The 55833-nt window shown below is 70.6% G+C and carries 50 protein-coding genes, 9 tRNA genes and 1 pseudogene (1 of these 60 only partly in view); 24 read left to right on the top strand and 36 right to left on the bottom strand.

Translation table 11 applies throughout. The features are described 5' to 3' along the window. From ACIQM3_RS26975 to ACIQM3_RS26965, 3 genes are all read left to right on the top strand, one after another. Positions 1–521, top strand: partial view of an FAD-binding oxidoreductase gene (locus ACIQM3_RS26975; protein WP_401628319.1) — the final stretch only. Its footprint begins 865 nt before the window's first position; only the last 521 of its 1386 coding nucleotides appear in the window; its start codon lies beyond the left edge, outside the window; it ends in the stop codon at positions 519–521. A 210-nt stretch (positions 522–731) separates the two neighbouring features. Continuing rightward, positions 732–890, top strand: coding sequence for a hypothetical protein (locus tag ACIQM3_RS26970; RefSeq protein WP_401628316.1), 159 nt, complete (start codon positions 732–734; stop codon positions 888–890). 80 nt (positions 891–970) lie between these two features. Further along, on the top strand, positions 971–1192 hold the full coding sequence (locus tag ACIQM3_RS26965) for a hypothetical protein (RefSeq protein WP_104787660.1): 222 nt from the start codon (positions 971–973) through the stop codon (positions 1190–1192). Positions 1193–1216: 24 nt separating this feature from the next. Here ACIQM3_RS26965 and ACIQM3_RS26960 read toward each other — a convergent pair whose 3' ends face one another. Then, positions 1217–2557, bottom strand: coding sequence for an ABC transporter substrate-binding protein (locus ACIQM3_RS26960; protein WP_401628313.1), 1341 nt, complete (start codon positions 2555–2557; stop codon positions 1217–1219). Positions 2558–2919: 362 nt separating this feature from the next. On the opposite strand from ACIQM3_RS26960, the gene ACIQM3_RS26955 reads away from it, so the two are divergent. Further along, positions 2920–3375: a MarR family winged helix-turn-helix transcriptional regulator gene (locus ACIQM3_RS26955; protein ID WP_401628311.1), complete on the top strand. Its 456-nt coding sequence runs from the start codon at positions 2920–2922 to the stop codon at positions 3373–3375. 57 nt (positions 3376–3432) lie between these two features. On the opposite strand, the gene ACIQM3_RS26950 is transcribed toward ACIQM3_RS26955, so the two are convergent. The 10 genes and pseudogenes from ACIQM3_RS26950 to ACIQM3_RS26905 form a co-directional block, all read right to left on the bottom strand. Further along, entirely contained in the window at positions 3433–4098 is a 666-nt protein-coding gene (locus tag ACIQM3_RS26950) for a histone protein (RefSeq protein ID WP_401628308.1), read from the bottom strand. A 243-nt stretch (positions 4099–4341) separates the two neighbouring features. Then, a tRNA-OTHER gene (locus ACIQM3_RS26945) sits at positions 4342–4440 on the bottom strand. Positions 4441–4556: 116 nt separating this feature from the next. Beyond that, positions 4557–4790 (bottom strand): hypothetical protein, encoded by a 234-nt coding sequence (locus ACIQM3_RS26940; RefSeq protein WP_401628408.1) that lies wholly within the window; start codon positions 4788–4790, stop codon positions 4557–4559. Between the two features lie 221 nt (positions 4791–5011). Continuing rightward, positions 5012–5644, bottom strand: coding sequence for a sigma-70 family RNA polymerase sigma factor (locus ACIQM3_RS26935; protein WP_401628306.1), 633 nt, complete (start codon positions 5642–5644; stop codon positions 5012–5014). A 247-nt stretch (positions 5645–5891) separates the two neighbouring features. Continuing rightward, the gene (locus ACIQM3_RS26930; protein WP_401628303.1) at positions 5892–6632 is read right to left on the bottom strand and encodes a hypothetical protein; all 741 of its coding nucleotides are present in this window, start codon (positions 6630–6632) and stop codon (positions 5892–5894) included. 136 nt (positions 6633–6768) lie between these two features. Continuing rightward, positions 6769–7287 (bottom strand): copper chaperone PCu(A)C, encoded by a 519-nt coding sequence (locus ACIQM3_RS26925; RefSeq protein WP_401628300.1) that lies wholly within the window; start codon positions 7285–7287, stop codon positions 6769–6771. Continuing rightward, positions 7287–9574, bottom strand: a pseudogene (locus tag ACIQM3_RS26920) (heavy metal translocating P-type ATPase). The gene ACIQM3_RS26925 and the pseudogene ACIQM3_RS26920 overlap by 1 nt, the downstream one beginning before the upstream one ends. Then, complete coding sequence (locus ACIQM3_RS26915; RefSeq protein ID WP_401628298.1) at positions 9574–9780, bottom strand: hypothetical protein; 207 nt, start codon at positions 9778–9780, stop codon at positions 9574–9576. The pseudogene ACIQM3_RS26920 and the gene ACIQM3_RS26915 overlap by 1 nt, the downstream one beginning before the upstream one ends. Positions 9781–9998: 218 nt before the next feature. Then, positions 9999–10688, bottom strand: coding sequence for a DUF5134 domain-containing protein (locus tag ACIQM3_RS26910; RefSeq protein WP_401628295.1), 690 nt, complete (start codon positions 10686–10688; stop codon positions 9999–10001). After that, complete coding sequence (locus ACIQM3_RS26905) at positions 10685–12184, bottom strand: PepSY-associated TM helix domain-containing protein (RefSeq protein ID WP_401628292.1); 1500 nt, start codon at positions 12182–12184, stop codon at positions 10685–10687. The genes ACIQM3_RS26910 and ACIQM3_RS26905 overlap by 4 nt, the downstream gene beginning before the upstream one ends. Before the next feature lie 260 nt (positions 12185–12444). Here ACIQM3_RS26905 and ACIQM3_RS26900 point away from each other — a divergent pair, with 260 nt between their 5' ends. The 3 genes from ACIQM3_RS26900 to ACIQM3_RS26890 are packed head-to-tail and all read left to right on the top strand — an operon-like array spanning position 12445 to position 15286. Beyond that, positions 12445–13494: an ABC transporter substrate-binding protein gene (locus ACIQM3_RS26900; RefSeq protein ID WP_401628290.1), complete on the top strand. Its 1050-nt coding sequence runs from the start codon at positions 12445–12447 to the stop codon at positions 13492–13494. A gap of 56 nt (positions 13495–13550) precedes the next feature. Further along, complete coding sequence (locus ACIQM3_RS26895) at positions 13551–14516, top strand: FecCD family ABC transporter permease (protein WP_401628405.1); 966 nt, start codon at positions 13551–13553, stop codon at positions 14514–14516. Next, the gene (locus tag ACIQM3_RS26890; protein WP_401628287.1) at positions 14513–15286 is read left to right on the top strand and encodes an ABC transporter ATP-binding protein; all 774 of its coding nucleotides are present in this window, start codon (positions 14513–14515) and stop codon (positions 15284–15286) included. Before ACIQM3_RS26895 ends, ACIQM3_RS26890 begins: the two co-directional genes overlap by 4 nt. A gap of 116 nt (positions 15287–15402) precedes the next feature. Here the strand turns inward: ACIQM3_RS26890 and ACIQM3_RS26885 are convergent, their stop codons facing one another. The 8 genes from ACIQM3_RS26885 to ACIQM3_RS26850 all read right to left on the bottom strand — a co-directional run bounded on the left by ACIQM3_RS26885 (position 15403) and on the right by ACIQM3_RS26850 (position 22475). Then, positions 15403–15891 carry a hypothetical protein gene (locus tag ACIQM3_RS26885; RefSeq protein WP_401628284.1) on the bottom strand — a complete coding sequence of 163 codons (489 nt, stop codon included), beginning with the start codon at positions 15889–15891 and terminating at the stop codon, positions 15403–15405. A 416-nt stretch (positions 15892–16307) separates the two neighbouring features. After that, positions 16308–16381 (bottom strand) — tRNA-Lys (locus ACIQM3_RS26880). A 90-nt stretch (positions 16382–16471) separates the two neighbouring features. Then, a complete protein-coding gene (locus tag ACIQM3_RS26875) occupies positions 16472–18016 on the bottom strand; it encodes an amino acid permease (RefSeq protein WP_401628281.1) in 1545 nt (514 codons plus the stop codon). A 102-nt stretch (positions 18017–18118) separates the two neighbouring features. Beyond that, complete coding sequence (locus ACIQM3_RS26870) at positions 18119–20332, bottom strand: DEAD/DEAH box helicase (protein WP_401628278.1); 2214 nt, start codon at positions 20330–20332, stop codon at positions 18119–18121. A 239-nt stretch (positions 20333–20571) separates the two neighbouring features. Next, complete coding sequence (locus tag ACIQM3_RS26865; RefSeq protein ID WP_401628276.1) at positions 20572–21129, bottom strand: hypothetical protein; 558 nt, start codon at positions 21127–21129, stop codon at positions 20572–20574. A 118-nt stretch (positions 21130–21247) separates the two neighbouring features. Next, positions 21248–21631: a fluoride efflux transporter FluC gene (locus tag ACIQM3_RS26860; protein WP_401628273.1), complete on the bottom strand. Its 384-nt coding sequence runs from the start codon at positions 21629–21631 to the stop codon at positions 21248–21250. Further along, positions 21628–22029 (bottom strand): CrcB family protein, encoded by a 402-nt coding sequence (locus ACIQM3_RS26855; protein ID WP_401628402.1) that lies wholly within the window; start codon positions 22027–22029, stop codon positions 21628–21630. Before ACIQM3_RS26855 ends, ACIQM3_RS26860 begins: the two co-directional genes overlap by 4 nt. A 92-nt stretch (positions 22030–22121) precedes the next feature. Beyond that, the gene (locus ACIQM3_RS26850) at positions 22122–22475 is read right to left on the bottom strand and encodes a metallopeptidase family protein (protein ID WP_104787640.1); all 354 of its coding nucleotides are present in this window, start codon (positions 22473–22475) and stop codon (positions 22122–22124) included. A 124-nt stretch (positions 22476–22599) separates the two neighbouring features. Between ACIQM3_RS26850 and ACIQM3_RS26845 the strand changes: the two genes are divergently transcribed. The 4 genes from ACIQM3_RS26845 to ACIQM3_RS26830 all read left to right on the top strand — a co-directional run bounded on the left by ACIQM3_RS26845 (position 22600) and on the right by ACIQM3_RS26830 (position 24662). After that, the gene (locus ACIQM3_RS26845; protein ID WP_401628270.1) at positions 22600–24135 is read left to right on the top strand and encodes a metallophosphoesterase; all 1536 of its coding nucleotides are present in this window, start codon (positions 22600–22602) and stop codon (positions 24133–24135) included. A 241-nt stretch (positions 24136–24376) separates the two neighbouring features. Beyond that, positions 24377–24449 (top strand) — tRNA-Glu (locus ACIQM3_RS26840). A 39-nt stretch (positions 24450–24488) separates the two neighbouring features. After that, positions 24489–24563: transfer RNA gene (locus tag ACIQM3_RS26835), tRNA-Asp, on the top strand. Between the two features lie 22 nt (positions 24564–24585). Continuing rightward, positions 24586–24662 (top strand) — tRNA-Phe (locus ACIQM3_RS26830). A 39-nt stretch (positions 24663–24701) separates the two neighbouring features. Here the strand turns inward: ACIQM3_RS26830 and ACIQM3_RS26825 are convergent. Both ACIQM3_RS26825 and ACIQM3_RS26820 read right to left on the bottom strand, forming a co-directional pair. Next, positions 24702–25532, bottom strand: a complete 831-nt coding sequence (locus tag ACIQM3_RS26825) for a cytochrome c biogenesis CcdA family protein (RefSeq protein ID WP_401628267.1) — start codon at positions 25530–25532, stop codon at positions 24702–24704. Then, positions 25529–26308, bottom strand: coding sequence for a DsbA family protein (locus ACIQM3_RS26820; protein WP_401628265.1), 780 nt, complete (start codon positions 26306–26308; stop codon positions 25529–25531). Before ACIQM3_RS26820 ends, ACIQM3_RS26825 begins: the two co-directional genes overlap by 4 nt. A gap of 257 nt (positions 26309–26565) precedes the next feature. On the opposite strand from ACIQM3_RS26820, the gene hrpA reads away from it, so the two are divergent. From hrpA to ACIQM3_RS26805, 3 genes are all read left to right on the top strand, one after another. Next, positions 26566–30501 (top strand): ATP-dependent RNA helicase HrpA, encoded by a 3936-nt coding sequence (gene hrpA, locus ACIQM3_RS26815; protein WP_401628262.1) that lies wholly within the window; start codon positions 26566–26568, stop codon positions 30499–30501. Positions 30502–30617: 116 nt separating this feature from the next. Beyond that, positions 30618–30692 (top strand) — tRNA-Asp (locus tag ACIQM3_RS26810). Between the two features lie 143 nt (positions 30693–30835). Continuing rightward, positions 30836–31159: a DUF6274 family protein gene (locus tag ACIQM3_RS26805; RefSeq protein WP_401628259.1), complete on the top strand. Its 324-nt coding sequence runs from the start codon at positions 30836–30838 to the stop codon at positions 31157–31159. Positions 31160–31706: 547 nt separating this feature from the next. Here ACIQM3_RS26805 and bldC read toward each other — a convergent pair. Both bldC and ACIQM3_RS26795 read right to left on the bottom strand, forming a co-directional pair. After that, complete coding sequence (gene bldC / locus ACIQM3_RS26800) at positions 31707–31913, bottom strand: developmental transcriptional regulator BldC (RefSeq protein WP_003949541.1); 207 nt, start codon at positions 31911–31913, stop codon at positions 31707–31709. 660 nt (positions 31914–32573) lie between these two features. Next, positions 32574–33416, bottom strand: a complete 843-nt coding sequence (locus ACIQM3_RS26795; RefSeq protein WP_401628257.1) for a hypothetical protein — start codon at positions 33414–33416, stop codon at positions 32574–32576. 177 nt (positions 33417–33593) lie between these two features. Between ACIQM3_RS26795 and ACIQM3_RS26790 the strand changes: the two genes are divergently transcribed. After that, a complete protein-coding gene (locus ACIQM3_RS26790) occupies positions 33594–34691 on the top strand; it encodes a Leu/Phe/Val dehydrogenase (RefSeq protein ID WP_401628254.1) in 1098 nt (365 codons plus the stop codon). Positions 34692–35037: 346 nt separating this feature from the next. Then, complete coding sequence (locus ACIQM3_RS26785) at positions 35038–35295, top strand: DUF3073 domain-containing protein (protein WP_073750911.1); 258 nt, start codon at positions 35038–35040, stop codon at positions 35293–35295. Between the two features lie 154 nt (positions 35296–35449). Here ACIQM3_RS26785 and purM read toward each other — a convergent pair whose 3' ends face one another. Together purM and purF are read right to left on the bottom strand one after the other, a co-directional pair. Continuing rightward, on the bottom strand, positions 35450–36523 hold the full coding sequence (purM, locus tag ACIQM3_RS26780; RefSeq protein ID WP_401628251.1) for a phosphoribosylformylglycinamidine cyclo-ligase: 1074 nt from the start codon (positions 36521–36523) through the stop codon (positions 35450–35452). 60 nt (positions 36524–36583) lie between these two features. Further along, a complete protein-coding gene (gene purF / locus ACIQM3_RS26775; protein ID WP_401523687.1) occupies positions 36584–38110 on the bottom strand; it encodes an amidophosphoribosyltransferase in 1527 nt (508 codons plus the stop codon). 417 nt (positions 38111–38527) lie between these two features. Between purF and ACIQM3_RS26770 the strand changes: the two genes are divergently transcribed. Together ACIQM3_RS26770 and ACIQM3_RS26765 are read left to right on the top strand one after the other, a co-directional pair. Continuing rightward, a complete protein-coding gene (locus ACIQM3_RS26770; protein WP_401628248.1) occupies positions 38528–38647 on the top strand; it encodes a putative leader peptide in 120 nt (39 codons plus the stop codon). Between the two features lie 197 nt (positions 38648–38844). Then, complete coding sequence (locus ACIQM3_RS26765) at positions 38845–40311, top strand: sulfatase-like hydrolase/transferase (protein WP_401628245.1); 1467 nt, start codon at positions 38845–38847, stop codon at positions 40309–40311. Between the two features lie 33 nt (positions 40312–40344). Here the strand turns inward: ACIQM3_RS26765 and ACIQM3_RS26760 are convergent, their stop codons facing one another. From ACIQM3_RS26760 to purS, 8 genes are all read right to left on the bottom strand, one after another. Then, positions 40345–41190 (bottom strand): META domain-containing protein, encoded by an 846-nt coding sequence (locus tag ACIQM3_RS26760; protein ID WP_401628242.1) that lies wholly within the window; start codon positions 41188–41190, stop codon positions 40345–40347. Positions 41191–41228: 38 nt separating this feature from the next. Beyond that, on the bottom strand, positions 41229–42029 hold the full coding sequence (locus ACIQM3_RS26755) for a sterol carrier family protein (protein WP_401628240.1): 801 nt from the start codon (positions 42027–42029) through the stop codon (positions 41229–41231). A 51-nt stretch (positions 42030–42080) separates the two neighbouring features. Continuing rightward, entirely contained in the window at positions 42081–43343 is a 1263-nt protein-coding gene (locus ACIQM3_RS26750) for a hypothetical protein (RefSeq protein ID WP_401628237.1), read from the bottom strand. A gap of 44 nt (positions 43344–43387) precedes the next feature. Then, positions 43388–44212, bottom strand: coding sequence for a M23 family metallopeptidase (locus ACIQM3_RS26745; protein ID WP_401628234.1), 825 nt, complete (start codon positions 44210–44212; stop codon positions 43388–43390). A 30-nt stretch (positions 44213–44242) separates the two neighbouring features. After that, positions 44243–44770, bottom strand: coding sequence for an ArsR/SmtB family transcription factor (locus ACIQM3_RS26740; RefSeq protein WP_401628231.1), 528 nt, complete (start codon positions 44768–44770; stop codon positions 44243–44245). Between the two features lie 104 nt (positions 44771–44874). After that, on the bottom strand, positions 44875–47124 hold the full coding sequence (purL, locus tag ACIQM3_RS26735; protein ID WP_401628228.1) for a phosphoribosylformylglycinamidine synthase subunit PurL: 2250 nt from the start codon (positions 47122–47124) through the stop codon (positions 44875–44877). Next, complete coding sequence (purQ, locus tag ACIQM3_RS26730) at positions 47121–47801, bottom strand: phosphoribosylformylglycinamidine synthase subunit PurQ (RefSeq protein WP_401628225.1); 681 nt, start codon at positions 47799–47801, stop codon at positions 47121–47123. Before purQ ends, purL begins: the two co-directional genes overlap by 4 nt. Continuing rightward, complete coding sequence (purS, locus tag ACIQM3_RS26725; RefSeq protein WP_033296931.1) at positions 47798–48049, bottom strand: phosphoribosylformylglycinamidine synthase subunit PurS; 252 nt, start codon at positions 48047–48049, stop codon at positions 47798–47800. The genes purQ and purS overlap by 4 nt, the downstream gene beginning before the upstream one ends. Positions 48050–48433: 384 nt before the next feature. Between purS and ACIQM3_RS26720 the strand changes: the two genes are divergently transcribed. The 6 genes from ACIQM3_RS26720 (at position 48434) to ACIQM3_RS26695 (ending at position 51287) form a co-directional block, all read left to right on the top strand. Next, positions 48434–48769: an Lsr2 family protein gene (locus tag ACIQM3_RS26720; protein WP_401628222.1), complete on the top strand. Its 336-nt coding sequence runs from the start codon at positions 48434–48436 to the stop codon at positions 48767–48769. Positions 48770–48920: 151 nt separating this feature from the next. Continuing rightward, positions 48921–48992: transfer RNA gene (locus ACIQM3_RS26715), tRNA-Gly, on the top strand. Positions 48993–49071: 79 nt separating this feature from the next. Then, positions 49072–49144 (top strand) — tRNA-Gly (locus ACIQM3_RS26710). A 165-nt stretch (positions 49145–49309) separates the two neighbouring features. Further along, on the top strand, positions 49310–50569 hold the full coding sequence (locus ACIQM3_RS26705; protein WP_401628220.1) for a sensor histidine kinase: 1260 nt from the start codon (positions 49310–49312) through the stop codon (positions 50567–50569). Next, positions 50566–51189, top strand: a complete 624-nt coding sequence (locus tag ACIQM3_RS26700; RefSeq protein ID WP_401628217.1) for a response regulator — start codon at positions 50566–50568, stop codon at positions 51187–51189. The genes ACIQM3_RS26705 and ACIQM3_RS26700 overlap by 4 nt, the downstream gene beginning before the upstream one ends. Before the next feature lie 22 nt (positions 51190–51211). Further along, positions 51212–51287: transfer RNA gene (locus ACIQM3_RS26695), tRNA-Gly, on the top strand. Between the two features lie 41 nt (positions 51288–51328). On the opposite strand, the gene ACIQM3_RS26690 is transcribed toward ACIQM3_RS26695, so the two are convergent. The 3 genes from ACIQM3_RS26690 to ACIQM3_RS26680 all read right to left on the bottom strand — a co-directional run bounded on the left by ACIQM3_RS26690 (position 51329) and on the right by ACIQM3_RS26680 (position 55682). Continuing rightward, positions 51329–52255, bottom strand: coding sequence for a phosphoribosylaminoimidazolesuccinocarboxamide synthase (locus ACIQM3_RS26690; RefSeq protein WP_401628214.1), 927 nt, complete (start codon positions 52253–52255; stop codon positions 51329–51331). A gap of 150 nt (positions 52256–52405) precedes the next feature. After that, a complete protein-coding gene (locus ACIQM3_RS26685) occupies positions 52406–53869 on the bottom strand; it encodes a N,N-dimethylformamidase beta subunit family domain-containing protein (RefSeq protein ID WP_401628211.1) in 1464 nt (487 codons plus the stop codon). Positions 53870–54089: 220 nt separating this feature from the next. Beyond that, positions 54090–55682 (bottom strand): hypothetical protein, encoded by a 1593-nt coding sequence (locus tag ACIQM3_RS26680; protein WP_401628208.1) that lies wholly within the window; start codon positions 55680–55682, stop codon positions 54090–54092. Between the last annotated feature and the right edge of the window lie 151 nt (positions 55683–55833).

Below are 55833 nucleotides of genomic sequence, written 5' to 3'. Positions count from 1 at the left end.
CCCCGGCCTTCCACTTCACCGCGCCGATGCCGTATCCGGCGCTGCAGTCGATGTTCGACGCGCTGATGCCGTCCGGCCTCCAGTGGTACTGGCGGGGGGACTTCTTCGACCGGATCACGGACGACGCCGTCGACGTGCACGCCGCCTTCGCCGAGAAGCTCCCCACCGGCCTGTCGACCATGCACCTGTACCCGGTCGACGGAGCCGCCGCCCGGGTCGGCCCCGACGAGACCGCCTGGGCCTACCGTGACGCGCTCTGGTCCGGCGTCATCGCCGGCATCGATCCCGACCCGGCCAACGCGGCGGCGCTGCGCGAATGGGCCGTAAGCTATTGGGAGGCGCTGCACCCGCACTCCATGGGCGGCGGCTACGTGAACTTCCTCGGCACGGGCGAGTCCCAGGACCGGGTCCGGGCCACCTACCGCGGCCACCACGACCGGCTCGCGGAGATCAAGCGGTCCTACGACCCGCACAACCTCTTCCACGCAAACCAGAACATCGAGCCCGCACCGCCGCACTGACCGTCACGCCGGGCTCGCAATACCGGGGGAAAGCCGTACTGGGAGGGTTACAGTCTGCATGCACCGCAGCACGATGATCCGGCAGCCCCCGGAGCGGCGCGGCACCGGTAGCGGCACCTCGTCGCCCTACCGGTCAGGACCGGTCCGGCATGCACCGCAGCGATTCGGTCACGGGGCTCTCACCGCACACCTACGTACAGGACACCTGAGATGACCGACACGTCTGCCCGCACGACCCAGCGCCACGCCGACGCGGCCTCCGCGGCCACGAACGCCGACACGGGTGCCTCGTCGCCGCTGCCCACTCCGCAGTACGCGGGCCTGTTCATCGAGCCCGACCTGCCCCCGGTGGCCGACGAGCCCGAATGACCGGGCTGCCGTGGCCGGCCCCGAGAGTCCGGCCCGGCCGGCCCGAGTGACCGGCACGGCCGCACGGTCGTTGGGAGACCATGCGCATCCGTATCGGCGTGGTCGTCCTCGCAGTGGTCCTGCTGATCGCCGCGTTCATCTCGAACATCCCGACAGAGGCCGAGACCGAGGCGGCCTGCCGGCGGGCCCTCGACAACACGTCGACGTGGACCTTCCGGCCGGACGTCTGCCTGGACGTGTCCGCGGAGACCTACCGGACGTTCCTCCTGATGTACCAGTTGCGGGAGGAAGGCCTGGACTGAGGAGGAGGGCGGGGCTCCGGCCCGTCAGCCCTGCTGCTCCTTCCACTCCGCCTGGGCCTCGTCGAGGTCCTCGGCGAACGTGTCCAGGAAGTCCTTGGCGCTCGTCTTGCCGAGCAGCACCTTCTGGAAGCCCGACTCGCTGTCGGCCTTGGACAGGGTGTTCCAGTCCGGCAGGTAGTAGGGCAGCTGGACGATCTCGGTGTCGCCCGAGAACAGCGCCTCGGCTCCGAGCTTGGTGGTCTCGGCCTTGTCGAGCCACGGGTCCTCGGCGGCCTCCTTGTTGGCAGGGATCAGACCCGCGGACTCGCTGAACTTGGAGTTCGAGGCGTGGGACGCGGCGAACTCGATGAACTTCCAGGCCGCCGCCTTGTTCTCGGACGACTTGAGCAGACCCAGGCCCGAGACCGGGTTGGAGACCATCACCCGGGTGCCGTCGGCCAGTTCGGGCTGCGGGATGCCGCGGAACTTGTCGGCGCCGAGCGAGCTCACGTGGTCCTGGTAGGACCCCAGGTTGTGGTTGAGCATGGCGATGCTGCCGGAGTCGAACTGGGCGACCATCTTGGTGAAGTCGTTGTTGAGATCCGCCTCCGGGGTGGCCTTCCTGTACAGACCGGCGTACTTCTCCAGGGCTGCCACGTTCTTCGGGTCGTTGACCGTCGTCCTCGTGCCGGACGCGTCCCAGAAGGAGTCGAGGCCCGACTGCCCGTACATCGCGTCCAGTGCCTGCGCGATCGAGCCCGGGCCGCCACGGATGGTGTAGCCGAACCGGTTCTTCTGCCGGTCCGTCAGCTTCGCGGCAGATGCGTAGAAGTCGTCCCAGGTGGCAGGCTCGCCCAGCCCGGCCTTCTTGAACAGGTCCGTACGGTAATAGAGGACGCCGTTGGTGGCGGAGATCGGCACCGTGTACATCTCGTCCCGGCCGGCGGCGCTCCGCACGTTCTCGATCATCGCCTCGTTGAGCTTGCCCTTGAGGGAGCTCGCCTCGACCCGGTCGTCCAGCGGCTCCAGGGCGTCCTGCGCGGTGATCCCGGCGACCATCGCGGCCCCCACGCCCCCGACGTCCGGCAGACCGCCGCCCTGGATGGCGGTGTCGTACTTGGACTGGGCCTCGGTGGACGCGATCCCCACGTACTGCACGTCGATGTCCGGGTTCGCCTTCTCGAAGTCGGCGATGATCTCCTTCCAGATCGCCGTACGGACGCCCCCGTTCTCGTCCCAGAACACGATCTTCCCGGTGCCCGAGCCCTCCGCACCCTTCGCGCCCGTGATCCCGCTGCCGTCGTCACCGCAGGCGGTGGCGGTGAGGGCCAGGGCGGAGACCAGGGATATCGCGGCGGCAAGACGGCTGTTGCGGGTTTTGATCATGGTCGGCTCTCTTCTCTGAGTGCTCACCTGCGGGGCGCCCGGCAACCGGCCGCCGCAACGTGTAGCCGTGGGGGGAGAATGCTCGGCTCTCATATCGCGTCTCATATATGACATACGAAGACAACGCGAAGAACGTAAAGTCGGCCCGCTCCCAGGGTCAATGCCCGTGCAGCAGAAAGTTCTTGGGCCCCGCACATCGGCGAGAGGCACCTCGGCGGGGCGCGTCGGCGCGGTGCACGTCGATTTGCATCACACACACGATGTGGCCTATGCACTTTGCCATGACCATACGATGAAGTCGGCACGCACAACGCACGACGAGACACCGGACTCGCCCGGCAGGAAGCAGGAGGTGCCCGCGCATGAGCAGGGCAACGCAAGAGGTCGAGTACGAGCAGATGCTGCTCAGCCGTCACGGCCTGCTCACCCACAGAAAGGGACGCCGCAAGGACGGCCTCCTGGAGCGGAGCGCCTACGTCCTGCTCAGCCGCATCCGCGTCCAGGGCCCGATGTCCGTCGGCGAGCTCAGCGAGGCCTTCGATCTCGACGTCTCCACCCTCAACCGGCAGACCGCCGCGGTCATGCGCGCCGGCTTCGTGGAGCGCATCCCGGACCCGGACGGGGGCATGGCCCGCAAGTTCCGCATCACCGAGGAGGGTGCGAGGACTCTCGACGCGGAACGCGAGGGCATGGTCAGCTCACTGCAGCGGGTCATGGCCGACTGGCCCGACGAGGACATCTCCGCCTTCGCGGTCTATCTGCGCCGCTTCAACACCGACCTCGAACGCCTCGGCGGCCGCCCCTGGCCACGGCCCTGAGCCGACCGCACGGCGGGAGGGGCGCCCCGGGCCCGGGGCGCCCCTCCCGTGTCTCCCTCAGCGCGTCCTGCGGGCGTGCCGCGCCTCTCCCCTCCTGGGCGAAGGCTTCCTGCCGGCCGACTCCGCTTCTGCCGCCTTGCGTGCCATGGCCTTCCTGGCCGGGGGGTTCTTCGGCCCCGGTTTCCTCTCGGCCGCCTTGCGCGCCATCGCTCTCTTCGCGGGAGGATTCTTCGGCCCCGGCTTCCTGTCAGTGGGCTTCTCAGCCTTCGCCTGCTTCGCGGGACGACGTCGAGAGGGCCGCGACGGCTCCGGCTCCTCCGCTTCCACGTCCTCGTCGTCCGGCGGCTCCTCCTCTTCCTCCTCTTCCTCCTCTTCCACGTCCTCGTCGTACTCCGGCTCTTCCTCGTCCTCCGGCGCACCGGTCAGGGAGAGCATCCGCTGCTGGAGCGCCTCACCGAGGGACGCGACACCTCGGTTGGTCACCTCGGACAAAGCCTGCCGCCCGGAAGCCAGCAGCTCCCCGCGGACCTGCTCACCGAGCTGGGCGAACTGGGGATTCTCGGAGAGCCTCTTGACTCCCTCGTCGATCAGGGCCTTGGGATCGAGCGATTTACCGGAGGCGACGGCCAGGAGCCCCAGAGCGAGCTTCCCCTGCTTCGTCCTGCCGATGACATATCCGGCCGCGAGTGCGGCCGCGAGAGCGGCCCTGGTGGTGGTGTCCATGACGGTTCGCCTCACACGCTTGCGATGGGCAGCGGCCGGGCCGGCGCTCGGACCCGAGAGGTTCGCTCCTGTACCCGCCGATCGGCGGCCCCACTTCCATTGTGCGCGGGATATGGAGGGGCGCCACAAGGGACCGCCCGCGGTCACGCGACAGGCCGTTCATGACGGAGCGCCCCGTCCGGCCGGAGCCGGTCGAGGCGCTGCGCAGCAGTTCGGAGGGGTCCCCCCTCCGACTGCACCAGGTAGGCCGTGTGGGACTCGAACCCACAACCAACGGATTAAAAGTCCTGGATTGGGATGGGTGGATGGTGCCGGGCGGTGTTGGGCAGTCCGGAACGGCCTGGTCAGGCAGGCTGCCCGGTACCCCGCGCTCCGGGCGAAACCGGGCCGTGCCGGAGCGTCCGCTCACGCATCGCTCACGCACAGACGGCGTTGTGGTGCATGGCAGGCGTCGGTCTTCAGGCGGGAGTCAACGTGTCCAGCCTGCCGGCCTTCGCCTCGGTGACGAGGTCGGCGAACTGGGTCGCGCTCATCTGAACGTGCTGGCCGAAGTCGTCGGTGAGCACGATGCGGCGGTCCTCGCTCGCGGCGGGGTCAACGAAGAGCTGGGGGCAGCCGCAGTCGCAGTTTCCGCAGAACGTGGTGACAGGTTCAAGGGAAGCGAGGTCCGGGACGTGGGAGTCATGGGTCATCGGGGTGCCTTCCGCCGGGGCCGCCCGCTCGGCTGCGGCCATGAACAAGGTGGGCATACCCGCGCTGTCGCGCCGTCAGACCGGCACGGTGAGCGTGTCATCTCTCCGCGTAACCGGTGAACCGCCCACGGCCCGGGGCCGACTACCCAAGGGGGGCGCACCTCGTCACGCGGGCGGTCCGGGGCCGCCCCGGTGCAGGAGCGACCCCGGGCCGGTTTGCGTCAGGCGGCCTGCACGATGGCCTCCGCCTCGTCGCGCTCCAATTGCGCGGTCATCGCGGTACGCGCACGGGCCACTCTGGAGCGGACGGTGCCGACCGGGCAGTCCGCCTCGCGGGCGGCCTCCGTGTAGGAGAGTCCGAGCAGCTGGGTGAGGACGAATGCCTGCCGGCGGTCGTAGGGGAGCGCCGCCAGGAGTTCCTGGAGCGCCACGCCTTCCTCGAAGCCGGGAAGTCCCGTCGGCTGGGCACGCTCGATGGTCGCGCGCCAGCCGTGGGTGTCGGCGAGCAGAGGGCGCGCGGCGGTCCTGCGGAAGTCGTCGACGACGGCGCGACGGGCGATGGTGAGGAGCCAGGTGCGGGCCGAGGAGCGGCCCTCGAAGCGGTGCAGTGTGCGCAGCGCGCGCAGGAACGTGTCCTGCGCGAGGTCCTCGGCGGCCTGTGGGTCGGCGGACAGATGGGCCACGTACCGCACGACGTCGCGGTGCAGGGCACGGACGAAGGCGTCGGCTGCTTCGCGGTCGCCGCCGCGCGCGGCGAGCGCCCAGCCGGTCGAAGCGGTGTCCTCGGCCGTCCTGTCGCGCGGGACGGAGGCACGTTGTGGCCCGCGTGGTGCGGGCAGTGTGGTGTTCTTCATCGCCTGGGGTGTCCTTCACGGATCGGTCCGGTACCCGGGCGTCCGTGCACGCCGCGGGGGCGCGCGCCGCGGCTACGGCAGGCGTGGCGGTGTACGGGAGGGGCCCGGGTCCGGTGAATGGGGCACCCGGGCTCGTTCGGAGCCGGGTGTGCCGGAGGACTCCCGCTGCGTGCGGGTACGACGGCGGGCCGGTCGGCGACCGGTCGTGTGCCAGGGGTGTACGTCCTCCGGAATGCCTGTCGCGTCCTCAGAACGCGACGAGCACCCCGGGCGGCCCGCGCCGGTCCAGTGCGCGGGCACACCGCAAGCCCGGCGACAGCCGGTCGCTCAGGCCACGGTGAGGGCGCAGGCGGCGGCGCCGGGCCGGCAACGGCGCTGTGAGAAGGGGATGAAGAGGGGCCAGCAGCCACCCTGCGACCGCCCGCAGGGTTTGGAAGGCGGCGCGTTCGCCGTGGGCCAGCCACACGCCGCAGACGAGTGCGGCAAGGATGTGCGCGGCGAGCATCCCCGTCGAGGACATCCCTGCCATGTCGTGGCCGGAGTGGGCCATCGAGCCCATGTGGTCCATGGTGGCGGAGTGATCCATGCCGGCCATGTGTTTCGTGCCGGTCATCGCGTCGCTCGTGGCCGAGTGGCCCATGTGCGCCATGTGGTGCATGCCCGCCATGGCGTCCGTCGGCGGCGCGGCGGCGCCGGCGACGGAGGGTGTGGCTGTATCCCCGACGGTCCCGAGAGTGGACTGTGCGGCCGAGAAGGCGTTGTGCAGCACACCCTGGGTGGCGACGGCGAGGCCCGTGACGAGCCAGGGACCGCGTTCGCGGGCTGCGAACCACCAGCCGGGGACGGCGAGTGCGAGAAAGCTGGTGGCGGGTACCCAGAAGGGAAGCGGGGCTTCGGACATGAGGACGTGTCCGGTCGCGGCGAGCGTGACCGAGACGACGGCGAACATCGCCGCCCTCACCGCGCGTCCGACCGGTCCCGCTTCCATGGCGCCTCATCCTCCCATCGCGGGACGCCGAGCAACATGGCAGGGTTTCCGGCTTGCCGCCCATGTCGGACAAGTGGATGCGACAGCGGAACTCCGGCATATGCGGTCGGCGAAGGTGGTGGTGCGGTGCATGACGCTACGGGCGGGGCGGGAGGTCGGTCTTGGCGCCGGGCCGCACGACCACCGCCCGGATCCTCAGTGGTTTTCCGTGCGCGAAGCGGAGCGTGAAGGAGACCTCTTCACCCAGCCGCAACGTCCCCTTCGGCCGTACGGTCACGTCGATTCCGTGCGGCGTCATGGTGAGCCCGTCCCCCGCCGGGACCGTGACGGAGTCCACGGGCTGTCGATAGGCGCCGCCGTGGGACGTCATGCGGTGTTCGCTCAGCCGGGGCGGTGTGACCGTCCCGGTCGAGGCGATGTGCACGAGCCGGTCCGCGGAGCCCCCGTCATTCGTGAGGGTGAAGAAGGCGGCCGTCTCCGGCGTCGGACCGGTGGGCTGATAGACGTATGCCTTCGTGACGGCCACGTGAGGTGGGCTGCCGGCGTGTCCGTTCGCGGTCCAGGCGCCCAGACCGGCGAGGGCCGTGCCGCAGGCCAGGACAGGAACGCCGACGGCGGTGAGCGAGGTACGCAGGCGTGCGGAGGCAACGGGCATCAGAAGGCCGCCCTCGGGGAAGGGCGCCGACGGCGCGCGGCGGCTGCTGCCGGAGCCGGTTGCCAGCTGCGCAGTCGGAGGCTGCCCAGGACGACGAGGACCGAGCTGAGGGACATGGCGGCGGCGGCGAGCATCGGGTTGAGCAGGCCCACCATGGCGAGTGGCAGGGTGACGGCGTTGTAGCCGAAGGCCCACAGCAGGTTGCCGCGGATGGTGACGAGAGTGCGGCGGGCCAGGCGTACGGCGTCGGCGAGAACTTCGATGTCGTCGCGGACGAGGGTGACATCGGCGGCGCCGATGGCGACGTCGGTGCCGGTGCCCATGGCGATGCCGAGGTCTGCATTGGCGAGTGCTGCCGCATCGTTGACGCCGTCCCCGACGACCGCGACCCTCTTCCCCTCGGCGCGCAGCGTACGGACGAGTTCCGCTTTGCTCTCGGGGGTGCAGCGGGCGTGCGTCTCGTCGATGCCGAGTGCGGTGGCGACGGCTCGCGCGGGCTCCTCCTGGTCGCCGGTGGCGAGGACGGGGTGCACGCCGAGGCGGCGGAGCCGGTCCACGGCGTGGTAGCTGCCGGGGCGTACGACGTCGCCGAGCGCGAGGACAGCCTCGGGCCGCCCGTCCACACGCACCAGGACAGGGGTGTGGGCGGCTTGCAAGGCGGCGGCAAGGGCCGCGCCCAGTTCCTCGGGCAGTTCGCCCTCCGGGGCACCGACCTCGACGGTCCGCCCGTCCACGTGTCCGCGCACCCCGCTGCCGGGTGTCGCGGCGAAGCCGCTGAGCGCGCCCTGCCGTAGGGCGCCTTCCCCGAGTGATCGCTCGGCGTGGCGCACCAGGGCGCGGCCGAGCGGATGCTCGGAGCCGGTCTCGACGGTTGCGGCAAGCCGCAGTACCTCCTGCGCGCCGAGGCCGTCTGCACAGGTGGCGAAGGCGGCGACGGCGAGATGGCCCGAGGTAAGGGTGCCGGTCTTGTCGAGTACGACGGTGTCGATCTGCCGGAGGGCTTCGAGGGCTTGGGGTCCCTTGATCAGGATGCCCAGCTGGGCGCCTCGGCCGGTGGCCGCCATGAGGGCGGTGGGGGTCGCGAGCCCGAGTGCACAGGGGCAGGCGACGACGAGGACGGCGACGCAGGCGGTGAAGGCGGGCTGGGGATCCGCGCCTGCGCCGAGCCAGAAGCCGAGCACGGTGGCGGCGAGGGCGAGCACGACGGGCACGAAGGCGCCGGCCACGGTATCGGTGAGCCGCTGGGCGCGGGCCTTCCCGGCCTGGGCCTCGGCGACGAGGGCCGTGATGCGGGCGAGCTGGGTGTCGGCGCCGACGGCCGTCGCGCGTACGAGCAGAAGTCCGCCCGCGTTGACCGAGCCGCCCGTGACGGCGGAGCCGGCCGCGACCTCCACGGGCCGGGTCTCACCGGTGACCAGCGACAGATCCACGGCGGACGTGCCCTCGACGACCTCGCCGTCCGTTGCGACGCGCTCCCCGGGCCGTACGAGGAAGACCTGGCCCGCGGCGAGGTCCGCGGCCGCAATGGTTCGCTCCACAGCTCCGTCGCGCACCGTCACTTCCTTCGCGCCGAGCTCTGCGAGCGCCCGCAGGGCGGCCGAGGTGCCGCGCCGGGCGCGGGCCTCCAGATGGCGGCCGAGGAGGACGAAGAGCGGGACACCGACCGCCGCTTCGAGGTAGACGTGCGCCGTCCCGTCCGACGCCGTGGGCAGCAGTGTGAAGGGCATCCGCATGCCGGGGTCGCCGGCGCCGCCGAGGAAGAGCGCGTACGAGGACCAGCCGAAGGAAGCGAGGACGCCGAGCGAGACGAGCGTGTCCATAGTCGCCGCGCCGTGCCGCACCCCGCGCCAGGCACGCTCGTGGAAGGGCCACGCGCTCCAGCAGGCAACGGGCGCGGCGAGCACGAAACACAGCCACTGCCAGTTCCGGAACTGGAGCGAGGGCGCCATCGACAGGACAAGGACGGGGAGAGCGAGGAGCGCGGTCACCACCAGCCGATGCGGGACACCGAGCTCGGCTGCCGTGACCTCCCGGTCCTCGCCAGACACCGGCGGCGCGGGGAGGCAGGCGGTGTACCCGCCTCGCTCGACGGCGGCGATGAGCTGTCTGTTCCGAGGTCCGCCGGATGTTCGACGCGGGCAGTACCGGTCGCGAGATTGACCGTGGCACGCACTCCTTCCAGGGCGCCGAGCTTCTTCTCGACCCTGCGCACGCAGGCCGCGCACGTCATTCCGCCGACGATCAGATCAGTCGTGGCCAGGGTGCGCGGGGCGGTTTCCCGGGTCATCAGCGGCCCATCCCGCTCATGCCGCCCATGTCATGCGAGCCCGGTTCGTCATCCGGATGCGTGACTCCACGCATGTCGGGGGCGACAGGCCCTGCGAGGTGCCCCACCGCGTACGAGGCGGCGAAGATCGCGGCGAGCAGGAGCAGGAAACCTCCGAGCAGCGCGTACGGGGCGGGGGCGGATTGCCGTGCGGTGTGAGTCGTCACCGAGTGGTCCATGAGGCAGGCTCCGGGCGAGAGTGCGAGTCGTACGCACCAGAGGTCGGCCGCCCCGGGCCGCGAGTTCCCCCGCACCTGGGTGACGTACATCACCTATCGGACACATGCCGCGTGTGCCCCAGAAGCAACACGCTTCCGGGGCGCGTACCTGGCGAGGAGGGCCCACCGAACCCGAACGGCCTTCAACCGGCATCGGGCCCGACGACTCACACCATCACGACGAACATCACCGCCATGCCCAGCGCCATCAACGCGTGACAGCCCACGTCCCAAGCGGCGTGCGCCACGCCGCCCTCGGTCGCGCTGCCCGTGACCGAGCCGCCCGTGGCCCCGCCGGCCGAAGCGCGAGGCGCGAGGCGGCCCGCGTCGAACCCCTTTGCGAGCCACCACAGCCCGAGGACCAGCAGAACGAGCGCGAGCAATCCCGCGCCCCACCGGTCGCCGGCGGTGCTGAGCGTCATCGTCGCGAGTGCTCCGGGGGCCGGCATGTCCATCCCCGGCATGTCGTGCGCCTGGCCCCCGCCCGTCCCTCCCGCAGACATGCCCGACGACATCGCCGCGACCATCCACGCCATCGCGCCGGTCATCACCGCATGCGGCAGCGTGCTCGCGAGGGCTTGCAGCCAGGGCTCGGGGCCACTTGGCAGAGCAACCGCGGCCAGCACGAACCAGGCCGCGGCGGCGGAGAAGAAGACCACCTGCGGCGTGCCCGGCAGGTCCATGCCCCACGACCAGGCCATCGCGAACATGGCCAGGGCCATCACCGCGTGCAGCCCGTGCGCGAGCCGTGCGGTCCAAGGATGGGAGCCGGACGCGAAGACGCGCCACAGACCGTAGGCGGCGAGTGCGCAGAAGAGCAGCGTCAGAATCCAGCGCAGTCCGGTGGCGGCGATCATCGGGCCATCTCCTTCAGCGTCTCGGCTGGCGGTTCCGTGCGCGAGCGCCGGTATCGGCGCGCTTGCGCGAGTGTCAGGTCCGCGAGCAGGAAGCAGACCAGGGGCAGCCCGAACAGCGGCAGGTAGTAGGCAAGTACAGCGGTCACAACGAGGAGCGGTGCCATGACCCTGCCCGGCACTCGGCGCCAGGCCCCCCGCACCGGCGGACGTCCGAGCCGGGTCCCGCCGCCTCGGGTGGGCCTGCGCAGCCACCACATGCGATAGCCCCAGAAGAGCATTCCGATGAGCGCGAGGGCGATGACCGCGAGGACGATCTGGTTGGCGAGGCCGAAGAGCAGCCCCATGTGGGCGTCGATGCCCCAGCGCGTGAGTTTGGCGAGGACGGGGAAGTCGTCGAAGACCACTTTGTCCGTGACCTTGCCGGTGGCCGGGTCGATCGCGACCGAGTCCTGCTGCTCCGGCCAGTGCCGGGTGTTCTCCTTGACGATGTACGCGCTCTTGTCGTCCTCCGGCGGGCTGATGACGAGCTTGCCGTGCAGCCCCTCGGAGCGGGCGATACGGACGGCTTCGTCGGAATCGACCTTCACGGCGGTGGAACCGGCAGTGGACTGACCCGAGTCCGCCCCCGCCGAGCGCTTGCCCTGCGCTCCATCACCGAGGGCCGAGGAAACAGAGGGCGACGCACCGCCCAGCGAGTCCTGGATTTTGCCGATGTTCACGCCCGCGTGCGCTGACCAGGTCAGCCCGGTCGCCGAAAGCGCGAGGAAGCCGGCCGACACCCACAACCCCACGGCCCCGTGCCAGGACAGCGTGCGCTTGCGCCCCTTCGGGCCCCGGCGCGGCACGAACCACTTGCGCAGCCGCTCCCGGCCGCGCGGCGCCCCGAGCCACAGGGCGAGTCCGCCCAGCACCTCGACCCACAGCCAGCTCGCGGCAATCTCGCTGTAGTTGCGGCCGAACTCACCGAGGTGCAGCGTGCGGTGCAGGCTGTCGAACCAGGACCGCACGGGCAGCCACTCACCGAAAGTACGCAGTGTGCCTTGCACCTTCGCGTCGTACGGATCGACGAAGGCGGTCTGCGTGTAGCCCTCGGGTAGTCCCTTGACGTCGAAGGTGACCCGGGTCGTGTCGTCATCCCCCGCGCCCTTGGTGACGGAGACGAGCTGCCCACCGGGTATCGCAGCGCGGGCGGAGTCCACCTGGGCGGTGAGCGGCTTCGGCTCGCCGCGTGGAGTGACCTTCAGTTCGTGGTGGTAGACGGCGGACTCGATCTGCGGGGTCGCCGTGTAGAGCAGTCCTGTCACGGCGGCGACGAGCAGGAACGGCCCGATGAGGACGCCCGCGTAGAAGTGCAGGCGCAGCAGGAGGGGTCGTAGCCCGCTCCATGTGCCACCGCCGTTTCTCGGCGTGGGCGTGGCGAAGTCCTCGGGCGGGGCGGCCTCCTCGGTCATGTGTTGCCGGAGCGGTGGTGGCGCGGCTGGCGTGGTCTCGGTCATCGACTCTTCCTCATGCGTGAACCGGCGGGGACGGTGAGGTGCACGTACAGGAGTCGGAGCGAGGAAGGCGTGAGTTCCCGTAGACGCGGCGTGATGTGAATCACAAATGACTGTGAGGTGCCGCCGCCGCGCGCCCGAACGGGCTGGCCATCGTCGTCACCGCATGGCACCCCCCGATCGCCGGGAACTATTCCGCTCCCGCCTCCGACTCCTGCAACAGCGCCTCAAGGTGCCTCACTTGATCACCGAGGAGAATTCCCATGCCGACACCCAGGCCGGCAGCCATCGCCCTCGCCACCCTCCTGTGCCTCGCCGCCGCCGGCTGTTCGGAGGCGGACTCCGGCGCGGAAGGCAAGACGACCGGCTCCGCCGACAAGGCACCTCCCGCCGCGCAGGGCGCGTACCCCGTCACCCTCGAGAACTGCGGCCGCGACCAGACATTCGACAAGGCCCCCAGCCGAGTCGTCGTGATGAACGGGGCCTCGGTCGCCGAGGTGTCCACGCTGCTCGCCCTCGGCCAGGGCGGCCAGATCGTCTCCAACCAGCAGACCTATGGCATGTCCGAAGTCCACGGCCGCGCCGAGGAGATCAAGGACCTGCCTACGGGAGGGGTGAAGCCGAATGAAGCCTTCGACATCCCGCGCGAGGCCATGATCGGCCTCCGGCCCGACTTCGTGCTCTCCACCACGTCCTACGGTTTCGACGCCAAGAACGGCTTCGCCACCCGCGAGCAGCTCAACGAGGTCGGAACACGCACCTACATCTCGCCCGAGGGCTGCGGACAGGACAACCTGAACATGACGATCGACGACAGCTACACGCTGCTGCGCGACATGGGCAGGATCTTCGGCGTCGAGGAGAAGGCGGAGAAGCTCGTCGCCACCGAACGGCAGAACATCGCCGACGTGGCTGCCAAGGTCGGCAATGCCAAGAAGCCGAAGGTCATGGTCATCTTCTCCCACATGACCATGGGCGGTAACGACTTCAGCTCCGTCGCCGCCCACGGCATCTATAACGACATCCTCGCCAAGGCCGGCGGCAGCAACGCCTTCGCGAGCGCGGCGAAGACCTCTTTCGCCGACCTCAGCAAGGAGAAGGTCGCCGCCACCGACGTGGACGCCCTCGTGGTCGTCAGTTACAACGACCCCGACCCGACGGCATACGCGAAGAAGCTGCTCAAGGAGTTCCCCCAGTGGCCCGCAGCCAAGAAGAACAAGTTCGTGGTGCTGTCCGACTCGATGTACCTCGGCCCCAGCAACGACATGGCGGTGGAGAAGATCGCCAGGATGCTGCACCCCGACGCCTTCTGAGCCGTCTCCCCCTCTCCGTCTGTGCCCTCGTGCTCACCGTCGCGCTGCTGGTCTCGATGGTCCTCGCCGTCGGCATCGGCGCGGTCAACGTGCCTGCCGGCGACGTATGGACGGTCCTCGTCCACCATGCCACCGGTCGGGGGCCCGTGGACGACGTCGCCCTCGACCAGATCGTCTGGCAGTTCCGCACCCCGCGTGTGGTCCTCGCCGCGGTCGTCGGTGCCGGACTCGCCGTCGCCGGCGCCGTCCTCCAGACCCTCGTCTCCAACCCGCTCGCCGATCCCACGGTGCTCGGCTTCTCGCACGGGGCGTCGCTCGGCGCGGTCCTCGTGATCACGCTCGGCGGCGCGGGACTCGGCGGGCTCGGCGTTTCCGGAGCGGCGTTCGTGGGCGCCCTCCTGGCCGGGCTGCTGGTCTTCGCACTCGGACAACGCAGCGGACGGCTCGCGCCCACGCGGCTCGTCCTCGCCGGGGTAGCGGTCGGCTACGTGCTGCTCTCCGCGACGAGCTTCGTACAACTGCAGGCGACCCCGACCGAGTTGCGCGGCGTAATGTTCTGGATGTTGGGCAGCGTCTCCGGGGCTCGCTGGAGCCAACTGCCCACTGTCACCGCAGTGGTAATCATCGGAACGGCGCTTCTCGCCTCTTTCCGGCGCCGCCTGAACGCCCTGCTCGCGGGAGACGAGTCGGCGACGTCCCTCGGGGTGGACGTGCACCGCACCCGGGCGGTGCTGCTGGTGGTGGCGGCACTCCTCACCGGCACCGTCATCGCCGTCGCGGGCGGCATCGGCTTCGTCGGCCTGATGATTCCGCACCTGGTACGGCTCGCCCTCGGTGCCGATCACCGCAGGCTGCTCCCGCTGAGCGCACTCCTCGGGGCCGTCTACCTCGTACTGGTCGACCTGCTCTCCCGTACCGTCAACCGGCCCAACGAACTGCCCCTGGGCATCCTCACCGCACTGCTCGGCGCACCGTTCTTCCTCTGGCTGCTGCGCCGCAACAAGGGGCTGGACGCCGCATGAGACTGACCGTGGACGGCCTCCACATCGCCCTCGGTGGCTCCCCGGTCCTGCGCGACGTCGGACTCGTCGTGTCACCGGGCCAGATCGTGGGGCTCGTGGGCCCCAACGGGAGCGGCAAGTCCACCCTGCTGCGTGCGGTCTACCGATCGCTGCGCCCCTCCGCAGGAATTGTCGAGGTGGGCGGGCGGGATGTGTGGCGGCTCTCCTCGCGGGCCGCCGCCCGGCACACCGCCGCCGTTCTCCAGGACGGGGCGGGGGCGGGGGGCCTCACCGTCGGCGAGACGGTCGCGCTCGGCCGGACCCCGCACCACGGGGTGCTGGGCCGCGACGGCGAGGCCGACCGGCGAGCCATCAGCGAGGCGCTGGAGAGCTGTGGCATCGCGCCGCTCGCCAAGCGCGACCTCTCCTCACTCTCCGGCGGTGAGCGCCAGCGCGTCCTGCTCGCCCGCGCCCTCGCCCAGGCCCCGGAACTCCTCGTTCTGGACGAACTGACCAACCATCTCGACATCCGCGCCCGGTTCGAACTCCTCGGACTGATCCGGCAGACCGGCGTCACGACCCTCGCCGTGCTGCACGACCTCGACCTGGCCGTCCGCTTCTGCGACCGGCTCGTCGTCCTCCACCACGGCTGTGCCGTCGTCGCGGGCCCTGTCCTCGACGCCCTCACACCGACCGTGCTGCACGAGGTCTTCGGGGTCCGAGCCCGCGCCGAACAGCATCCGGACGGCGTCATCCGGCTCACATACGAGTCAGATCCGCTCGCCCCATAGGGCTTTTCGGGATCAGCGAAGCCTCCAGCCGAGCTGGGAGCGGCCATCGCGACCGGCCGAAGCGGCGCGGAGCGACAGTCCTGTCCGATCGACCTGGCCCTCCACGGGCGAGCAACTTATCTCACACGCCGCGCGGCCCCGGCGGGCCAGACCACGTCGACCGCCAACCCGGCCTGGCGGGCTTGCTCGACGGTGTCGGCGGTTCCGCCGCCCTTGCCTGAAGGAGGCGTGCCGTCCCACACCGCGACGAGGCGATCCGCACGGCTCAGCAGCTCGGCGTTCGCCGCCTCGTAGGCAGCCCGGTTCGCCGTCGTGTGAGGCAACGTCACCACCTCCCCGGCCGTCTCGATCAGGTGGTCGAAGACGGCGGCGTGGGCCGGCTTCACCTTCGTGGCGCGGTAGTCCTCGGAGGGGATCACGGCGACCAGGCGACCCCCGATCGCGGTCACCTCTTCCGCGAAGAGGCTGTCTGCCCCCGCGGCGATGCACGACACCCCGGTCAGGTCATCGCTGTACTCGGCGAGCAGGTCTCGCAGCGCGGCCCGTACCAGTGGCACGGTCTCGTCGGTCAGGTCCATGTGCCCGGTCACGGCAAATGTCGTCATGCGCCCGTTCCTCAGCTCGACAGGAGGTCGCGGATACTATCGCGCGCCTCGCGCACCGGACGCGACGCGCTGTGTCCCACGGTGTACGGGTACAGCTGCCCAAGCTGTGCACGGACACGCCCCGATTGCGTACCTCGCGCGGCATGCACCACCAGGATAGTTTCAGCGGCCGCGCCTTGGACGTCACCGGCGAGGAACTGACACTCCGCAAGACCGATGCGATCGAGGGCATGGGAGCGCCCAGCCTCGGCACCCGTGTAACTCAGCGGCAAGACATCCCCTCCGCAGAGGACCGGTGACGATCCGCTCACGCATCGCTCACGCACGCACCCTTGAACAGCAGGGCGCCCCGATCAGCCGAAGCCGATCAGGGCGCTCCACCGCAGGTCAGAGGGTTGTCCCTCCCCCGCTGTCGGTAGGCCGTGTGGGACTCGAACCCACAACCAACGGATTAAAAGTCCGCTGCTCTGACCAATTGAGCTAACGGCCCCTGATGGATCACCCCCGAGCATAGCTGCCCCGGGCCCGGCAGCCGATCGGGTATCGGGTGCCGGGCCCTGTCATGGCCGGGGCGCGCCGGTCAGTCCGTGCTCGTGCGCTTGTGATCCGGGGCTTCCGGCTTGAGGAACCAGTGGCGGGCCGAGACCAGCCACCAGACCGCGGCGAAGCCGAGCACCACCAGCACCGCCAGCGGTGCGTAGTTGAAGCTCTCCCAGGTGACCGGGGACACCTGGGGCAGCATGAAGAGGACCGTGATCACCCCGACCCAGGCCACCGCGATGACGCCGATGGGCCGGGACCACCGGCCCAGGTGCCAGGGCCCCCGGACGAAGTCGTCGCCCCGCAACAGCCTGAGCAGCGTGGGGATGACGTAGGCGATGTAGAGGCCGATGACCGCGATGGACGTCACGGCTGCGTACGCGGTGACGTTGATGAGGTACGGCAGGCCGAGGGCCAGGGCACCGAGAGCGGCCAGCCAGACCGCCGCGACGGGCGTGCGGGTGCGGGGGCTGACCGTGTGCCACACCCGGGAGAAGGGCAGCGCCCCGTCGCGCGAGAAGGCGTAGATCATGCGGCTGTTGGCGGTCACCGAGGCCATCCCGCAGAACAGCTGGGCTCCGATCACGACGAGCAGCAGGAGCTTGCCCGTGGTGGCTCCCAGCGCGTCCAGGAGGATCTGGGCGGGCGGGGCGCCGGTCGGGGAGTTGAGCGCGCTGTCGTACGACTGGATGGCGAAGGTGAAGCCGAGCAGGAGCACGAAGCCGGCGATCCAGGACGTCCAGATCGACTGCACGATGCCGCGCGGGCCCGCCACTGCCGCGTCGTGCGTCTCCTCCGTCATATGGGCCGAGGCGTCGTACCCCGTGAAGGTGTACTGCGCCATCAGCAGGCCGATCATCACGACGTAGAAGCCGCTGCCCCAGCCGGTGTTGTTGACGAACTCCGTGAAGACGTACGACGCCGACCGGTGCGAGTCCGGCACGAAGGTGAGCGCCCCCACGATGACGGCGACCCCGACCACGTGCCACCACACACTCACGTTGTTGAGGACGGCGACGATGCCGACCCCGAAGGTGTTCAGCAGGCCGTGCAGGATCAGGATCGCCGCGAAGAGCAGGATCGTACGGCCGGGTGTGACCTCGAAACCGAACTGCAGGTTCAGGTACGCCCCGAGGAAGGACGCCGCCCCGAAGTCGATGCCGGCGGTGACGGCCACCTGACCGAGCACGTTGAACCAGCCGGCGAACCAGGCCCACGCCGCGGCCGAACGCGGTGGGGCGAGGCGGTGGGCCCAGAAGTACAGGCCCGCGGACGTCGGGTACGCCGAACAGATCTCGGCCATCGCCAGGCCGACGAACAGCGTCATCAGCCCGACGCCGACCCATCCCCAGGTGATGACGGCGGGACCGCCGGTGTTCATGCCGAACAGATACAGCGTCAGGCAGCCGGAGAGCACCGAGATGATCGTGAACGAGACGGCGTAGTTGGAGAAGGCGGACATCCGGCGCGCGAGCACCTGGGTGTAGCCGAGTTCGGCCAGCCGCTCCTCGTCGGAGGTGGGCGCGGACGGGCTCCGGAGGGCATCGGGCGGTGGATCTGCCGCCACGGCTTCGTCGTTTGTCATGCCCCCAGCGATGCCCTGGCACGGACGCCGGAAACGCCGCAGGGCCCGTACGCCACCGAAGTGTCGTACGGGCCCCGCGGTCGGTCAGCTTGTCAGCCGGACTCAGCCGTTGCGCTTCCAGCGCGGCTTGTCGTCCCGGCGGCCGAAGGTGCCGGTGCCGGTCCCCGTGCCGGTGCCACCGCGGTGGTCGTCACGGCGGCCGGTCGGGCGGTCGCTGCCACCGGAGCGGAAGCCGCCCGAGGGACGGTCGTCACGACGGTCGCGGTTGAACGGACGGTCGCTGCCACCGGAGCGGAAGCCACCGGACGGGCGGTCGTCACGACGGTCGCGGTTGAACGCCGGACGGTCGTTGTCACGGCGCTCGAAGGAACGGCCACCACGGTCGTCACGACGGTCGCCGCCGCCGGAGCGGAAGCCGCCGGACGGGCGGTCGTCACGACGGTCGTTGCTGCGGAACGCCGGACGGTCGTTGTCACGACGCTCGAACGAACGGCCACCACGGTCGTCACGACGGTCGCCGCCGCCGGAGCGGAAGCCGCCCGAGGGACGGTCGTCACGACGGTCGTTGCTGCCGCGGAACGACGGACGGTCGTTGCTCCCGCGGTAGCCGGTCCCACCGGAGGGACGGCCACTGCGCTCGCCCGTACCCCGGTCGTTGCCACCGCGGTAACCTCCGCGGTCGCCGCCACGGTCGTCACGGCGGCTGAAGTTGCCCCGGTCGTCACGACGGTCGTCGCGCGCGGCCGGCTGCTCCGGGACGGACACCGCTGCGATGAGCGCCGCCTCGGCCTCGGCGGCCACCTCGGCCACCGCCGCCTCCGGGTCGTCGCCCCGCTCGCGGGCGGCACGGGCGACCAGACGGTCGGCCTCCTCGCGCAGCTCGACGGCACGGCGCTGGACGCGCTCCAGCTGCTTGGTGAGGTCGGCTGCCTCGCGCTCGGCCTGCTTGGCCGCGTTGTTCGCGGAGTCGGCCTGGACCTCGGTCAGCGAACGGGCACCCGTGATCTCGGCGACCTCGGGCTCGAAGACGCCCGCGCCCTGCACGATGTGGCGCGAGGCGTCGACGCCCGCGTCCTCCATCAGGCGGAAGATCTGACGGCGCTGGTGCGGAAGCGCCAGCGAGACGACGACACCGGACTTGCCGGCACGCGCGGTACGGCCCGAGCGGTGCAGGTAGTCCTTGTGGTCGCCGGCCGGGTCCACGTTGAGGACGAGGTCGATGCCGTCGACGTGGATGCCGCGCGCGGCGACGTCGGTGGCGACGAGGGCGTTGACGTAGCCCTTCTTGAAGTCCTCGAGGACGCGGGTACGAGCGCCCTGCGTCATGCCACCGTGCAGCGCGTCGGCCTTCACGCCGGACTCGATGAGCTGCTCGGCGATGCGGTCGGCGCCCAGCTGGGTGCGGACGAAGATGATCGTGCGGCCCTTGCGGGCGGCGATCGCGGCCGTGACGGGCGCCTTGTCCTTCGGCTTCACGACGAGGACGTGGTGCGACATGGTCGTGACGTTGCCCTGGGCGCTGTCGACCTCGTGCGTCACCGGGTTGGTCAGGTAGCGCTTGACCAGCGTGCCGATCTCGTTCTCCATGGTGGCGGAGAAGAGCATGCGCTGGCCGCCGCCCGGGATCTGGTCGAGCAGCTCGGTGACCTCGGGCAGGAAGCCCAGGTCGGACATCTGGTCGGCCTCGTCGAGGACGGCGACCTGGACGTTCGCGAGCGAGCACGCCCCGCGGTTGATGATGTCGCGCAGACGGCCGGGCGTGGCGACGAGGACGTCGACACCGCGCTCCAGCGCGTAGATCTGGTTACCCATCGACGTACCGCCGCAGACGACCTTCATCTTCAGGCCGAGCACGTCGCCGTAGGGCTGGAGGGCGTCCGCGACCTGCATCGCGAGCTCACGGGTCGGCGTGAGGATGATGCCGCGCGGCTTCTTCTTCTCGGTGGTGCCACCGGAGAGCGTTGCCAGCAGCGGCAGACCGAAGGAGAGGGTCTTGCCGGAGCCGGTACGGCCACGGCCGAGGATGTCCTTGCCGGCCAGGGCGTCCGGGATGGTCGCGGCCTGGATCGGGAAGGGGGCCGTCACGCCGTTCTGCGCGAGCTTGCGGACGATGCCCTCGGGCAGTCCGAGCGAGGCGAAGGTGATGCTCGGCTCGGCGTCCTCGTCGGACGCGGCCTCGTCGGAGGTCTCCGTGGCGGGGCTCTCCGCGGTCGGGGCCTCCGTCGCGGGGGTCTCGTCGGCTGCTTCGGGGGCCTGGGCCACTACGGCCTCGGCGGCCTCGACGACCTCGATGTTCTCGACGTCGTTCTCGGGCATGACGGTGTGGTCAGAACTGGAAATTGACATGCGAAATGCGAAACCTTCCGGAGTCTCGGCACGCGCCCGTAACTCCGTGTTTTCGCAATTTCGACCGCCTCAATGCGGTCCAGCCACGGCAAGGGAGAGTACGCGCCACACGGCGCTCTTCTGTGTCGGCGCCGGGCATAGGATCAAACGATCTACTACCATACGCACCCTCCCCCCATTCGTGCAAACCGGGTCCCTCCCGGCCCTGCTCACACCGGCGCGACCTGCGGTGATACCCGGGGTGTGGGCCACACCTCGATCCTCCCCGGCGCCCCCATCGCGTCCGTACGGGACTGCGCGGCCGGCGAGGCCGAAGGCTGCTCCGGCGGCGACGAGGGCTCCGGCTCCGGCGAGGGCGGAGGCTCCTCAGGAGTGACCGGCGGAGGAGGAGGGTCACCCGGACCGGGTTCGCTGGGCCCCGGGGTCGGCAGAGGGCCGCCCAGGGTCGGCTCCGGAGTGCCGGGGCCGCCGGGTCCCGGGCGGGTGCCCTTCGGCCCGGACGACGGGCCACGGCCCGACGCCTTGGCGTCCGGCTTGCGGGAGGCGCCCCGGTCGGACTGCGCCTCGGCGCGGCCGCCGCCCGGCCCGGACCGCCCGGTGCCGGACACGGTGCCGCCGTCCGGACGGTCCGGCGCACCCTTCTCCCCGGCCGTGAGCGAAGGTGCCGGCTTCCCGGCGTCGTCGCCGACGCTCACACAGCCTGTGGACGCGGCGATCGTCAGCACGGTGACGGCTGCCCAGCGGACGCGGGTGGACAACTGGCGCACGGGATGGCACCTCCGGGGAGGAGAGACGGCGGGAAGGGAGAGCGATGTGTCCAACTCCCCCGCCCCCGCCGGGGACACGCCCCGGCACAACACCCGCACACACGCCGGCCGGCACGGGTCACCCGCCGGGGCCCCCGAAGCCGCCCGCGAACTCCGCCCCCAGGAACACGGCTCCGAGCCCCACCAGCAGGGACGCCAGCAGATTGGCGCCGGCCAGGAAGCCGCGGCCCGTCTCGGCCAGCCGCAGCGTCTCGTACGAGAACGTCGAATACGTCGTCAGCGCCCCGCACAGCCCCGTACCCAGCAGCGCGTACACCGGTGTGGACACCGTGGCTCCCGTGAGTACGCCGAGCAGCAGGCTGCCCGCCGCGTTCACGGTGAAGGTCCCCCACGGGAAGACGTACGGCGTCCCCGCACCGTGCCTCGCCTGCACCGCACGGTCCGTCAGATAGCGCAGCGGTGCCCCGACCGCGCCCCCGAGGACGACCAGCAGCCAGTTCACGCCGCCCGCCACCGGCGGTCCGCCAGCGCCCGGGTGAGCGCGGCCGCCCCCCACACCGCGCCGAGCGCCGCCACGGCCGTCGCCGCCGCGTACGCCATCGCCGTGGCCACCTCCTGACGCGCCAGCAGCCGGGACACATCGGCGGCGTACGTCGAGAACGTGGTGAACCCGCCGAGCACCCCCACCCCCAGGAACGGCCGCACCAGCGGACGCGTGATCCTCCCCCGCTCGGCGGTCAGCACCATCAGCACGCCGATCAGGGCGCAGCCCGCCACATTGACCGCGAAGACCACCCAGGGGAAGCCGTCCCCGGCGGTGGGCCAGGCGAGGGACGCCGCGTACCGCGCGGTGGCCCCGGCCGCGCCGCCCGCCGCGATCACCGCCAGGACCCGCCACATCCCCGCGCCCTCCGTCTCGGCGCGCTGCGCGGGTACGGAGAGGTCGACGTCCGGGTCGACGACGGGCCGCTCCGGCGGTGGACCCTGGGCGCTCACCCGTACCCCAGCTCGTGCAGCCGCTCGTCGTCGATGCCGAAATGGTGGGCGATCTCGTGGACCACGGTGATCTCCGTCTCGGCGACCACGTCCTCGCGGGTCTCGCACATCCGCAGCGTCGGCCCCCGGTAGATGGTGATCCGGTCCGGCAGCACCCCCGCGTACCACTCGCCACGCTCGGTGAGCGGCGTGCCCTCGTAGAGTCCGAGCAGCTCCCGGTCCTCCGAGTCCTCCGGCTCCTCCTCCACGAACACCGCGACGTTGTCCATCAGCCGCATCAGCTCCGGCGGGACCCGGTCAAGAGCCAGGCTCACCAGCTCTTCGAACTCCTCGCGCGTCATCTCCAGCACCCCGCCATTGTCACGTACGCCGGGCGGGAACGGGCGGGCCGCACCCGCCCCGGCGGCCACCCGCCCGGCCCACACCGCCCCGCCCTCCCGCATGTCCGCCGTCCGATCGGGGCATACGCGCCCAATGGCACGCCCGTTCCACGCCGCAGCCGTCCGTGTCCGCCGCCTCCACCGCTCCCGCTCGCGCGCCACCGCCCCCGCCGGCGGACTCGTCCCCGCCGCGCACCCCTGGAAACGGGCCTTCGGCCTGCTGGCCGTGGTCGTGCTGGGCGCCTGGCTGGGGCTGCTGGTCGTCGGCAGCGTGCGTACGCCGGTGGGGCCCATGGACACCACCATGACGCTGCGGCCGTCGGCGGTCGGCGGCACCAAGATCAACGTGTCACCGCTCGGCGCCCTGGAGCTGGACTCCCACCACGCCCCGGTCCGCCTGGACGTGGACGTCGACCAGCTCGACCCGGAGCGCTCCCAGGCCCTGGTCAAGCACCCCGAGCGCCTCTCGGGTCTCCAGGACGAGGTCACCGACGACGTCGCCGCCGGCACCCGGGAGCTGGCCGTCCGCTCCTGTGTGGCCGTGGTCTCCGGCGCCACCGCGCTCGGCCTCCTCGTCTACCGGCGCCCGCGCCGCGCCCTGGCCGCCGGAGGCCTCGCCCTGGCGCTGCTGGCCGCCTCGGGCGTCAGCGCCTACGCCACCTGGAACCCGAAGTCCGTCCTGGAGCCCAAATTCTCGGGGCTGCTCTCCAGTGCCCCCTCGGTGGTCGGCGACGCCCGCTCGATCGTCACCGAATTCGACGTCTACCAGCAGGAGCTGGCCCGGCTCGTCACCAACGTCACCAAGCTGTACGACGCCACGTCCACGCTCCCCGTGTACCAGCCGGACCCGGCGACCATCCGGGTCCTGCACGTCTCCGACATCCACCTCAACCCCGCCGCCTGGCACATCATCGGATCGCTGGTCGAGCAGTACGAGATCGACGTGATCATCGACTCGGGCGACACGATGGACCACGGCACGGCCGCGGAGAACGGCTTCCTCGACCCCGTCCGCGACCTCGGCGCCCCCTATGTGTGGGTGAGGGGCAACCACGACTCCAAGCAGACCCAGGCCTATCTGAGGAAGACCAGGAACGCGTACGTACTGGACGAGGGCCGAGCCGTGAGCGTGGCCGGGGTGCGGATCGCCGGCACCGGCGACCCTCAGTTCACCCCCGACCGGTCACGCCCCACCGGCGGCAAGGCCTCCGAGCAGCTCGCGGGCATGCGCCTCGCCTCGGCGCTCCGCGACCAGAAGCGGGCGGGCACCCCGGTGGACATCGCGGTGGCGCACGACCCGAACGCGGCGCGGGAGACGGACGGCACGGTTCCGCTGGTCCTGGCCGGCCACGTGCACCACCGGGTCAACGAACTGCTGCCCCTGGGCACGCGGCTGAAGGTCGAGGGCTCCACGGGCGGCGGCGGACTGCGCGCCGTGCAGAACCAGAAGCCCGAGAAGGTGCGCGCCTCGGTGCTCTATCTGGACCGCCCCACCCGGCATCTGCAGGCCTGGGACGAGATCACCCTGGGCGGTCTGGGCCTGACGACGGCCGAGGTCAGCCGCCATCTCCCGGAGGAGAACCTGAAGAACCCGGCCCCCTCCCCGAGCGCCTCGACGACCTCGCCGTAGGGCCTCTCGTTTGGATCAGGTCGGATCAGGGAGCGGGGTCTGGTGCCGTGCGTCGCAAGGCGGAGGAGGGAGTCATGGCGGAGCCATGCCGACTGACGACAACGCCGCGAGGTGCGGTGCCAGGGCACGCGAGCCCGGCCTGATCCAGACGAGAGGCCCAAACCGTTTTGGCGATACCTCCTCGCATCCCATATGCTTCTCACGTCCCCGACGCGCTGGAAAGCGCGCAGGTGGGCCCTTAGCCCTCATCGTCTAGTGGCCCAGGACGCCGCCCTTTCAAGGCGGTAGCACGGGTTCGAATCCCGTTGGGGGCACGCTTTACAGTGTGCGAGACTTGTCTCGCACATTAGCTAGGTCCTGTGGAGCAGTTTGGAGTGCTCGCCACCCTGTCAAGGTGGAGGCCGCGGGTTCAAATCCCGTCAGGACCGCTGCAGCCCGTATGAGCTGCGTGGCTGGGTAGCTCAGTTGGTACGAGCGATCGCCTGAAAAGCGATAGGTCGCCGGTTCGATCCCGGCCCCAGCCACCACCCGAAAGCCCCGTCCCCCGGACGGGGCTTTCGTCGTACTCACTCGGCGTCCCGCCGCCGCCGCACGGCCTGCACGGTCAGCCCGAGCAGCACCACCGCCGCCACGGCCGTCAGCGCCGCCCCGTCCGGCACCCGCTCGCCGAGGCTCTGGGCCCACTGCTCGACGGCGAACGAGTCGTCCACGTCCAGGAGTCCGGGGAGCGCGGTCGTCCCGTCGTACACGAGGAAGAGCACTCCGAGCCCGATGAAGAAGAGGCCGGAGAGCAGCGTGGTGCTGTGCAGCTCGAAGCGGCCGGCCCGCAGCGGCCTGCCCCGCAGCCAGGCGCGGCGGCCGAGGTCGAAGCGTTCCCAGAGCAGGGCGAGCACGAACAGCGGCACGGCCATCCCCAGCGCGTACACGGCGAGCAGCAGTCCGCCGTAGACGGGGCTGCCGCTGACGGCGGCCACCGTGAGGACGCTGCCGAGGATGGGGCCCGCGCAGAACCCCGCCAGCCCGTAGACCGCGCCCAGGGCGTACACGGAGAGTGCGGTGGTGGGCCGGATCCGGCCGCCGATGGCGGCGATCCGCCGGGAGGCGAAGCCCAGCCCGACGATCTGGGCCAGGCCGAGCCCGATGATCAGCCAGCCCGCGCCGAGGACGAGCGCGTCACGGTGCCCGTAGAAGAGCCGCCCGGCGTACGAGCCGGCGGCGCCGAGCGGGACGAGCGTGGTGGCGAGACCGGCGTAGAAGATGCCGGTACGCGCCAGCAGCCGTGAGGCGGAGTCCACGGAGTACGCGAAGAAGGCCGGGAGCAGCAGGGCGCTGCACGGGCTGACGAGAGCCAGGAGACCTCCGAGGAGGGCGGCGAAGTATCCGATGTCCGGCGTCACTTCGCGGGGTCCCCGGCGCTGCCGACGTTGGCTTCCTCCGCCGCCGCGTCCTCGATGGCCTCGGTGAAGACGGCCATGGGCTGGGCGCCGGCCACGGGGCGCCCGTTGATGAGGAAGGACGGGGTGGACGTGGCGCCGATCCCGTAGGCCTGTTCCCGGTCCTCGCGGACCGCTTCGGTGGCGGCCGCGCTGTCGGTGTCGCGCGCGAAGCGGTCGAGGTCCTTCACCCCGGCCTGCCGGGCGAGGGCCCTGAGGCGGTCCTTGCCGAAGCCCTTCTCCTTGGCGCCCTCTGCGTAGGCGGCCCGGTGGAAGGCCCAGAAGCGGTCCTGGCGGCCGGCCGCCCAGGAGGCGCGGGCGGCCGCCTCGGAGGCCTCGCCGAAGATCGGGAAGTTGCGCCACTCGATGCGCAGGGTGCCGTCCTCGACGTACCTCTTGATCAGTTCGGGTTCGGTGTCCCGGGCGAACTTCCCGCAGTAGCCGCACTGGAAGTCGGCGTACTCGATGAGGACGACGGGGGCGTCGGTGCGGCCCTGGGCGAGCTTGTCGCCGGCGTCGCGCCGCGCCAGTCCCGCCAACTCCTCGTAGACGTCGGGGTCCGGTCCCGCGGTGGTGGCGGCGGCCGGGGTGTCGGAGGCGGGTGCGTCCGGGGCCGTCGCCCGGTAGGAGACGAATCCGAGCAGCCCGGCGGCGAGCACGACGACGAGGCCGAAAAGCATCGGCTTCCTCGCGGAGGACGGTTTCTTCGCGGAGGGCGAGGGGCGGGCGGGCATGGGCATACGGCGCTCCGTGCGGGTGCGGTGCGGGGAGGGCGAGCGGGGTCCGCCGGAGGAGCGCGGGTCGCCCTGCGACGGGGAACGGATGATCAGTTGCCCGAAATGGTACGTCCTGTGACGCCGTCGTCCCGCTCGGTCACCGGCGCCGTCACGGGACCCTTCCGGGAGAGGGCCGCGGGACCCTTCCGGGAGAGGTGTGACACGGCCCGGACGAAATAGGTTCGCCACTCCTCGCGCCCGGGTGAGATCCTGGGATCCGTATGTCTACTTCCTTCGCCGATCTCCAGTCCCAGCTCGGGCAGCTCTCGCTCCGCGACGCGCACCGGCTCGGCCGTCGTCTCGAGGGTGCCCGCCGCATCCGCAAGCCCGAGGCCCGCCAGTCCGTGGTGGACGAGATCTCGGCCGAAGCCGGGAAGGCAGCCGAACGGCTCGCGGGACGCGCCGCGCGGATGCCCGCCCTGTCGTACCCGCAACAGCTCCCGGTCAGCCAGAAGAAGGACGAGATCCTGGAGGCGATACGCGACCACCAGGTCGTGATCGTCGCGGGTGAGACCGGCTCGGGCAAGACCACACAGATCCCCAAGATCTGCATGGAGCTGGGGCGCGGCGTCCGGGGCATGATCGGGCACACCCAGCCCCGCAGGATCGCCGCCCGTACCGTCGCCGAGCGGATCGCCGACGAGCTGAAGACCCCGCTCGGTGAGGCCGTCGGCTGGAAGGTGCGCTTCACCGACCAGGTGAACCCGGACGCGACCTTCGTGAAGCTGATGACGGACGGCATCCTGCTGGCCGAGATCCAGACGGACCGCGAGCTCCTCGCCTACGACACGATCATCATCGACGAGGCCCACGAGCGGTCCCTGAACATCGACTTCCTGCTGGGCTATCTGGCCCGGCTGCTGCCCAAGCGTCCCGATCTGAAGGTCGTCATCACGTCGGCGACCATCGACCCGGAGCGCTTCGCGAAGCACTTCGGCGAGGCGCCGATCGTGGAGGTCAGCGGCCGGACGTACCCGGTGGAGGTGCGCTACCGACCTCTCCTGGAAGACGATTCGGACGACTCCGACCGCGACCAGATCACCGCGATCTGCGACGCCGTCGACGAGCTGGACCACGAGGCCCCCGGCGACGTCCTGGTCTTCCTCTCCGGGGAGCGGGAGATCCGCGACACCGCGGACGCGCTGAACAAACGCAACCTCAGACACACCGAGGTGCTCCCCCTCTACGCCCGCCTCTCGCACGCCGAGCAGCACCGGGTGTTCCAGCGCCACACGGGGCGCAGGATCGTTCTGGCGACGAACGTCGCCGAGACGTCGCTGACCGTCCCCGGCATCAAGTACGTGATCGACCCGGGCAACGCCCGCATCTCCCGCTACAGCCACCGCACCAAGGTCCAGCGGCTGCCGATCGAGCGGATCTCCCAGGCCAGCGCCAACCAGCGCAAGGGCCGCTGCGGCCGTACGTCGGACGGCATCTGCATCCGGCTGTACTCCGAGGACGACTTCGTCACGCGCCCGGAGTTCACCGACCCCGAGATCCTGCGGACCAACCTCGCCTCCGTCATCCTCCAGATGACCGCGGCCGGCCTGGGCGACATCGAGAAGTTCCCCTTCATCGACCCGCCGGACCACCGCAACATCCGCGACGGCGTCCAGCTGCTCCAGGAGCTGGGTGCGCTGGAGCAGGCCGAGAAGTCCCCCCAGGAGGGAAAGCGGGGGCAGAGGCTCACGCCGCTGGGCCGCAAGCTCTCCCAGCTGCCCGTCGACCCGCGTCTGGCCCGCATGGTCATCGAGGCCGAGAAGAACGGCTGCGCCCGCGAGGTCATGGTCATCGCCGCGGCGCTCTCCATCCAGGACCCGCGCGAGCGGCCCTCGGAGAAGCAGACCCAGGCCGATCAGAACCACGCCCGCTTCAAGGACGAGACGTCCGACTTCCTGGCGTTCCTCAACCTGTGGCGCTACATCCGGGAGCAGCAGAAGGAGCGGGGCTCCTCCAGCTTCCGCCGGATGTGCAAGCAGGAGTACCTGAACTTCCTGCGGATCCGTGAGTGGCAGGACATCTACGCGCAGCTGCGCACGGTGGCCAAGCAGATGGGCATCGAACTCAATGAGCAGGATGCGCCGGAGCAGTCGGTGCACACCTCGCTGCTGGCGGGGCTTCTGTCGCACATCGGGCTGAAGGACACGGAGAAGAACGAGTACATGGGCGCCCGCAGCGCCAAGTTCGCGATCTTCCCGGGTTCCGCGCTGTTCAAGAAGCAGCCGCGGTTCGTGATGTCGGCGGAGCTCGTCGAGACGTCCCGGCTGTGGGCGCGGGTCAACGCCAAGGTCGAGCCGGAGTGGATCGAGCCGCTCGCCCAGCACCTGCTGAAGCGCACCTACAGCGAACCGCACTGGGAGAAGGACCAGGCGGCGGTGATGGCGTACGAGCGGGTCACGCTCTACGGGGTACCGATCGTCGCCCAGCGCAAGATCAATTTCGGCCGTATCGACCAGGAGGCGTCGCGGGATCTGTTCATCCGCAACGCACTGGTCGAGGGCGACTGGCGGACCCACCACCAGTTCTTCCATGACAATCGCAAACTCCTCGGCGAGGTCGAGGAGTTGGAGCACCGTGCGCGGCGCCGCGACATCCTCGTGGACGACGAGACGCTCTTCGACTTCTACGACCGGCGGATTCCGGAGCACGTCGTCTCCGGGGCGCACTTCGACTCCTGGTGGAAGCACAAGCGCCGTGACGAGCCGGACGCGCTCGACTTCGAGCGCTCGATGCTCATCAACGAGAAGGCCGGGGCCGTCACCAAGGACGACTACCCGGACTCCTGGCGGCAGGGGAAGCTCAAGTTCCGGGTGACCTACCAGTTCGAGCCCGGCGCGGACGCCGACGGTGTGACCGTCCACATCCCGCTCCAGGTGCTCAACCAGGTCACCTCCGAGGGCTTCGACTGGCAGATCCCCGGCCTGCGCGAAGAGGTGGTCACCGAGCTGATCCGCTCGCTGCCCAAGCCGATCCGCCGGCACTACGTCCCCGCCCCGAACTACGCGACGAAGTTCCTGGAGCGCGCGGTGCCGCTCCAGGAGCCGCTGCCGCTGACGCTCGCCCGTGAGCTCCAGCGGATGGTGGGCGTCCCGGTCACGGCCGACGACTTCGACCTGTCCCGGATCCCGGATCACTTGAAGATCACCTTCCGGATCACCGACGAACGGCGGCGCAAGGTCGCCGAGGACAAGGACCTGGAGGCGCTGAAGATCCAGCTGCGCCCCAAGGCCCGCCAGGCGCTCTCCAAGGCCGCCGCGGCCACCGCGGGGCCCTCGGGGGAGTCCATCGAGCGTTCGGGCCTCACCGACTGGACGATCGGCGCCCTGGACAAGGTCTTCGAGACCCGTCGGGCGGGCCAGCCGGTCAAGGCGTATCCGGCCCTCGTCGACCAGGGCGAGACCGTGGCCGTACGGCTCTTCGACACGGAGGCCGAGCAGCAGCAGGCGATGTGGCGTGGCACCCGGAAGCTGATCCTGCTGAACATCCCGGTGAACCCCGCGAAGTTCGCCTCGGACAAGCTCACCAACCAGCAGAAGCTGGCGCTGTCGCGTAATCCGCACGGCTCCATCCAGGCGCTCTTCGACGACTGCGCGACGGCTGCGGCCGACCGCCTGATCGCCGCGCACGGCGGCCCGGCCTGGGACGAGGCGTCGTTCCGGAAGCTGTACGACAAGGTGCGCGCCGACCTCGTGGACCTCACCGTCCGCACGATCGGGCAGGTGCAGCAGATCCTGGCCGCCTGGCAGGCCTGCGAGCGCCGGCTGAAGTCCACGAACAGCCTGGTCCTGATCAACAACGTCACGGACGTACGGGACCACCTCGCCCGCCTCGTGCCGTCGGGGTTCGTCACCATGACCGGGCTGCGCAGGCTGCCCGACCTGATGCGCTACCTGGTGGCCGAGGACCGCCGGCTGCAGCAGATGCCGACGAACGTCCAGCGCGACACCACGCGCATGGAGAAGGTCCACGAGATGCAGGACGAGTACGCCTGGCTGCTCGAACAGTTGCCGCAGGGGCGGCCCGTGCCGCAGGAGGTCCTGGACATCCGCTGGATGATCGAGGAGCTGCGGGTGAGCTACTTCGCGCACGCCCTGGGCACCGCACAGCCGGTCTCCGACAAGCGGATCGTGAAGGCGATCGACGCGGCCGCACCGTGAACCGGCCCTCCACGGAGCCGTAGCGGCGCCCCCACGGTGAGTGAGTTCGACCTGGCCCTCGGACCTCCTGTACAGTCTGTCTTCGCAGCAGGCCGCAAGGCAGGCAGCGAAAACCTGGTCCTGTGGAGCAGTTTGGAGTGCTCGCCACCCTGTCAAGGTGGAGGCCGCGGGTTCAAATCCCGTCAGGACCGCAGTAGACGGAAGCCCGGATCCTCTGGATCCGGGCTTCCGTGCGTCTTGACGCCGACTCCCGCCGCGGGTAACTCCGTAGGACGGAGTCCGCCCCTCTTTCCCTCGCCGCGGGGGTGGGCGGGTCCACCGGGAGGTCGCACGCATGTCTGCGCCCACGGAAAGGCACGAGACCCGCGCACTGCTGCGCGCCCATCTGGCGGCCGCATCCGGCTACCGCCACCTCACCCGGCACTGCCCGATCTGCCACCGCCTGCTGCGGCTCGCCATGGAGCCGCTGACGGCCCCACAGGAGCCGCGTACGGCACGGCAGACCGACAACGCGACCGAGCCGCCACACGCCCCGGAGGCCCCCGTCGGCGCCCTCGCACGGGGCAACCCCGCCGGGGCGTCGACGGCGGAGGACGACACGGCCGGCGCGGACCCCCTCACACGTCATCCTGTGGACGAAAGTCCTCCCACGACATGACCATCTGCCGCAGCCGGACGCCCCTCCACAGTGGCAGGCTCGTAGTTGGCAAGACCGCGTAGGTGTGACGGGAGTCACCGAATCAGTTTTGCGCGGGGGGTACTTTACGCACTTCCTACAACTGGCGAATTTAATATGTGCAATTGCACTCCCCTGGAAGTACATCCCGGACCGTTCCACCCGAGCTGCCCCACGACGCCCGGGACCCGGGCGAACAGTCCCGAACAGCCCCGACCGGAGTCGCACACGGACGCCCCGCAAACCGACCCGTCGGCAGGTTCGGGCGCCCCGCCGGCCCGTTCGGACACCCTTGGAGCACTCTCCGCACACCGTCGGGAGCCCTCCCGGGCAGCCCTCCCGCACCGCTCCGGGCACAAAAAAGATCGCGCTGGACCCGGCGGAGTCCAGCGCGATCGAACGACGTACCCGCATCTCGCCGGGATGGCACCCGTTGGGGCAGGCGCCCGTCGTGTGGAGCTATGAGTGGGGACACCGAGGGTTGGGGGACCCTTCAGCGCCCTGTTGTGGCTGCGGCGACAGGGGTGTGTCAGGCCTCGCTGCGCTGCTGCGGAATACCCGCAAGCAGTGCGCGGACCTCTGCCTCGCGGTACCGGCGATGCCCACCGAGCGTGCGGATGGACGTGAGCTTGCCAGCCTTTGCCCAACGGGTGACCGTCTTCGGGTCCACGCGGAACATCGTGGCAACCTCAGCCGGGGTCAGCAGCGGCTCGGCATCAGGGGTGCGAGCGGTCATGAGCGGCCTCCTCGGGAGAACCGAACCATCTCGGTTCTTTCCTCTAAATTCTGCACCTTGACCCGCGTTGCCCGAAATGGCGGACGCGGGCCGAGTCGGTTATAGGACGAACGGCTTGTCTTCGGCACTACAACTACACCATCCGTCCAGCCACGTCGGCCAAACCGATGGAATTGCCCTCCCAGGTGTTCATCAGCGACGGAAGCCGATGGACCATGCCATAGCGGACAGTCACGCCCCAGTAACGATCAGTCACAGGACAACCAGGAGTCGTCAGAAGTCGTCAGACCCCCCATAGCGTGCAATGCTGAGCACTCCGCCCATAGTTGGGCGAACAGAGTCCTCCCCGGACTCCTTGTCCTATTTTGGCATGAGGAGTAGGGAAGGGCGCAAGGGCCCCGTTAGTGCTATCCATCACGCTTGAGGCAAAGGCCCGGTTCGGGACGTAGGTCCCGGACCCGGCGGGCGGTTTCCCGCCCCACCTGTCGCACGCGTCACACCGGGCGCCGGTTCACGGCCCGTCAGTTCCCCTCAGGACATCTCCGTTCACCTCCGCCGGGCTCCCTCGGTGCCGACGGATGTCGGACACCTCACAGGATGTCTCTTCCCTGCGGATAGCCCCTCTATGCGACGGTGCGATCCCATTCACACCGCTTCGGGCTAGTTGGAGGATTGTAGGTCACGCACCGCTCGCCAGCGGTCGGCGAGACGTCCGTACGCGACACCCGCCGCGTCGCTGTCCCCGGAGCGCAGCGCCGCGATGCCTTCGGCCACGTCCGCGGCCGACCGGTCCGCGGCGAGCTGCTCGCCGCTCAGCGCGTGGACCAGGCCGCCGTAGTCCAGCTCGACCATCGCGCGCGGATGGAACTCCTCCAGCCACCGCCCGACCTCCACGAGCCCCTCGGTCAGCGGCCCCTCGTCCACGGTCTCCCGCAGCGTCCGCAACGCCCTCGCCAGCCGGCGGCGCGCCTGCACCATCGGGGTCCGGTACCGCAGCAGCCGGTCCCCGGCCCCGCCCGCCGTCAGGTACTCCCGCTCCTCGTCGTCGAACAGCACGAACCAGCGCACCGGGACGTGCCACACCGTGGTCCGGATCCAGGGGCGTGCGTCGGGATTCCGTTCGGCCCACCGCTCGTAGTCCGCCGCCGCCTGCCCCCGCACCACCGGGGGCAGCACCGCGTCCAGCACTGTGGCCGGAAACAGACCCCCCAGTTCGCTCATTGCCATCCAGCCGCGCATCCGGGTCCGCCACGGACAGACGCAGACCACGCCGTCGACCAACGCGACGAAGGCGTCCCCGCTCTCGTGCACCGGAACGGCCACCGGAGGGGTGGGAACCAAGTCGGCGAGCGAGCGGCGCAGTTCGTCCTGGGCCGTCGGGAGCTCGGAGCGCTGCGCGTAACGCGTCCAGTGGCCCCGTTCGGGTTCGCGGAAGGCGGCGAGCGGTTCGTACACCCGCAGGTAGGACGCGTAAGGGATGAGCACCGAAGACACCACCGACATGCGGTAAATCGTGTCACGCCGGTACTCCACAGGGGGGTGATCCCGGGCACGGGAACAGATCTACGCGTCACGAGGACTTACGCTCTTGCCCAGTCGGACCGTCCCGTCGCGGTCGGTCCGGGGCCCTCCCCACCTTCAGGAGGGTCTTCCGCCGCTTCGTACTTGGGAGTCACCACAGTGACCGATGTGACCGGCGTGCCAGACCCGTCAGATGTCCTGCACACCCTGTTCCACTCGGACCAGGGGGGCCATGAACAGGTCGTCATCTGCCAGGACCGTGCCAGCGGCCTCAAGGCCGTCATCGCCCTCCACTCCACCGCCCTGGGCCCGGCCCTCGGCGGGACCCGCTTCTACCCGTACGCCTCCGAGGCCGAGGCCGTCGCCGACGCGCTGAACCTGTCGCGCGGCATGTCGTACAAGAACGCGATGGCCGGTCTCGATCACGGCGGCGGCAAGGCCGTCATCATCGGTGACCCCGACCGGGTCAAGTCCGAGGAACTGCTCCTGGCCTACGGACGGTTCGTGGCCTCGCTCGGCGGGCGCTACGTGACCGCCTGTGATGTGGGCACGTACGTCGCCGACATGGACGTCGTCGCCCGGGAGTGCCGCTGGACCACCGGCCGCTCCCCCGAGAACGGTGGCGCGGGCGACTCCTCCGTCCTCACCGCGTTCGGCGTCTTCCAGGGCATGCGGGCCTCCGCGCAGCATCTGTGGGGCGACCCCACGCTGCGCGGCCGCAAGGTCGGTGTCGCGGGCGTCGGCAAGGTCGGCCGCCACCTGGTCGAGCACCTGCTGAGCGACGGCGCCGAGGTCGTCGTGACCGATGTGCGCGAGGAGTCCGTACGCCGGATCACCGACCTGCACCCCGAGGTCGCCGTGGCCGCGGACACGGCCGCGCTGATCCGCACGGAGGGGCTCGACATCTACGCCCCGTGCGCGCTCGGCGGCGCACTCGACGACGACAGCGTTCCCGTGCTCACCGCCAAGGTGGTGTGCGGCGCGGCCAACAACCAGCTCGCACACCCGGGCGTCGAGAAGGACCTTGCCGACCGATCGGTTCTGTACGCACCGGACTACGTGGTGAACGCCGGCGGCGTGATCCAGGTCGCCGACGAGCTCCACGGTTTCGACTTCGACCGGTGCAAGGCGAAAGCCACGAAGATCTTCGACACCACGCTGGCCATATTCGCGCGTGCGAAGGCGGACGGGATCCCGCCGGCCGCGGCGGCCGACCGGATCGCCGAGCAGCGGATGGCGGACGCCCGGCGTCGCTGACCCGTCATCCCGGAGTCGTCCACCCGTCACCGGACAGTGAGCAAGGTCCGGTGGCGGGAGCCCCGAACGGACGGGGGATCAGTTGGCCGGGCCCCGGGGAGACAAGACTCACTCCGGTCGGCGGGTCGGCCGTCCACAAGAGGTTAAAATCGGGGTTGACCAGCGAGGACGGGCTCCTCTGCGGTCCTGTACCGAGGTGCGTGATGCGGGCGGCGTACCGTATGGCCGAGGAAGCAGGTACCGTTAAAGCCACGGGCGCGGTCTCTCTGCTGAGAGTCCGTCCTGAAACATGAACGCGTGTCAAGACTCTGGGGCCGTCGAGCCCCGTCACCGAGGGGGTCGAGCCATGGGGCGCGGCCGGGCAAAGGCCAAGCAGACCAAGGTCGCCCGCCAGCTGAAGTACAGCAGCGGCGGGACAGACCTGTCGCGTCTGGCCAATGAGCTGGGCGCATCGCCTTCGAGTCAGCCACCGAACGCCGAGCCGTTCGAGGACGACGACGAGGAAGATGACCCGTACGCACAGTACGCGGATCTGTACAACGACGACGAGGACGCGGACGAGGACGAGCAGTCCGGTCCGTCGTCACAGCGCCGCGGCGCTTGACCTCGCGCTGACACATCAACCCGGTCCGGGCCTGCCCGGACCGGGTTCTGTGCTGTCCCGGTACGCATCGCTACGGAGGCGCGGAGTTCCTCGTGACAGGCCCGCCGGGCCCCGCCGGTCCGTCGATGTGCCGGACCGGCGGTGACGGCGCGTTCTACCGTGCGTAGCTGCCAGTCAGCTCGGCGCCCGTGGCGTGGTCGCCGCGCTCGGTGATCTCGCCGGCGACCCAGGAGTCGACGCCCCGGTCGGCCAGCGTCGTCAGCGCCGCGTCCACCGAGTCGGCGGGGACGACCGCGATCATGCCGACGCCCATGTTGAGCGTCTTCTCCAGCTCCAGCTGCTCGACCTGCCCGGCCTTGCCGACCAGGTCGAAGACGGCACCCGGCGCCCAGGTGGACCGGTCGACCGTGGCGTGCAGCCCGTCCGGGATCACCCGGGCCAGGTTGTTGGCCAGGCCGCCCCCGGTGACGTGGCTGAAGCCGTGCACCTCGGTCGTGCGGGTCAGCGCCAGGCAGTCCAGGGAGTAGATCCTGGTGGGCTCCAGGAGCTCCTCACCGAGCGTCCTGCCGAACTCCTCGACCTCGCGGTCCAGGGCCCAGCCGGCGCGGTCGAAGACCACGTGGCGCACGAGCGAGTACCCGTTCGAGTGAAGACCGGACGACGCCATCGCGATCACGGCGTCACCCTTACGGATACGGTCAGGACCCAGCAGCCTGTCGGCCTCGACCACGCCCGTCCCGGCGCCGGCGACGTCGAAGTCGTCGGGGCCCAGCAGGCCCGGGTGCTCGGCCGTCTCGCCGCCGACCAGTGCGCAGCCCGCCAGGACACAGCCTTCGGCGATGCCCTTCACGATGGCCGCGACACGCTCGGGATGCACCTTGCCGACACAGATGTAGTCGGTCATGAAGAGCGGCTCGGCGCCGCAGACCACCAGGTCGTCGACGACCATGCCGACGAGGTCGTGGCCGATGGTGTCGTACACGCCCATCTGCCGGGCCAGGTCGACCTTCGTGCCGACGCCGTCGGTGGCGGAGGCGAGCAGCGGGCGCTCGTAACGCTTGAGCGCCGAGGCGTCGAAGAGGCCGGCGAATCCGCCGAGGCCGCCGAGGCCCGCGACCTCGGGGCGCTGCGTCTTCTTCACCCACTCCTTCATCAGCTCGACGGCGCGGTCACCGGCTTCGATGTCGACGCCCGCCGCAGCGTAGGAAGCACCTGTTGTCTCAGACATTGCCCGGGATCTTTCGTGTGGGAATACGGGGCTGGTGGGGAGGCAGCCGGTCGGTCCGGGTCACGGACGACGCAGCGCGTCGGACGCAGCGGTCGCGGCGGGACCGGCCGCCAGCTCGGTCTCCAGCAGCTGCTTGCCGAGCAGCTCCGGGTCCGGAAGCTCCATCGGGTATTCGCCGTCGAAGCAGGCGCGGCAGAGATTCGGCTTGGCGATCGTCGTGGCCTCGACCATCGCGTCGAGCGAGATGTACGAGAGGGAGTCGGCACCCATGGAGGTGGCGATCTCGTCCACGGACATGCCGTTGGCGATGAGCTCGGCGCGCGTCGCGAAGTCGATGCCGAAGAAGCACGGCCACTTCACGGGCGGGGAGGAGATCCGGATGTGGATCTCGGCGGCGCCCGCCTCGCGGAGCATCCTCACCAGGGCGCGCTGGGTGTTGCCGCGGACGATCGAGTCGTCGACGACCACCAGACGCTTTCCCTTGATGACTTCCTTGAGGGGATTGAGCTTGAGCCTGATACCCAACTGGCGGATGGTCTGTGAAGGCTGGATGAAGGTCCGGCCGACGTAGGCGTTCTTGACCAGACCGGACCCGAACGGAATTCCGCTCGCCTCGGCGTAGCCGATGGCCGCGGGGGTTCCCGATTCCGGCGTCGCTATGACCAGATCGGCCTCGACGGGTGCCTCGGCCGCCAGCTTCCGGCCCATCTCCACCCGGGAGAGGTAGACGTTCCGCCCGGCGATGTCGGTGTCGGGACGGGCCAGGTAGACGTACTCGAAGACGCAGCCCTTGGGCTTCGCTTCTGCGAAGCGGGTGCTGCGGAGGCCGTTCTCGTCGATGGCGACGAGCTCGCCCGGCTCGATCTCGCGCACATAGCTGGCACCGCAGATGTCGAGTGCGGCGGACTCGGAGGCCACCACCCAGCCACGCTCGAGCCGGCCGAGGACCAGAGGGCGGATGCCCTGCGGGTCGCGGGCCGCGTAGAGCGTGTGCTCGTCCATGTAGACGAGCGAGAAGGCGCCCTTGACCTCGGGGAGCACCTTTGCGGCGGCCTCCTCGATGGTGAGCGGCTTGTCGTCGTCATCTCTCTGGCCGGCGAGCAGCGCCGTCACCAGATCGGTGTCGTTCGTCGCGGCGACCTGGGTGGCGCGGCCGTCCTTGCGGGGAAGGTCGGCGACCATCTCCGCGAGCTGGGCCGTATTGACCAGGTTGCCGTTGTGACCCAGGGCGATCGAGCCGTGCGCGGTGGCACGGAACGTCGGCTGCGCGTTCTCCCACACCGAGGCACCGGTGGTGGAGTAGCGGGCATGACCGACCGCGATATGGCCCTGGAGCGATCCCAGAGACGTTTCGTCGAAGACCTGCGAGACCAGTCCCATGTCCTTGAAGACCAGGATCTGGGACCCGTTGCTCACTGCGATGCCCGCGGACTCCTGTCCACGGTGCTGCAGGGCATACAGTCCGAAATAGGTGAGCTTGGCGACCTCTTCGCCCGGAGCCCAGACACCGAAGACGCCGCAAGCGTCCTGGGGGCCTTTCTCTCCGGGGAGCAGGTCGTGGTTGAGTCGTCCATCACCACGAGGCACGCCACCGAGTGTAGGCGAGATCGACCACCGGTCCGAATTGGGTGGCCGTCCGGCCCGTGCCACGGGCGGGGCGATGGGGACCTTTCCACGGGCGCCCGAGCAGGCACCGCATGATCACGCCGGGTGAGCGCGACCGCGTCGGCGCTCCGCCTCCGCCCAGGCCCCGGAGTGCCGTGAAGCCGCCGACGCCCGGGATGGACGGCTGTTACCGACGAGTCGGACTCCTCGGCCGTCGCCCGCCGCCGCCACCTCCGTCGTGGCGCTCGGTGAGCCGGGGCGCCCTGTGGAGCAGACGGTGGCCGAACGCTCGTTTCGTGGCGAGCCTCACACCGCGCGAGCCCGGCCGAGGGCCCACGGATCGCGTGCGGCGGCGCATGGGACAGCTGTCCGGAGTGCGAGACCACCGTTGACAGGCTCATGGCCCGTTGGGCAGGCTCCTTCTCCATGCAGCCCCTCGGTGATCACTCGGTCACGCTCGTGGAGCGCCGCCACGTCGATCTGGGACGTGTCGCGAGCGCCATCTGTCGCTGCGTCTGAACCTGCCGCACCTCGGTACCCCGTAGGGCTTGCGCCCCGAACTCCGGCACGCGTGCACGCATTTCCGCTCATCTCCCGCACTGCCCCGTCATGCCCGGGTACGCCCGCCCGCGCTCCCTTTTCGACGGATCACCACACCCGCCCCCTCGCGCTCCGCCCTCCCCCCACCGGCGCGCGGGGCCCGCCCTGGAGCCCTCATGACCTCTCGCAATTCGAATGCAGGTTCGGATGAGCGTTCCGGCTCACCTCTGAGCCGACGCGCCTTCACCACCGCAGTGGGCGCGACCGCCGCGACCGCCGCCGTCGGGATACAGGCCGCCGCCCCGGCGGCCGCCGCTTCCGGGACCGCGTCCGACGGTGTGGCGCGGGAGCGGCCGTTCCGCGCCGCCCGCGGCAAGCACTCGCGCCGTCCCAACATCCTGTTCATCCTCGGCGACGACCTCGGCTGGGCGGACCTCTCCTCGTACGGTGCTCCGCACATCCGCACCCCCAACCTGGACAGGCTCGGGCGGCAGGGCGTGCGGTTCACGGACGCCTACTCCGGCTCCGCCACCTGCTCACCCACCCGGTTCAGCCTCTACACGGGGCGCTACCCGGGGCGTACGAAGGGCGGGCTCGCGGAGCCCATCGCCGACAGGTCCGCGGGGCTGGAGCCCACCCACCCGACGCTGGCCTCCCTGCTGCGCGGCGCCGGCTACTCGACCGCGCTGATCGGCAAGTGGCACTGCGGATACCTGCCGGATTACAGCCCCACCAGGTCGGGCTGGGACGAGTTCTTCGGCAACTTCGGCGGAGCTCTGGAGTACTACTCCAAGCTCGGGCTGGGCGGCGAGTACGACCTGTACGAGGGCGACGCCGAGTACAAGGACCTGCGCTACTACACCCGGGTCCTCACGGAGCGCGCGAGCGAGTACGTGCAGCGTGACCACGACAAGCCGTGGCTCCTCAACCTGAACTTCACCACCCCGCACTGGCCGTGGATCGCCGACGGCGACACGGAGGCCTCAGCTGAGATCGTCCGCCGGATCAAGGCCGGTGACGGAAGCGCCCTCTGGAACGCCGACGGAGGCTCGGTCGAGAAGTACACCGAGATGGTCGAGGACCTGGACCGCTCCGTCGGCGAGGTGCTGAAGGCGCTGAAGCGGTCGGGGCAGGAGGAGGACACCCTGGTCTTCTTCGCCAGCGACAACGGGGGCGAGCGGTTCTCCTACAACTGGCCGCTGTCCGGCAACAAGAGCTCCCTCCAGGAGGGCGGCATCCGCGTCCCCTCCGTGCTGCGCTGGCCCGCCCGGATCGACGGTCACCAGGTCAGCGATCTCCCGGTGTTCTCGCCCGACTGGACGGCGACCCTGCTGGAGCTCGGCGGGGCGCGGCCGGACCCCGCCCACCCGCTGGACGGCGTCAGCCTCGCGGGATATCTGCTGCGCGGCGAGACACCGAAGGAGCGCGACCTGTTCTGGCGGGTGCGCGGTGAGCGAGCCCTGCGGCGCGGCGACTGGAAGTACTACCGGGGGCAGAGCGGGACCGACCAGCTGTTCAACCTGGCCGACGACCAGCGCGAACAGGCCGACCGTGCGGTGGCCGAGCCGGAGCGGCTGGCCGCGCTGCGGGCGTCGTGGGAGAGGACGGACTCCGGCCTGCTCCCGTATCCGACCGGTTCCTGAGGAATCCCTTCCGGGCGGACGAGCCCCGGCCGGTCAGCCCTCGGCCGCCGGGGCGGCGGCGTCGAGTCCCTTGCCGCCCTTGCCCTTGATCGACAGGGAGCGGTGATCGATCTCGTACGTCGTCCGCCCCTCCAGCACACCCTGCAGCGCGCGCTCCAGCTTCATCTCCGGGTCCGCGCACATCATCCGGGTGGAGGCGAGCGGGCCGAAGGTGAGGGTGGAGCCGGAGACCGCCGCCTTGCCGTGGAAGGAGTTGCAGCCGAGCTTCCCCTCCACCGAGCCGTCCTTGCCGAAGGTGAGATGCGCCTTCTTCTCCGTACCGGCGGGCAGGGAGGTGGCGACACCGCCGGACACGAGTCCGGTGACCTTCCAGGTGGTGCCGGCGAGCGGGGCCGGCGGCTCGGAGCTCAGGGCGATGGAGTCGCCGTGAGCGGTGGTCAGGGTCAGGGCCTTCCCCCCGCTCCGGTCCGCGACCGCGGCCTTGAGCTCGCCGCTGAAGGCACGGCCCATCGCCTTCTCGAACTGCTGGACATCCTCCTCGCACCCCATTTCCGTGGTCGTGCCCGGCCCGACGGTCACCTTGTCGCCCTCGACCTGGACCTCGGCGGTGAAGCGGTTGCAGCCCAGATTGCCGGTGGCGTTACCGTCGGGGCCGATCTCGACGTGGGCACCCGCGGGAGCGGTGGTCTTCTTCCCGCCGACGGTCAGGGAGGAGACGTTCCAGTGGACACCGGTCAGGGATGGGCCGGTCCGTACGGTGCCGCTGCCGTCTCCGGAGTCCCCGGAGTCTCCGGAACCCGCTCCGGAGCCCGACTCCGTACCGCAGGCGGCAAGGGTGAGGAGGGCCAGGACGCTGACAGCCATACGTTGTGTGCGCATGGCCATGGGACGGATCGACCAGCCGATCCGGTTCCGTCTCAGCCCATCAGCGGAAGCAACGGGGCGAGGTCGGCCCTCTCTCCACTGGCGCTGACCTGCGCCGCTTCGAGCGCGTCCCCCCACTGCGTACGTCCGGTGGCCAGCCGGATCCAGGTGAGCGGGTCCGTCTCCACGACGTTGGGCGGCGTGCCCCGGGTGTGCTTGGGGCCGCCGATGCACTGGACGACGGCGAAGGGCGGGACGCGCACCTCGACGGAGCCGCCGGGCGCCTTGTCCGCGAGCGCGTCGGCGAGCAGCCGGGTGCAGGCGGCGAGCGCCTGCCGGTCGTGCGGGATGCCGAGGCCGGTCGCCCGGTGGAGATCGTCGGTGTGGACGACGAGTTCGACGGTGCGGGTCACCAGGAAGTCACCCAGCCGCATCGTGCCCGCCCGGGTCGTCACCAGCCTGTCGCCGGCGCCGGCGGGCACCAGCTCGGCGAACCGGGCGGCCGACTCCTCGTACAGTGCGCCGAGGTCGGGGTGGGCCTCGGCGAGATCCCTGGTGTGGTCGGCGATTCCCGCGGCGTTCCCGGCGGTGGAGAAGGGCCACTCCAGCAGGGCGATCTCCGGCTTGGGCCCACCGGCCGGCTCCGGCAGTTCCATGGACCGGCTGACCCGCTCCAGCGCCATCGTCATGTGCGCCACGAGTTCCCGCACCGTCCACTGCCCCAGCCCGGGCAGAGCCAACTGCTCGGGCGTTAGCGTGCGGACCGTGTCCTGCACGTGGGCGAACTGGGCCAGGACCGCGGTCCTGGTCCGGGACATGTCGTAGGCGCGGGGGCGCTTCTTGGCCGGTGGCATGGAGGCGAGACTAACCGGCGGGTCCGACAGCGGGCCCGTGGACCGCCGGACTCAATTCCGCGCGAAGTCCGCCGCGTCGGGACGGACTACGTCCGTGCAGCCGCGGCGCGCGGTGGCGTCGTCGACATACGCCCGGAACAGGGTTTCCAGCCGGTCCGGAACTATTCGGTCATACGGATAGGACACCTGCATCAGGTGCAGGGCGGGCCGGCCGTCGCAGACGGAGGAGGCCCACCAGGTGAGCTCTTCCGTACCCGCGGTGCCGGGACTGATAGTGGTCCGGTCCGCCAGGCCGGTCCGCACTCCTCTGGTGCCGTCGCCGACGACGGTCTCGGTCCTCATCCACAGGGGAGAGTGCAAGAGCACCATGTCGAGGTCCCGCGGCCTCTTCGTAGTCTTCTCGTAAGCGGGCCAGATCCTCCGGGTCTCGTCCTCGCCGAGCGCCAGCAGGCAGGCGTCGGCGGCGCTCGCCTTCCCGGCAGGCGCGGCAAGTGCGCGGTCGGGAAGCGAGCCACGCCGCTCGGCGGTTATGAGACGCCTGTACCAGGCACACGTGCCGCCGGCCCCTGCCGCCGGGGCGAGGGCGAACGTCGGCTCGGGGAACTCTGCAGGCAGCGCGGGAAGTTCGGTCGAACATCCCTGCTCCTCGGCAGCCCTCTCCACTGCCTGCCGCGCCAGTAGGGCAAGCGTGCGGCGGTCCTCGGGCGTGACGAGGTTCGCGTACTTGGCGACGGCCGAGGCCTCGACGGAGGAGATCGTGCCACCGTCCGCGCACAGGCCCCGGGCCGTCACCTTGTGGCTCTCGTACTCACCGAGCGTGCCGTCGCCCAGTGGGTGCGGCACCGCGTTGTCGGCCGCGGCCGTGAGGTCGTCCACGCCACCACGGCGGAGCTCGAAGGGCTCGTCGTCGAGGGCGACCTGGCGCTCGTCGGCGTTCGGATTGGCCGGGTACATGGTGAGACTCAGGGCGAAGTGCCCGTACGTCGTCCCCGGCTCACCCACCCGGTGGACGAGGCAGATACTGATCCGCCGGGCGGTGGTGACGTGGTGACGGTCGGACAGCTCCACTCGGTCGGTGCCACCGTTCAACCCGAGCACCCGGTCCGGATCGACAAGGCCACCGCATCCCGCCTTGATGCGCTCCCGGCTCTCGGAGCGGGCGCGGAGGTCGGTCACCTGCGTCACGACGGCCCAGATGCTCAGGCCGATCCCCGCCACGGCGACCACGCAGAACACCGCGTTCGCAGCCCTGCGCCAGCGCCCGGTCGGCTCCGCATCGGACCCAGGGGGCCCGGCAGCGCTCGTACCGTCCATGATCGTCCCCCCGTACCGCAACGACACGTGACGCCTGCAAGCTATCAGCCGGTACTGACAGCCCCCTCGACCGTGAACGCCTCGCCGTTGGCCGGTACGCCGACGCCCCGCCAGGTGAAGGGGATGCCCCGCGCCACATCGAGATCCGGGTGGTCCATGAGCTGGAAGTGCACATGCGGCTCGGTCGAGTTGCCGGAGTTCCCGCAGCGGGCCAGCACCTGCCCCTCCCGGACGGTGTCCCCCGCCTTCACCTGGAGGGAGCCGTTCCGGATGTGCGCGTACGCGGCGTACGTCCCGTCACCGAGGTCGAGCACGACGTGGTTGCCGACGATCCTGTGGGCACCGGTCATGTCGCGTACGGAGGCCTCCACCAGCATCAGATACGCCAGGGCAGGGCCGGAGGTCCGGCTGAGGTGGTCGCGCTGGCCGTCGCTCGCGTGCACGACCGTGCCGTCCGCCACCGCGACGAGGGGGGCGTCGAAGGCGGGGAAGTCGCGGTTGGGCCGGGCGACCGGCCACAGCCACCGGAAGGGGGGCCGGCCGCCCTCCTCCGGTTCGGCGACGACATCGATCGCGTACGTCTGCCCGTAGCCGTGGGTGCCGTGGCTGGGGACCTTGTCGGCCGGGCTGTTGACCGCGGTCCAGCGCCCGGTCACCGGCGGCCCCACCTCGACGGCCGGCCGGTCCTTCGCCAGGTCATCGGCGCTGCGGCGGCCCATCAGGAGCCCGATGAGGATCGCGGCCGCCGCGGGCACGAAGGTCAGCCCGAAGGGCACCAGCGGCTCGGCGAAGAGGCCGACCAGCACCAGCGCGACGAACACGAGCCAGCAGCAGCGGTACGTGACCATAGCGGCCTTGCGTGCGGACATGAGGTCCCCCTCGGTCTCGGCGTACAGGTCTCACGGCCGGGCGGCCGTGAGCACCACCAGCAGTGGCACCACCCGGGTCCCGGGCACCTCGTAACGCCCGCGGCCCGTCGTGTGCAGCCAGCCCGCGCCGGTCAGCAGGCGCAGATGGTGGTAGATCTGGCCGGTCGTGCCCGTGTCGTCGAGCTCGGCCAGTTCGGCGGCCGTGCGGCGGCCGCCGAGGATCTCGCGGAGCAGCCGCAGCCGGACCGGATGGCCCAGCGCCGCCAGGGGTTCGGCGGCTTCCGCCCAGTCGGGGCGGTCCTCGTCCGTGCTCCCCAGGAGCCCCACGGTGAGCGCGCCGTACTGCCACTCGTACCGCTCGCCGGCCGGCAGCTTCACCGCGCCCGTGAACAGCACCCCGCCGTCGGCCGCCGCGTCCCCGACCTGGCCGAGCTGTTCCTTCAGCCCGTCCAGCGCCCAGAAGTCCCCGACGCCCAGCTCCGGCTTCTCGCTCCCGGCAGCCGACTCCAGCACCGCGAGGCGGCGCTCCAGTTCGGCGACGCGCTCCTCGAGCTCCATGACTTCCACCTTACGTAATTACGTAATCTCAATCAACAGGTACGGCAGGAATGCCGAAGCCCCCGTCCGGTCGACCCGGACGGGGGCTTCGGTACAGGCAGAACCTAGGCGAACAGACCCTCCAGGGTCCCCTCGTGCGCGGTGCGCAGCTCGCTCAGCGGAATGCTGAACTCGCCCTGGATCTCGATCTCCTCGCCGTCCACGACACCGATCCGGGCCACGGGCAGGCCCCGCGCCCCGCACATGTCGTTGAAGCGGAGCTCCTCGCTGCGCGGGATCGAGACGACCGCGCGGCCGGCCGACTCCGAGAACAGGAAGGTGAACGCGTCCAGACCGTCCGGGACGACCAGCCGGGCACCCTTCCCGCCACGCAGGCAGGACTCGGTGACCGCCTGGATCAGACCGCCGTCGGAGAGGTCGTGCGCCGCGTCGATCATGCCGTCGCGGGAGGCCGAGATCAGGATCTCGCCGAGCAGCTTCTCGCGGCCCAGGTCGACCTTCGGCGGCATGCCGCCGAGGTGCTGGTGGACGACCTCGGACCAGGCCGAGCCGCCGAACTCCTCGCGGGTGTCGCCCAGGAGGTAGAGCAGCTGGCCCTCTTCGGCGAAGGCGACCGGCGTACGCCGGGTGACGTCGTCGATCACACCGAGGACGGCCACGACCGGCGTCGGGTGGATCGCCGTCTCACCGGTCTGGTTGTACAGCGAGACGTTGCCGCCGGTGACCGGGGTGCCCAGCTCCAGGCAGCCGTCCGCGAGACCACGGGTGGCCTCGGCGAACTGCCACATGACGTCCGGGTCCTCGGGCGAACCGAAGTTCAGGCAGTCGGAGATGGCGAGCGGCTTGGCGCCGGACGCCGCGACGTTGCGGTAGGACTCGGCCAGCGCGAGCTGCGCGCCCGTGTACGGGTCGAGCTTGGCGTAACGGCCGTTGCCGTCGGTCGCCATGGCCACACCCAGGTTCGACTTCTCGTCGATCCGGACCATGCCGGCGTCCTCGGGCATCGCCAGCACGGTGTTGCCCTGCACGAAGCGGTCGTACTGGTCGGTGATCCAGGACTTGGAGGCCTGGTTCGGGGAGCCCACCAGCTTGAGCACCTGCTCCCGAAGCTCCGCGCCGTTCGCCGGACGGGCCAGCTTCCCGGCGTCGTCGGCCTGCAGCGCGTCCTGCCAGGACGGGCGGGCGAAGGGGCGCTGGTACGTCGGGCCCTCGTGGGCCACGGACCGCGGGGGCACGTCCACGATCTGCTCGCCGTGCCAGAAGATCTCCAGCTGCGAGCCCTCGGTCACCTCACCGATGACGGTGGCGATGACGTCCCACTTCTCGCAGATCTCCATGAAGCGGTCGACGTGCTGCGGCTCGACGATCGCGCACATGCGCTCCTGCGACTCGCTCATGAGGATTTCCTCGGGCGAGAGGGAGGAGTCGCGCAGCGGCACGGTGTCCAGCTCGACGCGCATCCCGCCGGAGCCCGCGGAGGCCAGCTCGCTCGTGGCGCAGGAGAGCCCGGCGCCGCCGAGGTCCTGGATGCCCGCGACGAGCTTCTCCTTGAAGATCTCCAGGGTGCACTCGATGAGGAGCTTCTCCTGGAACGGGTCGCCGACCTGGACGGCGGGGCGCTTGGTGGGCTTGGTGTCGTCGAAGGTCTCCGAGGCCAGCACGGAGACACCGCCGATGCCGTCGCCGCCGGTGCGGGCGCCGTAGAGGATCACCTTGTTGCCGGGACCGGAGGCCTGGGCGAGGTGGATGTCCTCGTGCTTCATCACGCCGATGCAGCCGGCGTTGACGAGCGGGTTGCCCTGGTAGCAGGCGTCGAAGACGACCTCGCCGCCGATGTTCGGCAGGCCGAGGCAGTTCCCGTAGCCGCCGATGCCCGCGACGATGCCCGGCAGCACCCGGCGGGTGTCGGGGTGGTCGGCCGCGCCGAAGCGCAGCGGGTCGACGACCGCGATCGGACGGGCACCCATGGCCAGGATGTCGCGGACGATGCCGCCGACGCCGGTGGCCGCACCCTGGTAGGGCTCGATGTACGAGGGGTGGTTGTGCGACTCGACCTTGAAGGTGACCGCGTAACCCTGGCCGACGTCGACCACACCGGCGTTCTCGCCGATGCCGACGAGCATCGCGTCGTTGGCGGGGACCTTCTCGCCGAACTGCTTGAGGTGCACCTTGCTGCTCTTGTACGAGCAGTGCTCGGACCACATCACGGAGTACATGGCGAGCTCGGCGCCGGTGGGACGGCGGCCCAGGATCTCGCGGATCCGGGCGTACTCGTCCTCCTTGAGGCCGAGCTCCTTCCAGGGCTGTCCGGCGTCCGGGGTTTCGGCCGCGTGCTTGACCGTGTCCAGGCTCATGCGTTGACCAGCTTCTTGATGATCGAGGTGAAGAAACCCAGACCGTCGGTGCGACCCGTACCGATCAGCGGCTCGACGGCGTGCTCCGGGTGCGGCATCAGACCGACGACGTTGCCCGCGGCGTTGGTGATGCCGGCGATGTCGCGCAGCGAGCCGTTCGGGTTGACGTCGGCGTAACGGAAGGCGACGCGGCCCTCGGCCTCCAGCTCGTCGAGCGTGCGCTCGTCGGCGGTGTACCGGCCGTCCACGTTCTTCAGCGGTACGGAGATCTCCTGGCCCGCCGAGTAGTCCGTGGTCCAGGCGGTCCCCGCGTTCTCCACCCGCAGCTTCTGGTCGCGGCAGATGAAGTGGAGGTGGTTGTTGCGCAGCATCGCGCCGGGCAGCAGGTGTGCCTCGGTCAGGATCTGGAACCCGTTGCAGATACCGAGGACCGGCATGCCGGCCTTCGCCTGCTCGATGACGGTCTCCATCACCGGCGAGAAACGCGAGATGGCGCCGGCGCGCAGATAGTCGCCGTAACTGAATCCGCCCGCCAGGACGACCGCGTCGACCTGGTGGAGGTCCTTGTCACGGTGCCAGAGGGATACGGGTTCTCCACCCGCGATCCGCACGGCCCGCAGGCTGTCCTGGTCGTCGAGCGTGCCGGGAAAAGTGACGACGCCGATACGGGTGGTCACTTCTCCTCCTCCACCTTGACGGTGAAGTCCTCGATGACGGTGTTGGCGAGGAAGGTCTCGGCCATCTCGTTAATACGGGCGAGGGCGGCATCGTCGACCGGCCCCTCGACCTCGAGCTCGAAACGCTTTCCCTGACGAACGTCCGCGATTCCGTCGAAGCCGAGACGGGGCAGTGCGCGCTGCACAGCCTGTCCCTGCGGGTCGAGGATCTCCGGCTTGAGCATGACGTCGACTACGACGCGTGCCACTGGCACTCCCGGTGGTGTGGTGCGGCTGTGTCTCCGAGGGGTTCCCCAGATCCCCGCGGGTCCACTCAGCGTACCTGGCCCAAAATTCTACGCGGGTAGATATCGAGCACCCCCGATCACGGCGAGATATCGGAGGCGACAACAGCCGGGGAAAATCCTGGAAAAAATCTTCACCCTGATTGCACGCGGACGCACGGCGGCAACACGCGGATGCAATTGGCCGGGCTTCACAATGCGCCTCCCACCGCTGTACAAATGAATACCGGGGAAAGCACGATTGCCCCGGAACAGTCGACAGCCGTCGATCCGTATCCGCCCAGCCGCCGGAAGGCCGGCATCAGCGCATGTCAAGCGCGCCGATGCCGTAGGAAAGGACCGATATCCGTGGCTCAGCGCGTCGTGGTTACGCTCTCCGACGACATCGACGGGGGAGAAGCGGCGGAAACGGTCACCTTCGCCCTGGACGGGAAGTCGTACGAGATCGACCTCAATCCCGCCAATGCAAAGAAACTGCGTAAGTCGCTGGCCCCGTACGTCGCGGCCGGCCGAAAGCAGACAAATACCGGCAAGCGCGGCAAGACTCCGGTGTCGTACCACCACACGTCACTCGCGCCGGACCCCGCGGCCGTACGCGCCTGGGCCCGCTCGCACCGGATGGAGGTGCCGGCCCGCGGCCGGATCCCCAAGAAGGTCTACGAGGCGTTCGACGCGGCCAGTTGAGGCGACGCCCGGAATGCTCCATTCCGCTCCGGCGTCCACCGGACCCCGGAGCGACACCTCGGGGAGCCGACTTGCACAACACCCCTGCAGGTCGGCTAGAGTCTGGAGCACGCCGAAGGGCAAGGCCGAAGAGCCGGGTCCGACGCAGCGTGCGGGTGTAGTTCAGTAGTAGAACATCCCCCTTCCAGGGGGAAGGCGCAGTGTGCAATTCCTGTCACCCGCTCTGCACTGCCTTACCGAACCACTGAGTGGATCAGGTAGAGTAGTGAGCGCTCCACCGGTGAAAGCCGAGTGGCAGCAATGCGGACGTAGCTCAGTTGGTAGAGCGCAACCTTGCCAAGGTTGAGGTCGCCAGTTCGAACCTGGTCGTCCGCTCTTGATTCAAAGGCCCCGGTCGATTTCGACCGGGGCCTTTGGCGTTTCCGGTTATCGGCGCATGACGTTTGTCATGAGCAGTGGTGACAATGCGCACTGCTCGCGGCCGTGGTCCTGCGGAAGTCTTGAGCGAGAGGTCCACGGGGAACAGGGGGAGCCGAAACCGTGTGGGTACGGACACAGGTGCGCAGCTGGCAGCGGCGCGAGGGCTTCGACAAGATCGATCTCTACACGCGCGGGACCATGCACTCCATGGTCTGGGGGATGGTCGTGTGCGTGGCACTCCTGTCGGTGACGCGCCCGGTCAGGCACTCGGACGCGCCCACCGCCCTGATCGCCGTCACTGTCCTGACCGTGATCGCGCAGGGCGTCTGCTCGGTGCCGTTGGTCTCCCGGGCCCTCGACGCCTACCTCGGCCGCGGGGGCGTCGAAAGGCGGCCGATCGCCCTGGCAGCCGTCCTGTTCATCGTGAACGCGGCAAGCCTGCTGGCACTCGGCGGATACACCGGCACCGAGATGTATCCCGAGCTACAGGTGGCTCTGGGAGCGGTGGCATGGCCGTTCCTGACGCCGTTCGTCCTCGCCGTCCCGGTGTGGGCGTCCAGTGCGTGCATCGCGGTGGTGACGGCCGGCTTGAGCGGCGGTGCCCTGCTGGCCGGGGCCACCGGCTCCTTCGCCCTGACCACCCTGGTGGGGGTGGGCTTCGGCGGTCTGCTGATCTCCTCCACCGTGCGTCTCTCCGCCTGGACGCTCGGCATCATGCAGAAGCTCCGTGACGCCCAGGACGTCGAGACCCGGCTGGCGGTCGCCGAGGAGCGGCTGCGGTTCGGGCGGGACATGCACGACGTGCTGGGCCGGAACCTGGCGGTGATCGCGCTGAAGAGCGAGCTCGCGGTCGAGCTGGCGCAGCGCGGAAAGCCCGCCGCGACGGACCAGATGGTCGAGGTGCAGCGCATCGCCCGCGCCTCCCAGCAGGAGGTCCGGGACGTCGTACGGGGATACCGGGAGGCCGATCTCCGTACGGAACTGCTCGGAGCCCAGGGGGTCTTGCGGGCGGCGGGGATCGAGTGCGCCGTCCACGGGGACGGCGGGCAGCTCCCCTCCCCCGTGCAGTCGGCGCTCGGCTGGGCCGTGCGCGAGGCGGCCACCAACGTGCTGCGGCACGGCGATCCGCAGCGGTGTGACATCCGGCTGGAGACCGCGCGGGACGGGGTCCGTCTGGTGGTGGAGAACGACGGCGTGACACCGGACAAGGCCGTCGTCTCCGGGGGCGGCTCGGGGCTCCACGGGCTCCGGGAACGGCTGGCCGCGGTCGGCGGTTCGCTGGAGGCGGGGCCGACGGGCGACGGACGGTTCCATCTGACCGCGGCTGTCCCGCTGCCCTCGCCACGGAACACCGCACCCTCCCCGCTGGAGAAGAGATGACACCCGCACCGGGCCCCGTCCGTGTCCTGCTCGCCGACGACGAGCACCTGATCCGGGGCGCGCTGGCCGCCCTCCTCGCATTGGAGGACGACATCGTCCTGGTCGCCGAGGCGGCGACCGGGCCGGAGGCGCTCGCCATGGCGATGGCCCACCGGCCCGATGTGGCGGTCCTGGACCTGGAGATGCCGGGCGCCGACGGTGTGAAGGTCGCCACATCGCTGCGGACCGGGCTGCCCGGTTGCAGAACCATGATCGTGACGAGTCACGGCCGGCCCGGACACCTGAAACGTGCTCTGGAGGCGGGCGTCCGGGCATTCGTCCCGAAGACGGTCAGCGCCCGGCGGCTGGCCGAGATAATCCGCACGGTGCACGACGGAAACCGTTATGTGGACCCGGAGTTGGCAGCCGACGCGATCGCCGCCGGGGACTCCCCCCTGACCGCGAGGGAGGCGGAGGTGCTCGAACTGGCGGCGGACGGCGCGCCGGTCGCGGAGATCGCGGAGCGGGCGTCGCTGTCGCAGGGCACCGTGCGCAACTACCTGTCGGCGGCCGTCTCCAAACTCGGTGCGGAGAACCGTCATGCGGCCGTGCGTCTCGCACGGCAGAGAGGTTGGGTATAGTAGGCACCGCGCTTCGGCGCATGCGGACGTAGCTCAGTTGGTAGAGCGCAACCTTGCCAAGGTTGAGGTCGCCAGTTCGAACCTGGTCGTCCGCTCCACACAAGAAGGCCCCGGTCACCATGACCGGGGCCTTCTGCTGTCACATCCCCTGGGCCGGCCAGCTCGTGCCGGTCAGGAGCTCGTACGCGTCGATGTACTTGGCCCGGGTCGCGTCGACGATCTCCTGCGGCAGCGGCGGGGGCGGCTGCTCGCCGTGGCGGTCCCAGCCGGAGGCCGGTGAGGTCAGCCAGTCACGCACGAACTGCTTGTCGTACGAAGGCTGCGCCTTGCCCGGCTCCCAGCTCTCGGCCGGCCAGAAACGGGACGAGTCGGGCGTCAGCACCTCGTCCGCGAGAATCAGCTCCTCGCCGCCGTCCGCGGTCGGCGCGAAGCCGAACTCGAACTTCGTGTCGGCGAGGATGATCCCGCGCTCACGGGCGATGTCCCGGGCGCGGCCGTAGACGTCCAGCGTCGTCCGGCGCAGCACGGCCGCCGTCTCGGGGCCGACCTCGCGGGCGACCTCCTCGTACGACACGTTCTCGTCGTGATCGCCGACCGCGGCCTTCGTGGCCGGGGTGAAGATCGGCCCCGGGAGCTCGGAGCCGTCGACCAGTCCCTCGGGCAGACCGAGACCGCAGACGGTCCGGGTGGCGTCGTACTCCGTCAGACCGGAGCCCGTCAGATAGCCACGCGCCACGCACTCGACCGGGACCATCCGCAGCGAGCGGCAGATCAGGGTCCGTCCGGCCCAGTCGGCGGGGGCGCCGGGCGGAAGCTCCGTCGACAGCACATGGTTGGGGACGAGATCGGCGAGCTGGTCGAACCACCACAGCGACAGCTGGGTGAGCACACGGCCCTTGTCCGGGATCTCGGTGGGCAGGACCCAGTCGTACGCGGACATACGGTCACTGGCGACCATCACGAGGTCACCCGCCTCGTTCCGGTACAGGTCGCGCACCTTGCCGGTGTGCAGGTGGGTGAGCCCCGGCACCTGCACGGGCTCGGGCTTTTCTACGAAACCGGACACGCTGCCTCCGCGTAGGTTGATCCAGGAGTCGTTCCGATTGTCCCGCATGCCGGGGAGTCACGCCGCCAGGGGTCGCCCCGTGGACAGGGCGGGGCCGCGGAGGGGCCGGCGCAGGAGCTCGTGGGGCGGGCTGCGGGCGGGTTCCGCTTCTCAGTCCCGCTTGCAGATCCGGTCGAGCAGGTTGGCCGTGGCCCGCTGGATACGGGAGTCGACGTGGCCCGGGCGGTCCAGGGCCGGGGACCAGGCGAAGGTGCCCGAGGCGAAGACGAGCGCACCCGACGGGGCGCGGTACAGCGAGGTCTCCTGGTGCCGGGTGGCCCCGTCACCGTCGGCGTACGGGGAATGCGCGAGCAGCATGCGGCTCTCGTGCTCGGGCAGCGCCGTACGCGGGAAGTAGCGGTCGGCCTCGCCGGCGACCAGCCCGTCGATCTCGTCGCCCTCGGCCGCGCCGGTGGCCTCCCAGAGCCAGTGGCTCGCGTTCCGCACGACCAGCGGGTGCGGATCGGGGACCCGGCCCGCGTACTGGATGCCGAGCAGCTGTTGTTCCGGGCGGTCGACCTCACGCCACAGCGCGGGCTTCCCCGGGCCGCGGCGCTTGCGGCAGGTGAGCAGGCGGTCGGGGACACCGGAGGGGGACGGGCCGAGGCCGACCTGCCAGTACATGGTGTTGGCCGAGAGGAAGACGAGCGAGGTGCCGGTGTCCCTGGCCAGCTCGGCGGTGCGGCGCATCGGCACCGACCAGTACTCGTCGTGGCCGGGGAAGACCAGGCCCCGGTAGCGGCTGGGGTCCACACGTCCGGCGTGCAGGTCGCGGGCGTCGGCGTACGCGAGGTCGTAGCCGTAACGCTCGGCCCAGCGGATGAAGTCGTAGGCGTGGCCGACGTGCAGAGGCAGCCCGGCGCCCGCGTAGGGGCGGTCGAAGGAGATGGTGACGGCGGCGTCCTCCTCGCCCAGCAGCCGGCCCTGCTCGTCCCACGCGTGGTACAGGCTCGCGCCGGTGCGGCCGTCCTCCGGATAGAGGTTGTAGGCCTGCCAGGTGACGTCCGGGAGCAGGAGCAGCAGGTCCGCGGGGTGGTCGTCGCGGACCGTGAAGGGGACGTGCGAGCGGTGGCCGTCGGCGGTGGTGAGCACGGCGACGTACGCCCCGACCGACCAGTAGCTGGGGATCTGCAGCCGCCAGGAGAGCCACCAGTGGTGGCAGGAGACCGTCCGCTCGGCGGCCAGCGGAGCCGGCTGGACGATGCCGGAGAGACGCGGACTGGTGGTGATCTTGGCGGCGCCGTCGCCCGCGTAGTGCCCGATGCGGTAGACGTCGACGGAGAACTGCTGGGGCGGGTCCACCGTGATGTGGAAGTCGATCGCCTCGCCGGGCGCCGCGGCGCCGGGGGACACGAACCCCTTGATCTGCTGGTGCACGTCGTCGGCCGTCCGCGTGCCGCCGTCGCTACCGCCGCGGCCGAGCTCGGGGTCGGCGTACCAGGGGACGACCTGGCCGGTGTCGTCGAAGTAGTTCTCGCTGCCTCGCAGCCAGGGCAGCGGTCCCTGGCCGAAGGGGTCGCTCACGGCATGCGCGAGGGCACCGGATTCCCATCGCCGGATCTGCTCCGCCCCCATCCCGCACCCCTCCCTCGTCCCCCGACACATCTGCCGCGCCGGGTCCCCGGCGCCGTCCCCCAGCACATCACATTACGCACGCGCTCCGTTACCGTTCGTCGCGAATTGACGTGACCGGAGCCCGATCTTCCGGGTATCGGGGGGATACTTGGGGCATTTCGCCACCTAAGTGGACGGTCGGCCGTTCAACTCGGGCTGCCCGTCGGTCCCGGCGCACCTCTCAGCCCAGGCGTACGGGTTTGTCGGTGCGCACCCCTACCGATGTGAGCCAGGAGAGCAGCGGCTCCGCGTCCCCGTCCTCGACGAGGCTGGAGACGGGGGCGCCGAGGTCGGACCTGCGGCCGCCGTCTACCAGCAGCGCGGGGCCGTCGAGCCAGTCGAGGCCGGGCGCCGCCCCCGCGGTGTCCACGGCGGCGCAGCAGACCATCGCCACGACGTGGTCGGCGAGCAGCTCCGTGCCCGTACGCGGCGGCTGGAGGGGGAAGAGCGGGAGCGGGACGGGCCCCCAGAGGTCGAGGGGGCCGGTGTCCGCGCCGGCCTGCGTGCCGTCGGCCGGGGAGCTGGTCCCACCGGTCCTGGGGCGCGGGGCCGCCTTCTCCTCGTCGCGGGCGACCGCGGCGCCGATCCCGGCCGCGAGAGCCGCGCTGTCCGCGCCCGGTGTGGCGAGGTGGTCGATCACACGCGCCAGCGTGGGCACCGCCGAGCCGTGGGCCGCCGCGTCCGGGGCCCCCACGGAGACGCTGGTGGCCACTCCCATGGCGTCGAGCACCCGGTGCAGACGGGCTGCCTCCGTGCGCCATTTCCGGTCCACGACCTCTTCCGGATACTGCTGCCAGTCGACCGGGGACCAGCCCGGCCCGGGCTCGGCCGGCCCTCCGTGGAAGAGCCGGGCGGCCAGCAGGGAGGCCGCCTCGTCGGCCGCACCGGGCTCCTCGATGAGATCGCAGGCGGGGCGCTCCCCCAGCCGGGAGGTGAAGCCCTCCGCCAGCCGGTCGCGCCGGGAGAGCTCGGTGAGCGCGGAGACGACACCGGCGTCGAGCCGGGAGGGCCAGCGCCCCATCCGCCAGGCGGGCAGCGCGACCCGGGTCAGCAGCCGGTCCCAGCCCGCGTAGGCCAGGCCCACCTGCTCCTGGGCGACGATCCGCAGCCCGTAGTCCACCTCCTGGGCGCGGCCCGACGCGGCGGCGGCGACGCAGCGCTCCATCTCCGCCGCGTGACCGCGACAGCCGCGCAGCAGCACCCTGGCGATCCACCCCACGAAGGCCGCGGGAATCCTGCGTACGCGCCCTTGCCCCGGCACGGCGGCGTCCGCGACCGCGGCGTCCAGGCCGCGGACGAAACGGCGGGCGGCGGCTATGTCGGGGTGGGCGGACGGCCCGGTGCCCGCGACGACCGGGGCGAGAACCGCCCGGAGCTCGGCCACCCTCATCCACCACAGGAAGGGGGAGCCGATCACCAGCACGGGCGCCGCCGGGACCCGGCGGCCACGCCGGGACCCCGCCGGCCCCTTCGGCTGTGCGGCGGGGTGCGTACGGTCCTCCAGCCAGCTGTCGCAGTCGGGGGTCAGCTCTATGGCCGACGGCGCCGGGACGTCGAGCCGGTCGGCGAGGTCCCTGACCAGCCGGTAGAGATCGGGGGCCGCCGCCTCGGTGAGAGGCACGGTCGGGCTGACCGCCGGCCTGGCGCGCGCCACCGCGACGGCGACCGCCGCGGCGACCAGCAGGACCACGACGGCACAGGCCGCCACCGTCCAGCTGACCGTGGACCACACGCCCGGGGCGATGCGCCCCTGGGCGACCGCGACGAGCAGCACGACGGCCGCGGCCGCGGGCAGGATCGCCAGGGCCGTGGGGGGGGGGGGGGGGGGGCCCGCCCCCCCCCCCCCCGCCCCCCCCCCCGGGGGGGGCCCCCCCCCCCCCCCACGCCCCCCCCCCCCCCCCCCCCCCCCACCACCCCACCCCCCC

Origin of the sequence: Streptomyces sp. NPDC091271, from assembly GCF_044757505.1 — a bacterium.
Taxonomy (GTDB): domain Bacteria; phylum Actinomycetota; class Actinomycetes; order Streptomycetales; family Streptomycetaceae; genus Streptomyces.
Note: the sequence above shows the minus strand (reverse complement) of the source record. Positions and strands in the feature narration are given on the sequence as shown.

What these genes read in the sequence shown, in the direction of transcription:
- ACIQM3_RS26970 (WP_401628316.1), top strand. Translation starts at nt 732, where the DNA reads ATGACCGACACGTCTGCCCGCACGACCCAGCGCCACGCCGACGCGGCC.
- ACIQM3_RS26965 (WP_104787660.1), top strand. Translation starts at nt 971, where the DNA reads ATGCGCATCCGTATCGGCGTGGTCGTCCTCGCAGTGGTCCTGCTGATC.
- ACIQM3_RS26960 (WP_401628313.1), bottom strand. Translation starts at nt 2,557, where the DNA reads ATGATCAAAACCCGCAACAGCCGTCTTGCCGCCGCGATATCCCTGGTC.
- ACIQM3_RS26955 (WP_401628311.1), top strand. Translation starts at nt 2,920, where the DNA reads ATGAGCAGGGCAACGCAAGAGGTCGAGTACGAGCAGATGCTGCTCAGC.
- ACIQM3_RS26950 (WP_401628308.1), bottom strand. Translation starts at nt 4,098, where the DNA reads ATGGACACCACCACCAGGGCCGCTCTCGCGGCCGCACTCGCGGCCGGA.
- ACIQM3_RS26940 (WP_401628408.1), bottom strand. Translation starts at nt 4,790, where the DNA reads ATGACCCATGACTCCCACGTCCCGGACCTCGCTTCCCTTGAACCTGTC.
- ACIQM3_RS26935 (WP_401628306.1), bottom strand. Translation starts at nt 5,644, where the DNA reads ATGAAGAACACCACACTGCCCGCACCACGCGGGCCACAACGTGCCTCC.
- ACIQM3_RS26930 (WP_401628303.1), bottom strand. Translation starts at nt 6,632, where the DNA reads ATGGAAGCGGGACCGGTCGGACGCGCGGTGAGGGCGGCGATGTTCGCC.
- ACIQM3_RS26925 (WP_401628300.1), bottom strand. Translation starts at nt 7,287, where the DNA reads ATGCCCGTTGCCTCCGCACGCCTGCGTACCTCGCTCACCGCCGTCGGC.
- ACIQM3_RS26910 (WP_401628295.1), bottom strand. Translation starts at nt 10,688, where the DNA reads ATGATCGCCGCCACCGGACTGCGCTGGATTCTGACGCTGCTCTTCTGC.
- ACIQM3_RS26905 (WP_401628292.1), bottom strand. Translation starts at nt 12,184, where the DNA reads ATGACCGAGACCACGCCAGCCGCGCCACCACCGCTCCGGCAACACATG.
- ACIQM3_RS26900 (WP_401628290.1), top strand. Translation starts at nt 12,445, where the DNA reads ATGCCGACACCCAGGCCGGCAGCCATCGCCCTCGCCACCCTCCTGTGC.
- ACIQM3_RS26895 (WP_401628405.1), top strand. Translation starts at nt 13,551, where the DNA reads ATGGTCCTCGCCGTCGGCATCGGCGCGGTCAACGTGCCTGCCGGCGAC.
- ACIQM3_RS26890 (WP_401628287.1), top strand. Translation starts at nt 14,513, where the DNA reads ATGAGACTGACCGTGGACGGCCTCCACATCGCCCTCGGTGGCTCCCCG.
- ACIQM3_RS26885 (WP_401628284.1), bottom strand. Translation starts at nt 15,891, where the DNA reads ATGACGACATTTGCCGTGACCGGGCACATGGACCTGACCGACGAGACC.
- ACIQM3_RS26875 (WP_401628281.1), bottom strand. Translation starts at nt 18,016, where the DNA reads ATGACAAACGACGAAGCCGTGGCGGCAGATCCACCGCCCGATGCCCTC.
- ACIQM3_RS26870 (WP_401628278.1), bottom strand. Translation starts at nt 20,332, where the DNA reads ATGCCCGAGAACGACGTCGAGAACATCGAGGTCGTCGAGGCCGCCGAG.
- ACIQM3_RS26855 (WP_401628402.1), bottom strand. Translation starts at nt 22,029, where the DNA reads ATGTGGCGGGTCCTGGCGGTGATCGCGGCGGGCGGCGCGGCCGGGGCC.
- ACIQM3_RS26845 (WP_401628270.1), top strand. Translation starts at nt 22,600, where the DNA reads ATGGCACGCCCGTTCCACGCCGCAGCCGTCCGTGTCCGCCGCCTCCAC.
- ACIQM3_RS26820 (WP_401628265.1), bottom strand. Translation starts at nt 26,308, where the DNA reads ATGCCCATGCCCGCCCGCCCCTCGCCCTCCGCGAAGAAACCGTCCTCC.
- hrpA (WP_401628262.1), top strand. Translation starts at nt 26,566, where the DNA reads ATGTCTACTTCCTTCGCCGATCTCCAGTCCCAGCTCGGGCAGCTCTCG.
- ACIQM3_RS26805 (WP_401628259.1), top strand. Translation starts at nt 30,836, where the DNA reads ATGTCTGCGCCCACGGAAAGGCACGAGACCCGCGCACTGCTGCGCGCC.
- bldC (WP_003949541.1), bottom strand. Translation starts at nt 31,913, where the DNA reads ATGACCGCTCGCACCCCTGATGCCGAGCCGCTGCTGACCCCGGCTGAG.
- ACIQM3_RS26795 (WP_401628257.1), bottom strand. Translation starts at nt 33,416, where the DNA reads ATGTCGGTGGTGTCTTCGGTGCTCATCCCTTACGCGTCCTACCTGCGG.
- ACIQM3_RS26785 (WP_073750911.1), top strand. Translation starts at nt 35,038, where the DNA reads ATGGGGCGCGGCCGGGCAAAGGCCAAGCAGACCAAGGTCGCCCGCCAG.
- purM (WP_401628251.1), bottom strand. Translation starts at nt 36,523, where the DNA reads ATGTCTGAGACAACAGGTGCTTCCTACGCTGCGGCGGGCGTCGACATC.
- ACIQM3_RS26770 (WP_401628248.1), top strand. Translation starts at nt 38,528, where the DNA reads ATGGCCCGTTGGGCAGGCTCCTTCTCCATGCAGCCCCTCGGTGATCAC.
- ACIQM3_RS26765 (WP_401628245.1), top strand. Translation starts at nt 38,845, where the DNA reads ATGACCTCTCGCAATTCGAATGCAGGTTCGGATGAGCGTTCCGGCTCA.
- ACIQM3_RS26760 (WP_401628242.1), bottom strand. Translation starts at nt 41,190, where the DNA reads ATGCGCACACAACGTATGGCTGTCAGCGTCCTGGCCCTCCTCACCCTT.
- ACIQM3_RS26755 (WP_401628240.1), bottom strand. Translation starts at nt 42,029, where the DNA reads ATGCCACCGGCCAAGAAGCGCCCCCGCGCCTACGACATGTCCCGGACC.
- ACIQM3_RS26750 (WP_401628237.1), bottom strand. Translation starts at nt 43,343, where the DNA reads ATGGACGGTACGAGCGCTGCCGGGCCCCCTGGGTCCGATGCGGAGCCG.
- ACIQM3_RS26745 (WP_401628234.1), bottom strand. Translation starts at nt 44,212, where the DNA reads ATGTCCGCACGCAAGGCCGCTATGGTCACGTACCGCTGCTGCTGGCTC.
- ACIQM3_RS26740 (WP_401628231.1), bottom strand. Translation starts at nt 44,770, where the DNA reads ATGGAGCTCGAGGAGCGCGTCGCCGAACTGGAGCGCCGCCTCGCGGTG.
- purL (WP_401628228.1), bottom strand. Translation starts at nt 47,124, where the DNA reads ATGAGCCTGGACACGGTCAAGCACGCGGCCGAAACCCCGGACGCCGGA.
- ACIQM3_RS26700 (WP_401628217.1), top strand. Translation starts at nt 50,566, where the DNA reads ATGACACCCGCACCGGGCCCCGTCCGTGTCCTGCTCGCCGACGACGAG.
- ACIQM3_RS26685 (WP_401628211.1), bottom strand. Translation starts at nt 53,869, where the DNA reads ATGGGGGCGGAGCAGATCCGGCGATGGGAATCCGGTGCCCTCGCGCAT.